Here is a 55971-nt window from a genome sequence, read left to right as displayed (position 1 = left end):
GGCCCGCAGAACTTGCCCGCGGGCCTGGCCCGCGGGCCAGGCCGTAGGTCAGTAGCCGCCGGCGGGCCGGGACGGCTGCGGCGACTTGGTCCGGTGGTCGTTGAGGTGCAGGTCGCCGTTGAGCGGCCCCTTGAGCGCCCGCAGCACCTCAAGCTTGGACAGCACGGTCCACCGGTAGCCCACCAGGTGGGGGTTGTACTCGGGCGCCCGGTCCATCCAGACGTCCTTGTCCTTCTCCGACACGAAGGTGTTGACGAAGAACTCGCCGTGCTCGGTCTTGCAGTACCCCGTCCGGATGTCCTCGGCGTCGACCTGGATGCGGGGCTTGCATCCCACCTTGGCGGAGAGCTCCTCGACGCTGAACACCCGCAGCTCGGTGGGGTCCGGGATGGGCTGGTCCGCGCCGCCCGCGACGGGCGCGCCGCCGGTCCCGGCGCCGCCGCCGCCCGGCGAACAGGCGGCGACGAGTCCGACCAAGAGCGCAGAAGCGGCCAGACGTGCAAATGTCGTCATGTGCCGAGATACGCAGCCCTTTCGGGGCCGGTTCACCCCGATTCACATCTGGACGGCACAGCCTCGATTCACATCAGGACGGCACAACCTCGGTCCCGCAGCCGCCGCAGCGGCTCGTGATCGCCGTCGAGCTTGTTCCAGCGCAGGTCGAGCTTGGCCAGCGCGGGCAGGTCGGCCAGTTCGGCGGGCAGCTCGCGCAGCCAGTTGTTGCGCAGGTCCAGGTGGGCGAGCCGGGTGAGCCGGGCCATCCCGGCGGGCAGCGCGCCGAGGAGGTTGTCACGCAGGTCGAGGTGACGCAGCTCGCCGAGCCGCGTCAGCTCCGGCGGCAGAGCGGTCAGCCGGTTGCCGCGCAGGTGCAGCTCGCGCAGCCGGCCCAGGTCGCCGAGAGAGCGGGGCAGCTCCGCCAGCCGGTTGCCGGCGAGCCGCAGCTCCGTCAACGCCGCCATCGCGCCCAGCGAGGCGGGCAGGCGGGTGAGCCGGTTGGCGTCCAGCCCCAGGTAGGCCAGCCGGTCCAGCCTGCCGAGCGTCTCCGGGACGTCGGTGAAGGCGTTGTCGCCCAGGTAGAGGTAGTCGGTGAGGGGGAGATCGCCCAGCTCCGGCGGGATGACGGTGAGCCGGTTGTGGGCGAGGTCCAGCATCCGCAGCGCCGTCAGCCGGCAGACGGCCGGCGGGACCTCGGTGAGCAGGTTCTCCGCCAGGTTGAGCGACTCCAGGCCGGTCAGCTCCCCGAGCGAGTCCGGGACCCCGGTCAGCCGGTTGCCACCGAGCGACAGGTGCCGCAGCCCGTGGGCGAGCCGGTCGGGCGGCAGCTCGGCCACGGCGTTGCCGTACAGGAAGAGCGTGTGGAGCCCCGGCGGGCAGGCGGGCACCTCGGTCAGCCGGTTGCCGTCGAGATGGAGGGCGCGCAGCGCGGTCAGGCCCGTCAGGTCGGGCAGGGCGGCCAGCCGGTTGCCGTCGAGCCGCAGCTCGATCAGTGACGGCAGGTCGCCGAACCACGGCGGCAGCTCGGCCAGGTCGTTCCACGCCAGGTCGATCAGCCGCACCCCGGCGAGGCCGCCCGCCGTGCCGGGGACCCGCGTCAGCCCCCGGCCGGGCGCGCGCAGCTCACCTTCGCCACCCGTCGTCACGACGCCGATCATGCCAGCCCGCCGGCACGGTCACGTGGCCGGGTGACGCCTCCTCAGGTCGAACAGCTCCGACGGCGAGATCGGCATGCGGTCGATCGGGATGCCCTCCGCGTCCTCGACGGCCGACGCCACCACGGCCGACACCGGGATGACCCCGGCCTCGCCGGCGCCCTTGATCCCGAGGGGGTTGAGCGGCGACGGCGTCTCCAGGTGGGCGGTCTCCACGCGCGGGATCTCGGTGGCGTACGGCATGAGGAAGTCCATGAAGGAGGCGTTGACGAGCTGCCCGTCCTCGTCGTAGACCAGCCGCTCGTACAGGGCGCCGGCGACGCCCTGCGCGACGCCGCCGTGGATCTGCCCTTCGACGATCATCGGGTTGATCAGCCTGCCGCAGTCGTGCACGACCGCGTAACGGACGATGCGCACCTCGGCGGTGAGCGGGTCGGTCTCCACGATCGCCGCGTGCATGCCGGCGGCGAACGTGGACCTGATCGGCGAGTAGTAGTCACGCCCCTCCAGTCCCGGCTCGTCGCCCTCGGCCACGGGCGGCCGGTCGGGCGCGGCGGGCGCGGCGAACTGGGTGGCCTTGACCGCCTCGTCGTCGAAGGCGTAGCGCAGCGGGTTGGCCAGCACCGCGACCGTGGACAGCGGGATCCCGGCCGACGGCGTGCCCGCCACGCGCACCAGCCCGCCGTCGAGCTCCAGGTCCGCCGGGTCCGCCTCCAGCGCGTCGGCGGCGATGCGCAGCGCCTTCTCCCGCACCTTGCGGCAGGCCAGCGCGATCGCGTTGCCGCTCATCACGGCCGCGCGCGAGGCGAACGTGCCGACCGCGTAGCCGAAGCGGCGCGTGTCCCCGGTGACCACCGAGACCCGGTCGATGGGCACACCCAGCTCGGTCGCGGCGATCTGCGCGAACACGGTCTCGTGGCCCTGCCCCTGCGAGGTCAGGCCGGTCGAGACGTGCACCCGCCCGTCGGAGGTGACCATGACGTGGCCGCCCTCGTAAGGACCGACGCCGGTGCCCTCGACGTAGCAGCCGATGCCGATCCCCCGGCCGGGCCGCCGCTCGAAGTCGTCCCAGCCGATCAGCTCCTTGACCATGCGAAGCATCTCCGGGTAGTCGCCGCTGTCGTAGATCAGCGGCCGGCCGTCCTGGAACGTCATCCCCTGGTCGTACGGGAACTCGTGCGGCTCGATGAGGTTGACCCGGCGCACCTCGGTGCGGTCGCGGCCGAGATGGCGGGCGATCTTGTCCATGGTCCGCTCCATGCAGAACACGCCCTGCGGCCGCCCGGCCCCCCGGTACGGCGTGACCTGCACGGTGTTGGTGTAGATCGAGCTGAACTCCACCCGGTAGGCGCCGATCCGGTACGGGCCGAGGAGCTGGGTCGAGGTGACGATCGGCACGATGATCCCGTACGGCGTGTACGCCCCGTGGTCGTGCAGGATCGTCACGTCGAGCCCGAGCACCCGCCCCTCGTCGTCGAAGCCCACCTCGACGTGCTGCACCTGGCCGCGTTCGTGGGCGGAGGAGACGAAATGCTCACGCCGGTCCTCGGTCCACTTGATCTCCCGGCCGAGCAGCATCGCCGCCCACGGCACCAGGATCTCCTCCGGCCACGGATGGACGATCTTGACGCCGAACCCGCCGCCCACGTCGGGGGCGATCACCTCCACGTGCGGCAGCGGCAGGCCGAGCGCGGCGGCCACGGCCATGCGGACGCTGGTCGAGGTCTGGGTGCTGGAGTAGACGCGCAGGTCGGTGCCGTCCCACCGGGCGTACACGCCGCGCCCCTCCAGCGGCATGCCGGCGCTGCGCTCGATGTCGAGCCGGAACGCCAGCCGGTGCGGCGCGGCGGCGACGGCCTCGCGGGCGCTCGCGCCGCTCGCGGCCGGCACCTCCTGCACGAGGTGGGCGCCCACGTTGCCCGGCACGTCCTCGTGCACCAGGCGCTCGCCGTGGGCCGCCTCCTCCAGCCCGGCGACCGGCTCGCGCAGCTCGTAGTCCACCTCGATCAGCGCGCAGGCGTCCTCGGCGAGGTAGCGGTCGGCGGCCACCACCATGACGACCGGCTCGCCGACGTGCCGCACCACCTCGCGGGCCAGCGGGTGGGCGGTGCGGCCGTGGGTGAGCGCCGGGTGCGGGATGAGCAGCGGCAGCGGGCGGCCCACCCGTTCGGGCAGGTCCTCCCAGGTGTAGACGGCTACCAGGCCGTCCACGTCGAGCGCGGCGGAGACGTCGATGTCGAGGATGCGGGCGTGCGCGTGCGGCGAGCGCACGAACGCCACCGCCAGCGCCCCGGCCCCCAGGTCGTCGAGGTAGCGGCCGCGCCCGGTGAGGAGCCTGCCGTCCTCCCGGCGGCGCACCGGCTCGCCGAACAGCCGCGTGCTCACGTTCCCTCCTCCGCCAGCAGTTCGGCGGCCCGGCGCACGGCCTTGGCGATGTTCTGGTAGCCGGTGCAGCGGCACAGGTTGCCGGAGATGCCCTCCAGCACCTCCTGGTCGGTCGGCGCGGGGTTCTCGCGCAGCAACGCGGTCACCGTGCACAGGAAACCGGGCGTGCAGAAGCCGCACTGCAGCGCGTGGCACTCGGCGAACGCCCGCTGCACCGGCGACATCCCGTCCGGCCCGGCCAGTCCCTCCACCGTGGTGATCTCCCGCCCGTCCACGGTCACCGCGAACGTCAGGCAGGAGCGGACCGGCTCGCCGTCCAGCAGGACCGTGCAGCAGCCGCACACGCCGTGCTCGCAGCCGACGTGCGTGCCGGTCAGGCCCAGGTCGTGGCGCAGGCAGTCGGACAGCAGCCGCCGCGCGGGCAGCCGCGCCCGCCGCGCGACGCCGTTCACCACGAGCGTGATCTCGTGCTCCACGTCCCTCCTCATCCCGTTCGCCCCTCGGCGGCCGCCCTGACAGCCGCCCGGGCGGCCTCGTCGAGCGCCTGCCCGGTCAGGACCCCGACGAGGTGCAGCCGGTAGGCGGCGCTCGCGTGCACGTCGCCCTCCGGCTCGGTCGCCTCCCGCACGGCCCCCACGGCCGCCGCCCACCCCGCCGGGTCCGCCGCCCGGCCCGCTCGGTCCGCCGGGTGACCGGCCGGGTCCGCCGCCCGGCCCGCGCAGGCCCCGGTGACGTCGACCATGACCGGCACCGGCCCGACCCCGACGCACGCCACCCGCGCGGCGGCGACGCGCCGGTCCTCGTCCAGCGTCACCACGGCGCACACCCCGGCCAGCGCGTAGTCACCGTGCCGCCGGGCCACCTCGCGGAACGCCGTGCCGGACCGCGGCGGCAGCGCCGGGAAGAACGCCGACACGGCCAGCTCACCGGGCCGCACGGCGGACTCCATGGGGCCGAGGAAGAACTCCCGCGCCGGGACGTCCCGCTCGCCCGCCCCGTGGCGCGCCAGCCGTACGGACCCGTCCAGGACGGCGAGCACGGCGGGCAGCTCGGCGGCCGGGTCGGCGTGCACGAGGCTGCCCACCACGGTGCCGCGGTTGCGGATGACCGGGTGGGCGACCAGCCGCAGCGCCTGGCCGAGCAGCGGGTGGACGCCGGCGCGGGCCACCTCCGCGTGCCGGGCCAGCGCCCCCACCGTGACCCCGTCGGGGCGCGGCTCGACGACGGCGAGCGACGCCAGCCGGTTGATGTCCACCAGGTGCGCGGGCGCGGCGAGCCGCATGTTCAGCATGGGGATGAGGCTCTGGCCGCCGGCGAGCACCTTTCCGTCCACCCCGGCGAGAGTCTCCAAGGCCTCGCCGAGGTCCCGGGGCGCGTGGTAGGCGAACGGCGGCGGCTTCACCCGGTCGCTTCCCCCCCGGTCGCCTCCCTGCCCGCCGGCACGGGCCCCGGCCGGCCGGCGATGGCGCGCAGCAGGTGGTACCCGCCCACCACCACGATGGTGCCGAGCGCGATGCCCTCCAGCCGGAAGTCGCCGCTGATCAGGTGTTTCACCGGTCCGATCGCCAGGATGACGCCCGCCCCGATCGGGACCATGTTGACGGGGTCGGCGAAGTCGACCCTGTTCTCGATCCAGATCTTGGCGCCCAGGAGGCCGATCATGCCGTACAGGATGACCGTGACGCCGCCCAGCACGCCCGACGGCGTGGCGGAGACGAGCGCGCCGAACTTCGGGCTCAGCCCGAACAGGATCGCGATGACGCCCGCGATGTAGTAGGCGGCGGTGGAGTAGACCTTGGTGGCGGCCATGACGCCGATGTTCTCGGCGTAGGTGGTGGTGGGCGAGCCGCCGACCGCGCTGGTGACCACGGTGGCGACGCCGTCGGCGGCGATGGCGCGGCCCACGTAGGGGTCCACGTCGGTGCGGGTCATCTCGCCGACGGCCTTGACGTGACCGATGTTCTCGGCGATCAGCGCGATGAGCGCGGGCAGCACGAGCAGCACGGCCGACGCCCGGAAGTCGGGCAGGTGGAAGTCCGGCAGCCCCACCCAGGGGGCGTCGGCGACCTTGCCGAGGTCCACCCGGAAGTGCGCCGGGATGTTCAGGGCGCCGTCGCTGTAGGCGGGCACCTGCCCGAGGACGCGGTCGGCCGCCCACGACAGGACGTAGCCGACGACCAGCCCGACGAGGATGCCGACCCGGCCGACGAACCCCTTGAACGCCACCACGACGACGAACGTGACGAGCATCGTGACCAGCGCCATCCACTGGTCCTGCGGCCAGTAGACGTCGGCCACCACGTACGCCAGCCCGAACCCGATCAGCATGACCACGGCCCCGGTCACCACGGGCGGGAAGATCCGGTGGATGATCTGCACCCCGAGCAGGTGCACGGCCAGCCCCGCGAGCGCCAGCACCAGCCCGGCGACCAGGATGGCCCCGGTGACGATGGCGTCGACCCCGGCCGTGTCACCGCCGAACAGGGCCCGGATGGCCAGCACCCCGCCCACGAACGAGGCGCTCGTGCCCAGGTAGCTCGGCACCTTGCCCTTGACCATCAGCAGGAACAGGATCGTGGCGACCCCCGACATCATGATCGCCACATTCGGGTCCAGTCCCATGACCAGCGGGAAGACGAACGTGGCGCCGAACATCGCCACCACGTGCTGCGCCCCGAACCCCACCATGCGCGGCCAGGTCAGCCGCTCGTCAGGTCTGACCACCTCACCGGGAGCCAGATGCTTGCCGTCACCGTGCTTGGTCCAGCCGAAACCCATGAGACCCCTCTTCAACCGGGCCGTCGGTCAGGTGGCCGCCCCGCAGGCTCCTCCGCGGCGGTTCTTCCCGTTGCGGGCACATTAGGCCCGCCGGCGCTGTGCTACACGGGCATGATCTGCCAAATTCCCCTCTTTCACCAGCATTCCCCTCACTCACGCCACCGCACCTGCGATCGCGCGGCCGGTCCGGCGGTCAGTTCCAGTACGGCGGCCGGTGGTACACCGCCCCGTCCCGCCCGCGCACGACCCCGGGAAGCTGGGCCCCCCGGATGACGGCCGGCCCTAGCGGAAACCACGCGTCGCTGCAGCGTCGCAGGCCGTCAGCACTCTTTCCGGGCGGGAAGACGGACACCACCCGGGTCTTGGCGCCGCGTCCGGCGTCGATCTCCCGGACCACCTCGACGGCAGCGCACAGATCGGAGTCGGCGGAGATCAGCAGCACGACGTCGACCCGTCCGAGGGCGACATCGGCCACCATGGCGCTCGCGATCGCCACGTCGGTCTTCTTCTCCTCGTACGACCGCCATGTGGCCCCACACCGCCGGCACTGCTTGACCTGCTCCTGAAACCTGCCGAGGACCACTTCAGTGCCGCTGCCGGGCCACCGCCTCAGGCTGCGCCCGCACCAGCGCGGTGAAGTAGGCGACGTGCTCGAGTCTCTGCCCCGGTCGCAGCAGCCTCCTGGCCACCGCCCCGAGGTCGAGCCAGAGGTCGCGCCGACGGCTCAGCGATCTCAGACCGTGGTAGAGGTTGAAGCCGTCGACGTAGACGCCGACCCTCGCCGTTTCTCCGATGGACTTGTCACCCATGGCAATCCGCCCCTAACATGGAGTCATCAACGCCCGGGGCTACGTTCCCGGGCTCTACGACCCTCGGGCAACCGGGGGTCGTTTCTTTTGCTCGCATGGGGACGATAGTCAACAGCGAGTAATGATGTGATGACTTTTCGTGAAAGGTGTTCGGGTCAGACGACGCGGATGGCGAAGCCCTCACCGGTGACGAGCTGCCCCGACCGGATCTTGCAGGTCTTGCGCAGCTCCACCTCGCCGTCGACGAGGACCATCCCCTCGGCGATGAGCAGCTTGGCCATCCCCCCGGTCTCGGTGACGCCGCAGTACTTCAGCAGGTCGCACAGCGGGATGTAGTCGGAGCGCAGTTCGAAGTCCACCGCACCAAGGCTAGAGGACCCGCGACGCCGGGCGGCTCGGCCCCGTCAGATGCCGCGCATGCGGAGCACGTGCAGGGCGAGGGTCAGGTTGAGACGCAGGTGGGGGTCGTCGGTGAACCGGCCGAGCAGGCGTTCCAGCTTGCCGATGCGGTAGCGCAGCGTGTTGTAGTGGAAGTGCAGCCGCCGGGCCGTCTCGGCCACGTTGAGGTTGGTCTCCAGCAGCACTTGGAGGGTCCGCCGCAGGTCGGCGTGCTCGGCGTCGTCGTCGGAGGCCAGCGGGCCGAGGGTCTCGCGGACGAAGGCGTGCAGTTCCTCGGTGTCGTTCACCAGCGACAGCAGCCGGTAGACGCCGAGCTGGTCGAAGTGGGCGACCGCGCCCGGCCCGTGGAGCTGGCGGCCGACACGCGCCGCCTTGAGCGCCTGCGCGTACGCGTCGGGCAGCGCGTCGGGCAGCGCGTCGGCGCCCGGGCAGGGCCGCGAGGTCCCGGTGGAGAACGTGACGGGCGTCGCCTCGGTGAAGGCGGAGGCGGCGTCCCTGGCCAGCCGGGCCGTGTCGGCCGCCGCCCCGACGACGGCCACCACCTCGTGGGAGTAGCCGGCTACCGCGCCGTGCGGGTCGTGCCTGCGGACGGCCGCGGTCCAGCCTGTGACGAGGCGGTCCTGGGCGCTGCGTTCGTCGCCGTCGGGGTCGAGCTCGGCGACGAGGACGGTGACGGGCCGTTCGAGGTCCCAGCCGAACGCCCTGGCCCGGGTGGCGACCCGTTCGGCGCCGCCGGCGCGGCCGGTGAGCACGTCGCGCAGGAAGTCGGCCCGGTACTTGCTCTCGACGGCGTTGACCGCCTCCTGGCGGGTGACGACCAGCGCGGCGACGGTGGCAGCGCGCTCCAGGATGCCGATGTCGCTGTCGCGGATCGAGCCCGACGGGCTGTAGGCGACGATCCGGCCGTGGTGGTGCCCGGCCGCGACGACCGGCACCGCCACGAAGGTCCGCCCCCGGCCCGCCGGGGGCTCACGGCGGGCCGGCGTCGTGCCCGCCCGCCCGCCGCAGTGCGCGGTCGCGGCCGGGCCCTCGCGGCGGATCGACTCCCGCAGGACCGTCACGTGGTCGGGCGGCCCCGCCGCGGCCCGGACCCGCCCGCCGCCGTCCACCGCCGCCACCGCCACGTCGAGCAGCCCGGCCACCCCTTCGGTGACCTCGTCCAGCCCACCGCCGGCCAGCACCACCTGCACCAGCGCCCGGTGCGCCTCCTCGGCCCGGGCCAGCACGGCGGCCTGCCGGTTGAGGATGTCGGTGAGCACCTGGTTGAGTATGTCGTCGAAGCCGACGTCGTTCGGCAGCAGGATGAGCGGGAACCCGAGCCGGTCGGCCTGCTCCACCATCTCACCGGGCAACTCGTCGACGTAGCGGCCGAGCTTGATGGCCAGCGCGGCGAGGCCTCGCTCGTCCAGGTCGGCCACCAGCCGGCCGAGTGACTGCGGGGTGTTGCGCAGCGGGTAGCCGGTGGTCAGCAGCAGCTCGTGCGGCTTGACCCAGGCCAGGATGTCGGGCACCTCCATGACGTTGAGCCGCTGCACGACGCGGCCCAGCCCGCTCTCCCCCGCGATCAGCCGGGCCTGGGCGAGGGTGGACACGCCGAGCACCTCCCCCACGGACACGCCGTGGATGATCGTGCCCGTACTGGCCAGGCGGACGGGGGGTTCCATGGGGTCGATTGTGACCCCGGAAGCGGTCTGTCAGGAAGAGCCAACCTTCTGGCGCACTGTTGGCAAATTTCTCCGTACGGAGGGTTGACGGGGCGTTCTACGGTCAGGTCCAGGCGCGACGAGGAGGTCCGGTGACCGTCGGTACCCATGCGCGGCGGCCGCGCACCCACGTGACCGGCGCCGCGAGCGCGGCCGTGCGGCCGGTGCTGGAGGCGCCGCGGCGGCCCGCGCGGGTGCTGGCGGCGTTCCCGGCCGGCGTGTATCTGGAGGTGCGGACGGACCTGGAGCCTTCGGTGATCGCCGTGATCACGGGCGAGGCGACCCGGCTGCCGAACTCGGTCTTGCTCGCCGGTGACCTGCCGCACGTCGCGGTCGGCGACGACGCGGTCGTGGGCGACGGCGTGATCCGCCTGGGACGGCTGAGCCTGCACGCCCGCCGCTGGTGGGACCCCGCCCCGCCGCTCGGCCGGGTCGATCCGGCGCGGCTGCGCGAGGCGCTGCCCCGCCTCGGCACCGGCACGCCGGGACTGGCCGGTGACGAGGCGGTGGAGCTGCTGGCGGCGAGCTGCGCGAGCGGCCACCTGCTGGGCGTGCTGACGGCCGCCGAACGGCTGATGGGTCTCGGCCCGGGGCTTACTCCGAGCGGGGACGACGTGCTGGCGGGACTGCTGGTGACGTTGCGCGGGCTCGGCGCGGCAGCGGGCGCGGGGCGGGCGGTGCGGCTGGCCGGCTGGCTGGCGGCGACCGTCGCGTTCGACGCCCGTACCCGGACGACGCCCATCTCGGCGGCGCTCCTGCACTGCGCGGCGCGCGGCGAGGCGTGCCCCGAGGTGGTCGAGGTGCTGCGCGGCCTGGCGGGGCTGCGGCCGCTGGAGCCGGCGGCGCGCCGGCTGCGCCGACTCGGCCACACCTCCGGCTCGGACCTGGCCCAGGGCATCGCCATCGGCGTGGCCGCGGTCCTGTCCCTGGGCCTCGCAGGATGAGCCCCGTACCGCCGGACGGACCCGTACCGCCGGACAGCTCCGTGCCGCCGGACGAGCCCGTGCCGCCGGGCCGGGCCGTACGGGAGGGCGTTGCGATGACACCCGCGGACATGGTCCTGGTGCGGCCAGGCGTCTATCACGACTCGGTGGCGCTCATGCGGGTGAGCCGGTCGATGCGGGACTTGCCGGGCGTGGCGGTGGCCGTCGTCGCGATGGCGACGGAGCTCAACCTGGCGCTGGCCCGCGATCTCGGCTTCGAGCTGCCCGCGGCCGGCCCCGGCGACCTGCTGGTCGCTCTGCGCGGTGGTGATCTGGAGGGCGCCGCCGAGGAGCTGGACCGCCGTCTGACGCTCCTGTCGGGCGCGCGCGCCCGGGAGGCCGGTGAGCAGCCGCCGCTCACCACCCGCTCGGCGGCGCGGCGGCCGGCGGACCTGGCGCTGGTGTCGGTGCCCGGCGAGCACGCCTTCGCCGAGGCGCTGGACGCGGTGCTGGCGGGGCTCGACGTGATGGTGTTCAGCGACGGCGTGCCCGTCGGCCGGGAGGTGCTGCTGAAGCGGCTGGCCGAGGAGCGGGGCGTGCTCGTCATGGGCCCCGACTGCGGCACCGCCGTGATCGCCGGAGTGGGTCTCGGCTTCGCCAACGTGCTGCGGCCCGGCCCCGTCGGCGTGGTCGCCGCGTCCGGCACCGGGGCGCAGCAGGTGACCTCGCTGCTCGACCTGGCCGGCACCGGGACCGGCCACGTCCTGGGGGTCGGCGGGCGCGACCTGTCGGCCGAGGTGGGCGGGCTGTCGACGCTGCGCGCCCTGCGCATGCTGGACGACGACCCTGCCACCGAGCTGATCGTGCTCGTCTCCAAGCCGCCCGACCCGTCCGTGGCCGGGGCCGTGCGCGAGGTGGTGGCCGGCCTGGGCACACCGGTGGTGACCGCGTTCGCCGGGGAGCGCGACCTGACGGCGGCGGCGGAGGAGGCGCTGCGCGCGCTCGGCTGTCCCGTCCCGGCCTGGCCGCGCTGGCCGGCCCGGCCGCGACCGGAGCACCGGAACGAACCGCCGGAGCGCCCCGACGGACCACCGGGGCGCCCGGACGGACCGCCGCGCGCGGGCCGGGAGGGATCGCGGCCGGAGGGGCGTCGCGGCGGGAGGCTGCTCGGCGTCTACTCGGGCGGCACGCTGTGCACGGAGGCCCGGCTGATCGCGGGGCGGGGCGAGTTCACCGACTACGGCGACGACGCCTACACCCGGGGCCGCGCCCACCCGATGATCGACCCCACCCTGCGGCTGGAGGCCCTCGCCCGCGCCGAACCCGGGGACGTGGTGCTGCTCGACGTGGTCCTCGGCCACGTGGCCGACCCCGACCCGGCCGCCGCCCTCGCGCCCGCCCTCGCCCGCTGTCCCGCGACGGCCGTCGTCGCACTGGTCGGCACCGAGGGCGACCCGCAGGGGCTGCACCGGCAGGCGGAGGCGCTGGCGCGGGCTGGGGCCACGGTGTTCGCCTCCAACGCCCAGGCCGCCCGGTACGCGAAGGACCTGCCATGACGCTGCTCTCCGGCCCGCCCCACGTGATCACGACCGGCGCGGGGCTGCTGCGTGAGTCGCTCGCCGCCCAGGCCGTCACGACGACGCCGGTGGACTGGCGGCCGCCGCTGCCCGGCACGGCGCAGGCGCTGGCGCGGGTGCTGGCCGATCCACGGCTGCCAGCCGCCAACGCGCGGGCCGTCGCCCGGCTGACCTCCGCCCGGCCCGTGCTGTCGGCCGTGCGGCGGGCGTCGGAGGTGCTCGATCTGGGTGGGATGACGTTCCTGCACGCCGGGCCGCCGATCACCTGGGAGCGGGCGTCGGGGCCGCTGCGCGGCGCGCTGATCGGCGCGATGCTGCTGGAGGGGTACGCGCACGACGAGGGGGAGGCCGAGCGGATGCTGGCCGGCGGCCGGGTGCGGCTGGAGCCGTGCCACCACCGCGGGGCGGTCGGGCCGATGGCGGGCGTGGTCGCCCCGTCCATGTGGATGTTCGAGGTGCGCGACGCCGAGCACGGCGGGGTGGCGTACTGCTCGCTCAACGAGGGATTGGGCAAGGTGCTGCGGTACGGCGCGTACGGGCCGGAGGTGCTGGAGCGGCTGGGCTGGATGGACCGCGTCCTCGGCCCGGTCCTGTCGGCCGCGGTCGAGCTGGCCGGTCCGATCGACCTGCGCAGCCTGATCGCGCAGGCCCTGCAGATGGGTGACGAGCTGCACAACCGCAACCGCGCCGCCACCTCGCTGCTGCTGCGCGAGCTGGCCCCGGCCGTGGTCGACGCCGCGCCGCGGGACGCCGCGGAGGTGCTGCGGTTCGTCGGCGGCAACGACCACTTCTTCCTCAACGCGGCCATGGCCGCCGGCAAGGTGGCGACGGACGCGGCTCGCGGCGTCCCCGGCTCGTCGATGGTGGTGGCCATGGCGCGCAACGGCACGGACTTCGGGGTGCAGGTGTCGGGGCTGGGCGAGCGGTGGTTCACCGGGCCCGCGGGGGTGCCGGACGGGCTCTATCTCGGCGCGTACGGGCCGGCGGACGCCAATCCGGACATCGGTGACTCCACGATCACGGAGACGTCGGGGCTGGGCGGGTTCGCGATGGCGGCGGCTCCGGCGATCGTGCGTTTCGTGGGCGGTGAGGTGGCGGACGCGGTGGCGGCGACGCGGTCCATGTACGAGATCACGCTGGGCGAGCATCCGGCGTACCAGATACCGGGGCTCGGATTCCGTGGCGCACCCGTCGGGATCGACGTCACGCTGGTCGCCCGGACGGGCGTGTTGCCCGTGGTCAACACCGGGATCGCGGGGCGCGTGGCGGGCACCGGGCAGGTGGGCGCCGGCCTGGTCGAACCGCCGGTGGAAGCGTTTACAGCGGCATTGCTGGCGCTCTCCGAAACAGCGAATGATCCCATTTATTAACGATATTTCCGCAGGTCAAGGCAGTTGTCAGGAGTGGTCGGCTTCCGTACCCGAATAGCATGCCTATATCGTGTCGAACCTCATAATCGGGAAGTATGGCGCGAAGACGCATGTGACCGACGAGGCTGGAGATGGGGGCGGACATGGCAGCCGACCGCGTGCTCAGCGGGCCCGGCGCGGGAGGGAACGCGGCGCAGAGCCCGGCGGCCGGCACCGGGCGCCTGATCGGCCGGCGCTACCGGCTGATGTCGCCGGTCGGCCGGGGCGGCATGGGCATGGTGTGGCACGCGCACGACGTGCTGCTCGACCGGGCCGTCGCGGTCAAGGAGCTGATCCTGCCGTTCGGGCTCGACCACGCGGGCAAGCAGGTCGCCCACCGGCGCATGCTGCGCGAGGCCAGGTCGGCCGCGCGGCTGACGCACCCCGGCATCGTCACCGTGCACGACGTGGTCGAGGAGGACGGCCGCCCGTGGATCGTCATGGAGCTGGTCCGCGCCTGGTCCCTTGAGCAGGCCGTACGGCAGAGCGGCCCGCTGCCCGTCCTGCAGGCGGCCGAGATCGGCATCCGGGTGCTGGACGCGCTCCGGCACGCGCACGCCGCCGGCATCCTGCACCGCGACGTCAAACCGGGCAACGTGCTGCTCACCTCCGACCGGGTGGTGCTGACCGACTTCGGCATCGCCGCGATCGAGGGCGACGTCACCATCACCCAGACCGGGCTGCTCATGGGGTCGCCCGCGTACGTGCCGCCGGAACGGCTGTCCGGTCAGCCGATCACCCAGGCGGCCGACCTGTGGTCGTTCGGCGCGACGCTGTACGCCGCCGTGGAGGGGCGGCCGCCGTACGAGGGGCCCGACGCGATCGCGGTGCTCGGCGCGGTGCTGACGCAGGAGCCGATCCGGCCCGAACGCGCGGGCGGGCTGCTGCCGGTGATCGAGGGGCTGCTGCGCAAGAACCCGGCCGAACGGCTGACCGCCGAGCAGGTCGGCGACGCCCTCGAACGGGTGCTGCTCGCCCACGGCTCCGCGCGGCCGCGCGCGGCCGACGCCCCGCCGCCGGCGACGCGGCCGGATGCGTCGGCGTCCATGCCGCTGCCGCCGCTGGAGCCGCCGTCCGGGCCGCTGCCGTCGCGGATCGTGGAGACGCCGTCCGGGCCGGTGCGGGTGCCGTACGACCCGCTGGAGAGCCAGACGGACGGGTACCCGGGCCTCACCGGGGCCGCCGCCGACCAGCCCGCGGCGCCGTTCGACGCGTTCGCGAGCACGTCGGGGCCGCTGCGCCTGCCCGGACAGTCCGACGACCCGCTCGGACGGCAGGAGCCCGGTCCCGCACCGTCGCCGGACCACGCCTCCGGCGCGTACCCCTCGCACGGGGCCACGGCGGGATACCTGGCACACGACCTCGGCTCCGGCGCGCACCGGTCACCCGAGCAGCCCTCCGGCGGGTACCCGTCCCGCGAGCACGGCTCCGGCGGCTACCCGTCGCAGGACCTCCCCTCCGGCGGGCACCCGTCACGCCAGCCCGGCTCCGGCGCGTACCCGTCGCAGGACCTCCCCTCCGGCCCGCAGGCGCTGCTGGAGCAGCCCGCCGGGGTCGGCGGCGGCGCGCCGGCGCCTATCCTGCCGCTGACCACCGGCAGCCGCTCCGCGCTGTGGCCGCTTCCCTCGGACGAGGACCTGCGCAACCACTCGCGCGACCTGTCCCGCGAGGTCTCCGGCGGCCGCCTGACCGCCCTGCCCCCGGCCGGCGACCGTCCGGCCAAGGGCAGGCGCAGGCCCGGGGAGCGGGGCAACGGCTGGGTGCGCGCCGGCCGGCCCACCACGCGGCCCACCGTGCGGCTGGCCCTGACCGCCGTCGCCGCCGCGGGCGCCGTCACCGCGGCCGCGCTCTGGTTCGCCTCGTCCGGCGGCGGCGACCCCGCCCCGCCCGCCGCCGCCCCCTCGGCCGACGCCGGCACCGCGGCCCGGCCGCTGCAGGCGGCGGCCGTCCCGGACGGGTACGAGGAGCACGCCGCGGCCGGCTTCACGGCGGCGGTCCCGAAGGGCTGGAAGGCCGCGATCTCCGGGGACGAGGCCACCTTCACCGGGCCGAAGGACTCCGGGGTGCGCTTCCGCGTCCAGCAGGCCACGCCGCAGGCCGACGGCGGCCTGGCCGAGCTGACCAGCGCCGAGGCGGCCGGCGGCGTCGAGAGCTACATCCAGGTACGGCTGCAGGCGACGCAGTTCCGCACGTGGAAGGCGGCCGACTGGGAGTACACCTACACCCGCTCCAACGGCGTCCCGATGCACGCCCTGACCCGCTACGTCACCGTGGACGACGGCACCGCCTTCACGATCACGTTCGACATGCCGGAGCTGGTCTGGGACGACCAGGCGGGGGCGCGCAAGGTCTTCCTCGACACCTTCCGCCAGACCACGTGACGGGGGCCGCAGTCCCCGGCCGGGACCGGTGGGGTACGGTCGGCCCCATGAGGCTGGCCAGTATCCACCGTTATCCGGTCAAGTCCACCAGCGGTCACGCGCTCGCGCGGGCCGAGGTGGAGCCCTGGGGCCTGGCCGGCGACCGGCGCTACCTCGTGGTGGACCAGGACGGCGCCATGCTGACCGCGCGCACGTTTCCCCGGCTGCTGGCCTGCGTGCCGGAGCTGGACGGCGACGCCCTCGTCCTCACCGGCCCGCACATGCCGCCGCTGCGGGTGGTCCCCGCCGCCGCCCGCACGACGGTGCGGGTGTGGCGGAACGACGTCGAGCTCACCGACTGCGGCGACGACGCCGCCGCGTGGCTGTCCGCCCTGCTCGACCGGCCCACCCGGCTGATGTGGCTGGACGACCCCACCCGCCGGCCGGTGAACCCGGACTACGGGCGCGACGACGACCGCGTCAACCTCGCCGACGCCTGTCCGCTCCTGCTGACCACGACCGCCTCGCTGCGCCGGCTCGACGACTGGATGGCCGAGACCGCCGCCGAACGCGGCGAGGAGCGGCCCGCGCCGCTCGACATGCGGCGCTTCCGGCCGAACGTGGTGGTGGACGACGTGCCGACGCCGTTCGACGAGGACTCCTGGAAGCGGATCCGGATCGGCGCGGTGGACTTCCGGGTGGTCAAGGGCTGCGACCGGTGCGTCCTGCCGACGGTGGACCCCGTGACGCGCGTGTCCGGCAAGGAGCCGACCCGCACCCTGGCCCGGCATCGCAGGTGGGACGGCAAGGTGTGGTTCGGCGTCAACCTGATCCCCGACGGGCGCGGCACGATCGCCCAGGGGGATCGGGTCACCGTCCTCTGACCGCGTCCGGCGGGCGCATCGGGAAAGCCGCCCGTCCTCTTTGGGGGGATCTCGCGGCTTATGCGAGACTTCACGGGTGACCAGCGCCCCCACCCAACCCGCTGTCTCCTCCCACGACAACCGCATCCGAAGCGTCCAGCGCCGCACCCTGGCCGTGCTGTCGGCCACGCAGATCGTCGGCGGTGTCGGGGTCGCGGTGGGACTGGCGCTCAGCTCGGTCGTGGTGGACGAGCTGTCGGGATCCACGGTCATCAGCGGGTTCGCGGGCACCGCCACCGTGCTCGGCGCGGCGCTGCTGGCACTGCCCACGGCCAAGGCGGCCGGGCGGGGCGGCCGCCGGATGGGCCTGGCGCTGGCGTACGCGGCGGCGCTGCTGGGCTGCGCCCTGTCCGTCGCCGCCATCACCATCCGCAACTGGCCGCTGCTGCTGGCCGGGCTGGTGCTGGTGGGCGGCGGCAGCGCCGGCAACCTGGCGGCCCGCTACTCGGCCACCGACCTGTCACCGCGGGGGCACGCCGGCCGGCACCTGTCGCTGGTCGTGTGGGCGGCCACCGTCGGCTCCGTCGCCGGGCCCAACCTGGCACGACCCGCCGACCAGATCGGCATGGACGCGGGCCTGGTGGAGAAGGCGGGGCCGTTCGCGTTCGCCGCGCTGGCGTTCGCGCTCGCGCTGCTGATCATCATGGTCGGGCTCCGGCCCGACCCGCTCAAGCTGGCGCGCGAGCGCGACGGCGCGGCGCCCGTGCCGGCGACCGGTCGCAGGACCGTTCGGCGGGCCTGGCGGACGCTGCGGGACACGCCGATGGCCCGCAGGGCGCTCGTCATGATCGCTGTCAGCCACACCGCGATGGTGTCGGTCATGTCGATGACGCCGGTCAAGCTCCACCACGACGGCTCCAACCTGGACGTCATCGGCCTCGTGATCAGCCTGCACATCGCCGGCATGTACGTCATGTCGCCGGTGGTGGGCTGGCTGGCCGACAAGGCGGGGACGGTGCCGGTGCTGCTGGGCGGCATGGCCCTGCTGCTCGGCGCGGCGGTCCTGGCGGGCACGGCCGGTCACAGCGTCTGGCAGGTCACCACGGCGCTGGTGCTGCTGGGACTCGGCTGGTCCTGCGGGCTGGTGGCCGGGTCGGCGCTCGTCAGTGAGTCGGTGGCGGTCGAGGGGCGGACGGCCGTGCAGGGGCTGTCGGACCTGCTGATGAACATCTGCGGGGCCACCGGCACGGTCGCCGCGGGCGCGATCGTGGACCGCCTCTCGTACGGCACGCTCGGCCTGGTGGTCGGCGTGATGGTGGCCGTGGCCGGGCTCTGGCTCGCCGCCACGCACCGCCGCACCGCCTGATCCCGGGCCCGCGGTCCGGCGGGGAAAACGGGATGCGGACCGACGAACCGGATTCGTAGGCTGTGCCGCGCACCGATCGACCGCTCGGAAGGACTCTCGTGGAAAACAGCCGTGTTCGCCTCGTCCGGACTCCTGAGCTGGCCCGGAGCGTCGAGTACGCGTACGCGGCCGTGGCCGACGTGCCGATGCGAGCTGTGTGGGCGGCGGGCGCGTGCCCGCTGGACGCCGACGGCGCGACCGTCGCCGTGGGTGACGTGGCCGGCCAGACGCACCAGGTGATGCGCAACCTCGTCACGGCGCTGCGCAGCGCCGGCGCCGAGCTGACGGACGTGGTCAAGACGACCGTGTACGTGGCCTCCGCCCAACAGAGCGAACTGGTCGAGGCCTGGCGGGTCTACCGGACGTACATGGACGGCCATGACGTGCCCAGCACCCTGCTCGGCGTCGCGGCGCTCGGCTACGACGACCAGCTCGTCGAGGTGGAGGCGGTCGCGCTCCTCCCGGTGCAGGCGGGCTGACCCGTCACTTGGCGTCGGCGTAGCAGCTGACCGCCACGGCTTCCATCGGGAAGCGCACCGGCGTCGCGCCGAACATCAGCCGCGTCGCCTCCGCAGCCGCCGCCGAGACCGCGTCGATCACCTCCCGCGCCTGGCCGAGCGGGCAGTGCACCATGACCTCGTCGTGCTGGAAGAACACCAGCCGGGCCGGCTCGGGCAGCAGCCCGCGCAGCACCGCCAGCAGCGCGAGCGCCCATTCGGCGGCGGTCGCCTGGACGACGAAGTTGCGGGTGAAGCGGCCGCGGTCGCGCGCCGCCCGGCCGCCCTCGGGTCCGGCGACGAGCGACCTCCACCGCTCGGACGGGGGCGGGCTGGTGCGCCCCAGCCAGGAGCGCACCAGCCTGCCGTCCTCGCCGGCCTTGGCGGCGTCCTCGACGAACCGGTGGGCCTGGGGGAAGCGCCTGCGCATCATCGCCAGCAGTTTGGGGGCGTCGCCGCTGGTGCCGCCGTACATGGCGGACAGCATCGCGATCTTGGCGTGGTCGCGTTCGCCGCCGAACGCCTGGGCCAGCGCGGAGTAGAGGTCGATCTCACCGGCCGCCCTGGCCAGCCCGACGTCGCCGGCCATCGCGGCGAGCACCCGCGGCTCCAACTGGGCGGCGTCGGCGACGATGAGCGTCCAGCCGTCGTCGGCCACGACGACGCGCCGCATCACCTTGGGGATCTGCAGCGCCCCGCCGCCCGAGGTGGCCCAGCGGCCGGACACCACGCCGCCCACCACGTACTCGGGCCGGAACCGCCCGCCGCGCACCCACTGGTCGGCCCAGGCCCAGCCGTGGAAGCTGTGCAGGCGGGCCAGCTCCTTGTAGGCCAGCAGCGGCCCGACGGCGGGGTGGTCGATCCGCTTGAGCTCCTCGGACCGGGTGGACCTCAGCGCCACGCCGGCTCCCTTGAACGCCTTGACGAGCTGCTGCACCGAGTCGGGGTTGACCGGGTGGCCGAACGCGGCCGCCACCTCGTCGGCCAGCGCCTGCAGCCGAGCCGGCCGCATGCCGTGCACCGGGCGGGGCCCGAGCAGCTCGGTGAGCAGCGCGTCGTGCACGTCACGCCGCCACGGCATGCCGTCGTGGCCCATCTCGGCGGCGACCAGCGCGCCCGCCGACTCGGCGGCGACCAGCAGCCGGAACCGGCCGGGATCGGGCAGCGCCTCGACGCGCCGGAGCTGGTCGGCCAGCACCTCGGCGACGGCGTGCGCGGCGAGCGGCTCGGGGGCGAACAGCGTGCCGGGCATGCTGGGCTGCTCGTCGGGGACCGGCAGCCCGTGCAGCCTGGCGTGGGCCGCCCGGGCCGAGCGGGGCTCGTCGTGGCGGCCCTCGCAGGCGAGCAGCAGCCCCTCGGTGAGCGCGAGGTCGTGGCAGCGTGAGACGCGCACGCCCGCGGCGAGCAGCGGCGGGTAGGCCTCGCGCGTGTCGGCCCACACCCACCGGGGCCGCCCCGGAGCCGCACCGCCGGTCTCCAGCTCGCGGACGGCTCGCGCCAGGTCGGCGGGCCGCCGGGCGGCGACCTCACCGGAAGGGACCGGGAGGACGGTCTCCCCCGCCAGCACCACGTACACGGCACCAGGGTGCCAGGCGCCTACGACAGACTGATGACGACCTCGTCCTCCACCGGCGGCTCCAGCTCCTGCGCCAGGCAGCCGGTGGCGGCGAAGCAGCGGATGGTCAGCGTCTCCGGCGTGACGGACAGGCGCAGGAACTGCTTGAAGAACGGCGGGGTGTCCCAGTCGGACAGCTCCGACAGGTAGCGCTGGAACACCTTGTCCACCGGCAGCCGGAACGGCCACGGCCAGGCCCCGAGGAGCCGCGCCGCCCACCGCATGCGGCGGGTGATCCGCACCGGGCCGTCGACGGGGCGCACCGGGGTGTTGCCGACGTGCTGGGCGGTGACGCACGCGGCCTCGTCCGGGGTGAGGGAGAGCCACTTCATCCGCAGCCGCCGCGCGTAGATGTGGCTGTAGAACGACAAGGAGTCGCCGCGCAGCGGGTAGCACCGGAAGTCGTCCTCGTGGACGCCCGCCACGTCCACCCGCCGGATGGTGTGGGTGGCGTGCATGAACGCCCCGCCGCCGCCGGAGACGACGTACTGGATCACCCGGTCGCCCACCCGCACCGGATAGCGCTGGTAGTTGTGCACGTCGCCGCCGATCACCGCCACGTAGCGGTGGGCGGGATCGCGCACGATGTCGTCGATCGTGCCGCCGTCCTCCAGCGGCGAGGGCTTGTGGACGTTGGCGGTGTAGACGGGCTTGCCGGTGACGAGGATCTTCGGCCGCGGGTCGCGCGACACCTCGCGCAGCCACGCGGCCTGCCGCCGGTCGACGGCGTTGCGGATGCCGGTGTCGACGCCGACGACGAGCAGGCTGTCGCTCTCGATCACCCAGTACGGTCCCGGTTGCGCGGCGGCCCCGGTGGCCCGCTGGGAGGGCCGCCCCCGGAGCTTGCGCGCCTCGGCCAGCCGGGCCTCGTCCACGGCCTCGGGCTTGCGCCACAGCAGGCCGCGCAGCAGGCCGGAATCGGGCCGGGGCCGCAGTGCGGGGGCGTCGCAGAAGACCCGCATGAAGCCGCCGAGCCCGTCGTACCAGTCGTGGTTGCCGGGGATGGCGTAGATGGGCGCCGGATAGTCCTGGTACGGCCGGAAGAACTTCTCGCCGTACTCGTTGCCGGATCCGGCCGGGTAGACGACGTCGCTGGCCACGATGGCGAACGCCGTCCCCTCCCCGGCCCTGAGCATGCCGGGCACCACCGCGTACTGGGAGGCGTCGCCCTCACCCGTGTCGCCCAGTAACAGGAAGTCGAAGCTCGTCCCCAGGCCGGGGCGGACGCGCAGCCCGGGGTCGGCGCCGCGGCCGCGCTGCGCGGCGACCCACCGCTCGCGCACCTGGCCCGACGGGTCGCCCAACAGCTTCGCGACGACCTCGTTGCGCGAGCGCCACAGCGTGCGCGGGCTGAGCCAGGTGAAGCCCCGCCGGTGGGGTCTCAGCCGCTCGAACGTGCCGATGCGCTGACAGCTCCACCCGGCGCCTTCCTCCGACACCCGGGAGGAGAGCTGCTTTCCACGTTCGGCCGTGATGTCCACCATGTCAACATCCTTACGGCGATCTTCCCCCGGCGCATCCGAACGCTGAGTGCCGTGACAGACACATAAGGTGCGCGATGGTGTAGCCTCACGGCCCAAGCAAGCGGTTGTCGGCCGCGAGGGGGGCTGCCATGGCCCGGAACGGTTCGGACGATGCGATCCGGCGAGACCTCCAGGAGGTGGACGCCATCGAGGGCCTGCTGGCGTACGCCCGGGGGCGGTCCCGCTGGAGCCGCGCGGGCGTGCGGTGCGTGCGGGAGGCGATCCGGCGCAGCCGGGCGCTGGCGGGCGCCGACCCGGCCAGGCACGCGCCGCTGCTCGCCCGCTCGCTGCGGGCGGCGGCCTGGCTGATGCTCAGGCGGGGGCGGCCCGGCGAGGCGCTGGGGCCGGCGGAGGAGGCGGTCGCGCTCACCCGCCCGGCGGGTGGGGCGCCGCTGGTGGTCTGCCTGGTCTGCCTCGCCGACGTCTACCGGGCGCTGCGCCGCTACGACGAGGCGCGGGCGGCCCGCGAGGAGGCCGAGACCACGGCCCTGGCCGACCCGGGCTGACGGCGCCGGGCAGGACCGCACGGGGCAGGACCGCACGGACTGCACGGGACAGGACCGCACGGGGCAGGGAGCGGGTTCAGGGGATCAGCACGCCGGGGTTGAGGACGCCCGCCGGGTCCAGCCGGTTCTTGACCGCCCGCAGGATCTCCACGCCCACCGGCCCCAGCTCGGCCGCGTACGCCTCCCGGTGGTCGCGTCCCACGCCGTGGTGGTGCGACACCGTGCCGCCCGCCTCGACGACGGCGGCCGTGGCGGCCTCCTTGGCGCGGGCCCACTGCTCGACCGGGTCGCCGTGCTGCGCGGTCACCACGGTGAAGTACAGCGAGGCGCCCGTCTCGTACACGTGGGACACGTGGCACATGACCAGCGGCGAGCCGAGGGCGCCGTGCAGCGCCAGCCGCACCGCGTCGTACAGGCGCGGCAGGCCGGCCCAGAACCCGGCGGTCTCCAGGGTCTCCACCGTCGCCCCGGCGTCCAGGAGCGAGTCACGCAGGTAGGGGGCCGAGAAGCGGCCGTGCTCCCAGGACCGCCCCGGCTCCTCGCCGAGCGGTTCGCCGCCGTGCCGGGTGAGCACCGCCGCCGTCCCGGCCCGCGCCGCCATGGCGGACGCGCCCTCGTATCCCGCGATCACCAGGCACCCGCCGGCCGCGCCGCCGCCCCCGCCGATGGCGTCCGGCCGGGCCAGGCCGACCATGGTCTCGGTCTCGTCCGACAGCCGCAGCACGGTGGGCAGCGGCCCTTCCTGGGCCAGCGCGCGCAGCGCCGCCGTCCCGTCGCGGAAGGAGGCGAACCGCCAGCCCTCGTACGCCTTGGCGGCCGGCGCGCGGCGTACCCGCAGCCGCAGCGCGGTGATGACACCGAAGGCTCCTTCGGAGCCGAGGACGAGCTGCCGCAGGTCGGGCCCGGCCGCCGACTTGGGCGCCCGCCCCAGTTCCAGGGTGCCGGCGGGGGTGGCCACGGTCAGGCCGGCGACCATGTCGTCGAACCGGCCGTAGCCGGCCGAGGCCTGCCCGCTGGAGCGGGCCGCCGCGAAGCCGCCGAGGGTGGCGTACTCGTAGGACTGGGGGAAGTGGCCGAGGGTCAGCCCGTGGGCGGCGAGCAGCCGCTCGGCCTCCGGCGCCCGCACCCCCGGCTGGAAGACGGCGAGCATCGACTCGGCGTCCACCGACAGCAGCCGGTCCATCCGGGTGAGGTCGAGTGCGACCACCCCGGCGTGCCCGGCCCGCGCGGCGACGAGCCCGCCCACCACGGAGGTGCCGCCGCCGAAGGGCACCACCGCGATCCGTTCGCGGGCGCACAGCGCGAGCAGCTCGGCGACCTGCTCGTGCGAGCCGGGCAGCACGACGGCGTCCGGCGCGTCGAGCCCGTCTCCGGCGCGCATACGCAGCAGGTCGGGGGTCGACTTGCCGCGCGTGTGCCGGACCCGCGCCTCGGGCGAGGTCAGCACGTGCGGGGGGCCGACGACGCCGCCGAGCGCCTCCAGCAGGGCGGCGGGCAGCGCCACGGGCGGCAGCCGGACCGCTTCCAGGGGGACGGGCGGCGTCTCGGGCGCGCGCACGCCCAGCAGGTCGCGCAGCAGTGCCCGGACCGGCTCGGGCAGCTCGCGGGCGCGGGCGGGGTCCCCCCAGCCGGACCACAGCATGGGTTCACGTGTCACGCTCTACACTGTGACATATGACGTCGATTCGTCACAATGATGGCGTTCTGGACGCGGCACTGGAGTGCGTGCTGGCGTACGGGGTGCGACGGACCACGCTCACCGACGTGGCCCGCCGGGCGGGGGTGTCGCGGATGACGCTCTACCGCCGCTGGCCCGACGTGCGCTCGCTGGTCGCCGACCTGATGACCCGCGAGTGGGTGCGCGCGGTGACGGACCTCGACCTGTCCGAGCCGGTGGCGGCCGTGGTCGAGGGGGTACGGCGGCTGCGCGGGCACCCGCTCTGGCGCAAGATCGTCGAGGCGGACCCCGAGCTGCTCCTGCCATACCTGCTGCACCGCCGGGGCGCCACCCACGAGGCGGTCCTGGCCGTGCTCGAACCCGCCGTCGGCGACCCCGCCCGGGCCCGGGCGGTGCTGCTGGTGGCGCAGGCGTTCCTGATGTCGGCCCCGACGCTGACCACCGGACCGGCGCCCGAGGGACCGGCGCCACACGAGCCCACGACACACGGGCCGACGACACATGGGCCGACGACGCACGAGCCGCTGACGCACGGGCCGACGACACACGGGCCGGTGCGGGACAGGCCGGTGACGCTCGACGACCTCGACACCGAGCTGACGGCACTGCTGGAGGGATACCTTGGACAGCCCGATCGACCCCGCTAGCTCGCTCAACGCCGCGCGCCGGACCCGCGAGCTGCGCCGCGCCGCGGAGGAGCGCCTCGACGTGCTCGTGGTGGGCCTGGGCGTGACGGGCGCCGGCGCCGCGCTCGACGCCGCCTCCCGCGGCCTGCGCGTCGCCGCGATCGACGCGCACGACCTGGCGTTCGGCACGTCGAGGTGGAGCTCCAAGCTGGTGCACGGCGGCCTGCGCTACCTCGCCAGGGGGCAGGTCGGCGTCGCCCACGAGAGCGCGGTCGAGCGCGGCATCCTGCTCCGCCGCACCGCACCGCACCTGGTGAAGGCCCATCCCTACCTGCTGCCGCTCACGCCGGGCGTCTCCCGCGGCCAGGAGACCCTGGTGCTGGCCGGCTACCGGATCGGCGACGGACTGCGCGCCGCCGCCCGCACACCGCGCCACCTGCTGCCCGGGCCGTCCCGGCTCGACGCGGCGCGGGCGCGCCGCCTGGCCCCGTTCCTGGAGCCGGACGGGCTGCGCGGCGGCCTGCTGTCGTGGGACGGCCGGCTGCTGGACGACGCCCGCCTGGTCGTGGCCGTCGCCCGGACGGCCGCCGCGCACGGCGCGCGGATCCTGACCCGCTGCCGCGCCCTGGAGCTGACCGGCCGCGGCGCCCGGGTGCGCGACGAGCTGACCGGCGAGGAGTTCGACATCCGCGCCAGGGTCGTGGTCAACGCGACCGGCGTGTGGGCCGGCGGCCTCGACCCCCGGGTGCGACTGCGCCCGTCCCGTGGCACCCACCTGGTGCTCCGTCCGGGCGCCCTGCCGGGTCTCACCGCCGGCCTGCACCTGCCCGTCCCCGGTGAGCGGAACCGGTTCGCGCTCCTGCTGCCCCAGCCCGACGGGCGCGCCTACGTCGGCCTCACCGACGAGCCGCTCGACGGCCCCGTCCCCGACGTCCCCCAGGCGCCCGAGGAGGACGTCAGGACGCTCCTGGACGTCCTCAACGCCGTCCTGGGCACACCGGTGGTCCGGGAGGCGGTGGCGGGCGCCTATGCGGGCCTGAGGCCGCTGCTGGCCGCCTCCGGTGGCATCACCGGCACCACCGGCACCACCGGCCGCACCGGCGCTCGCACGGCCGATCTGTCCCGCCGGCACGCCGTCCTGTTCGGCGACGGGCTCGTCACGGTCGTGGGCGGCAAGCTGACGACCTACCGCCGGATGGCCCAGGACGCCGTGGACCAGGCGGTGGCGGAGGCGCGGCTCGCGGCGGGCCCCTGCCGTACCGCCCGCATCCCCCTCGTCGGCGCGCCCGGCGCCGAGCAGGCAGGGCAGGCGGGACGGCCGGGACGGCGAACGGGCCCGCGGGCCGGACGGCGGTCGGCGGGCGGCGACGTCCCGGCGCGGCTCGTGGAGCGCTACGGCTGCGAGGCCGCCGCCGTCCACGACCTCGTCCGGGCGCACCCGGAGGAGGTGGGCCTCGGCATCACCAAGGGCGAGCTGCTGTGGTCCGTCCTGCACGAGGGCGCGCTGGACGAGGGCGACCTGCTCGACCGGCGCACGAGGATCGGCCTGGTGGCGGAGGACCGGGAGGCGGCCCTGCGCGCCGCCCGCGACACGCTGGGCTGAACCGCCACATCTCCATCTCCACACCGTTAGGTTAGTCTTACCTAATCTCGCGAAGGGGGAGCGTTGTCCAGGCTCTGCGGACATCCGGACGGGTGCCACACCGGCACTGTGCCCACGCTGGCCAGCGCCACCGTGGGGGCCCGGCTGTGGCTGCTGGTGGAGTTCTCCGGCCCGTGGCCGTCCCATCTGGAAAGTTTCGACCTCCCCGACGACATCGCCGCACTCGTCCGGCGGGCCCTCGACCGGGGCGTCCGGCCGCAGCTCATCCGCCGCCCCGGACGGCGGGCCCGCCCGCGACAGCGGGGGATGCGTGTGCTAGTCGGCTACGGCGAGGGCCCCCGGCCGTGGCTCGCCTCGGGCTTCGTCGCAGGTCCGGACGATCTTGACCTGGACGCGCTGGTGGCGGGAGTGGTCCCGGAGTCCTGCATACTGGAAGACGAGCCGGTATTTCTGGTCTGCACGCACGCCAAGCGCAATGCGTGTTGTGCCCGCATTGGACTACCCCTCGCCCGCACCCTGGCGGAAAACCTGCCGGGGCGGGTATGGGAAACGTCACACGTTGGTGGCGATCGGTACGCCGCCAACCTCGTGTGCTTGCCACACGGAATTTTCTACGGCAGCATGTCTCAGGCTGCTGCGATCGCAGCGGCGAACGCGTACCGGTCGGGCGAGGTCATCCTCGACCGTTACCGGGGACGCGCAGGCATCCCTGAGCCATTGCAAGCCGTCGAGCACTTCGCCCGAGCCCATACGGGAGAGTGCTCCGTCGGCGCAGTGGCCGTGGAATCCTCCAGGTCGGACGGGGACGTCACCGAAGCCATCGTGCGCGTCGGCGACACCCGGCTCCAGGTTGTGGTTGAGCCATCGGCGTTCCGAGCGCCGTGTGGCACGGCTTGCGCCGAGACGATCACCACCTACCGGCTGGTATCGCTGGACAGGCTCACGCCTGTGCGGTACGCCACGCCGGCCCTCACCTGACCAAGGGAACATCACGGCCCCGCCTTGCGTTGGAACAGTGACGCCTAAAGCGTCCAATGCGGCTCAATTACCGAAATACCTCTCACGAAGGTGGTTTTCTCATGTCTCAGGTACGTCGGCAGCTCGCCCGCCCGCGCCCCAGCTGGGGTTGGCAGGATGATGCCGCGTGCCGGGGTGAGGACCTCGTGCTCTTCTTCGGCCCCGACGGGGAGCGGCAGCCCGAGCGTGACGTACGCGAGCGCAAGGCCAAGGCCATCTGCGCCCAGTGTCCGGTCCGCAACGAGTGCCTTGACTACGCGCTGTCCCGTCCGGAGAAGTACGGCACGTGGGGTGGCCTGAACGAGGACGAGCGCGCCTCCGAGCGTCGCCGTCGCATGCGCCGCGCGGCCAGCGCCGGCATCTCCGCCGCCTGACACCCGGCAACACCGAGCGGCCGCGTGATCCCGCAGTTGTCCCGATGAACCGAGTCCTGGCCAGCCACGTCCAGTCCTCGGCGAACCCGGTCGGGACAACTGCCTGATCAGGCGGCGCTCGACCCCCGAGCACGCGAAGAGCCCGGCGTCACCCTAGACGCCGGGCTCTTGTCGTCCCTCCCCTTTGTCCGATCTCTCGGCTCAGACGATCAGGTCGTCGAACTCCCCGTCCTTCGCGCCCAGGACGAACGCGGTGATCTCGGCCCTGGTGTAGACGAGGGCCGGATCGTCCGGGAAGCGCGAGTTGCGCATCGCGATCTCTCCCGTGGGCAGTGCCGCCACCTCGACGCAGTTGCCGTTGGGGTTGCTCCGCCTGCTCTTGCGCCAGACGACGGGGAGACGGCCTGCGGGCGTTCCGTTGCGGAACTCATGCATGGAAGAAGCTCCTCGGCTTACAGATGCACGTGCATCCGTGCTTTGCGACGTGAGGATACGCCTCTTGGAGCTGGCCACATGCCACATGGCGAAAAATGCGGGTATGGGGTGGATCACAGTGCGTGGAGCAACCGGTCCAGAAATCGCCTGGTGTCGGCCGGCGAGTCGGCCTGGATGCTCAGCCGGTCCATCACCTGCATGTAGTGCTCGGACTCCGCCGGCTTGTCCAGGTAGAGGGCGCTGGTGAGCTGCTCCATGTAGACCACGTCGGGCAGCTCACGCTCGGGGAAGCGCAGGATGCTGAACGCCCCGCCCGCCGCCGCGTGCCCGCCCCGGTCGAACGGCATGACCTGCACGGTGACGTTGCGCTGCGCCGTCATCTCCATCAGGTGCTCGATCTGCGCCCGCATCACCTCGGGGCCGCCGGGGCTGCGCCGCACGACGGCCTCGTCGATCACCGCCCACAGGGTGAGCGCGTGCTCGCCGGCCAGCCGGCGCTGGCGCGCGGTGCGCAGCGCCACCCGGCGGTCGACCTCCTCCTCCGGCGTGTGCTCGTGGGCCAGCCTGATCACCGCCCTGGCGTAGCCGGGCTCCTGGAGCAGGCCGGGCACGAACTGGTTCTCGTAGGTGCGGATGACCGAGGCCGCGCCCTCAAGCCCGATGTACACCTCGAACCAGCCGGGCAGCAGGTCACCGTACTTGTGCCACCAGCCGGGGGCGTTGGCCTGGCGGGCCAGCTCGATCAGCGGGGCCCGCTCGGCCTCGTCGGTGACGCCGTAGAGGGTCAGCAGGTCGGCCACGTCGCGCTCCTTGAAGCTGACCTGGCCGAGCTCCAGCCGGCTGATCTTGGCATGGGACGCGCGAATCGCGTACCCGGCGTCGTCCCGCGAGATACCCTTCTCCGTGCGGAGCCTGCGCAGCTGGGTGCCCAGCAGGATGCGCAGGACCGTGGGACTCCCCTGCGAATAGCCGAGGATGTTCCCCTCCGCACTCTGTGCGCTCACCACTGTCTCCCAGATCATCTGCACGTGCAGATGCGATTTGCATCTGTAAACGACGAAAAGTCTTGCATTGGTAAGCGCATCCCGTAAAGATGTGTCTGGATCACCAAGACCGCGCTTCGGGGGCCACCGCATGACGACTTTCGACGCCCGGCCGCAAGCCCCCTCCGGCGCCCGGCCGCCGGAATGGCTGTCCGCCATTCTGCTGGACGGGCGGCGCGCCCCGTGCGACGCGGTGTTCCCGCCGGCCGAGTTAGGCCAGATGGAGCCCGCGTGCGTGGCGTCGGCCAGGCGCTTCGTCGACCGCACCCTGAGCGGGTGGGGGGCCGACGGGGTCGCGTTCGAGGCCCAGCTCGTGGTCTCCGAGCTGGTGACCAACGCGATGCGGCACGGCGGCGGCGTCCTCCAGCTCCGCCTGCTCGGGCACGGGCCCGAGCTGGCCTGCGTGGTGACCGACCACAGCCAGGCGCCCCCGGTGACCGCCTCCCCCGACATCTTCGCCGAGTTCGGCCGAGGCCTCCGGCTGGTCGAGGCGCTCTGCACGACCTGGGGCTGGATCATCGCGGGCAGCCGCGACAAACTCGTCTGGGCCGTGCTGGCGGCCTAGGCACCCCGACGCCGGCGTGCCGGGCCGCTCGCCGGCCGCGGCCCGTCGCCCAGCCGCCGGGCACGGACCCCGGGTCCCGGCCCGCTCATCCCGGTGGGGCGCCGGCCTCGGCCAGCAGGCCCAGCACGTCGGCGTCGCTCAACTGCTCGAAGCGCTCGTACCACTGCCCCACCGCGCGGAAGTCGGCGGGCACCGCCAGCACCACCACGTCGTCGGCCTCCCGGCGCATCGCCTCCACCGTCTCGCGCGCCCCCACGGGCACGGCCAGCGTCAGCCGGCCCGGCCCGCGCGTCCGCACGGCCCGCAGCGCGGCCCGCGCCGTGCCGCCGGTGGCCAGCCCGTCGTCCACCACGATCACCTCTCGCCCGGCCAGGCCGGGCAGCGGCCGGTCACCCCGGTAGACCGCGACACGGCGGGCCAGCTCCGCGCGTTCCTCCGCCACCACGTCGGCCACCGACTCGGGCGTCATCCCCAGCCTGCGCAGCAGGCCGACGTCCAGCACCGGCTCGCCGCCCTCGGCTATCGCGCCGACGCCCAGCTCCGGCGACGGCGGATAGCCGATCTTGCGGGTGACGAGCACGTCGAGGACGCCGCCCAGCCGCCGCGTGATCGGCAGCGCCACCGCGACCCCACCGCGGGGCAGGGCCAGCACCACGGGGTCGCGCAGGTGCGTCAGCCGCTCGGCGAGCAGGGCCCCGGCTTCGGCGCGGTCGGCGAACACGTCCATGCCCTGCTCCTACCCCCCATCCGCCCCTCCTCGCAGCGGGCGGGGGCGGTCACGGGCGGTTGCGGCCCGAGCGGCGCATCTCCTTGTGAATGACCTTCCACTTGTTGCGCTGCTCGGCGCGCAGCCGCGCGTCGGTGCGCCCGGCCATCCAGACGGCCTCGCGCTGCAGCTTGCGCCAGCTCTGCAGCCGCCGCTCGGGCAGCTCCCCGCTGTCGAGGGCCGCCACCACCGCGCAGCCGGGCTCGCTCTCGTGCCCGCAGTCGTGGAAGCGGCACTGCTCGGCCAGCGCCTCGATGTCGGAGAAGACCAGCTCGACACCCTGGCTCATCTCGTACAGGCCCACCCGGCGGATGCCCGGCGTGTCGATGACCAGCCCGCCGCCCGGCAGCGGGATGAGCTCCCGGTGCACGGTGGTGTGGCGGCCCCGGCCGTCGGCGGCGCGCACCTGCTGGGTCTCCATCATCCCGCTGCCGGCCAGCGCGTTGACGAGGGTGGACTTGCCGGCGCCGGACGTGCCGAGCACGACGGCGGTGCGGGAGCCGTCGAGGTAGCCGCGTACCAGCTCGACGCCGTCGCCCAGCAGCGAGGAGACGGCGTGCACGTCGACGCCGGGCGCGGCGGCGCGCACGTCGGCCAGCAGGTCGTCCAGGCCGTCCTCGAAGAGGTCGGCCTTCGTGACGAGCACGACGGGCGTGCCGCCCGACTCCCACGCCAGCGCGACGAGCCGTTCGACGCGGCCGAGGTCGGCGAAGTCCGTGGCGTGCATCGAGGGCTCGGCGACGAAGACGATGTCGATGTTGGCCGCGAGCACCTGACCCTGGCCGTCGCCGGACAGGCCGCCACGCGAGTCGCGGCTGACGCCGCCCCGGACGAAGGCGGTGCTGCGGGGCAGCACGGCGTCGAGCTCGTAGCGGCCCTCGGGCAGTGCGGCCAGGGCGACCCAGTCGCCGACGCACGGCAGCGCCACCGGGTCGGCGGCGGCCGCCCGGCGGACGTGGGCGGCGTAGCGGGCGTGGTGCTGGCCGTCGGCCGCGAGCACCTCGGCGGAGCCGCGGTCGACGCGGGCCACGCGTCCGGGGACGGTGCCGGGCGGCAGCTCGGCGGCGCGGGCCTCGGTCCAGCCGAGCAGGGAGAGATCGAAAGACGAAAGAGACGAAACGTCGGAAGACAACGCGGTGATCCTCTGGTCGAGAAGGAAGACCGGGTGGCTCAGGCAGGCACCCGGAGGTGGACGGACGGCATGCTGAAGCAGACCCGCATAGTCCCCACCTCCTCGCTTCTCGACGGACGCGCCGCGCGGCTCGTCGCGGCGACTCTACGCACTCTTGCCCCCCGGCCGCAATCCCGTTTTTCCACAGCTTGGTTGAACCCCACCCGGAGCCCCGGCCGTACCCACTGCCGACGCACTCGAGAAAGGGGAATGATGCGCACCAGCACGTATCCCCCGCCCTCGCCCGAGGGAGCCGCTCCGATGGGAAAGCCACGACTGAGCCATTGGATCAGGCGCGTACGACCGGATGACGACCTCGTCGTCTCGGCGCTCTACCGGGAGTACCACCGGCCGCTGCTGGCCTTCGTCGTCCGGCTGACCGGCGGCGACCGCCAGTGGGCGGAGGACGTCGTCCAGGAGACCATGATCCGCGCCTGGCGCAGCGCGGACCGGCTGGACCCGGCCTCGGTCTCGCTGATGCCCTGGCTCGCCACCGTCGCCAGACGTATCGTGATCGATGACCGGCGGCGCAGGGACGCCCGCCCCCGGGAGTCGAGTGACGGGCCGCTGGAGAGCGTGCCCATGCCCGACGAGGTGGACGGAATGCTGCACCAGGTGGTCGTGGCCGACGCGCTGAGGGCGCTGTCGCCGGCGCACCGCGAGATCCTGAACGAGACGATCCTGCGCGACCGGTCGGTCAACGACGCCGCGCGGGCGCTCGGGATCCCGGTGGGCACGGTCAAGTCGCGTGTCTACTACGCGGTGCGCGCCCTGCGCGTCGCGCTGGAGGAGAGAGGGGTGACGGCGTGACGTCGCGCGTGGAGCACACCGATGTGGGCGCCTACGCCCTCGGGCTCCTGGAGGAGGACGACAAGCGGGCCTTCGAGGCGCACCTGTACGTGTGCCCGCCGTGCCGGGCCGAGCTGCAGGACCTGGCCGGGGTGGCCGTGGCGCTCGACGGGCTGGGCCCGTTGACCGACGAGCCGCCGGTCCGCCCGGAGACGCGCGGGGGGCCGCGCCGGGAGGCGGGCGGCTTGGCGGGCGGCGGGGGACTCGGCGAGGCCGGGGTGGTCGACCTGATGCGGCGCAGGCGGGCCGCCGACCGGCGCACCCGCCGGGGCACGGTCGTGATCGGCCTGGCCGCCGCGGTCACGCTGGTGGCCGGCGGGCTGACGGTCGGCATGCAGGTGACCGGCGGCATGGCCGCGACGCAGGTGGCCACCGGGAAGGACCCGCACATGGGGCCGGCCGAGCAGTTCTACGCCGACGGCCGCCCGGTGGCCGGTATCGGGGTCGGCGGGGTGAACGGGGGGCTGGTCGTGGAGTCGAAGGCGTGGGGCACCCACGCCGCGCTCAAGCTGGCCGGGGTGAAGGGGCCGCTGGAGTGTGAGCTGGTGTCGGTGTCGAAGTCGGGGGTGCGGCGGGTGATGACGGGGTGGTCGGTGCCGCCCGCCGGTTACGGGGTCCCGGGGCAGCCGCAGCCCCTGTACATGCACGGGGGCAGCGCGTCGCCGCTCGCCGAGATCGACCGGTTCGAGGTGGTGACGACGACGGGGCGGAAGTTGCTGACCGTGGAGGTCTAGCGTGCTCGGTGGATGCCCTCTCGCCTCGGGTGAGGGGGCATTTTCGGGTTCCGAGGTCCTGGCGTTGAACCCGGCGGGGGGCGGGCGCCGTACTGCCTGCCGTACGAGCCGGAACACCCGCCCCCGAGAGGTTCCCGATGCCGCTTCCCCGACCCGCACCGACCGGCGTCGCGCTCGCCGCCGGACTGCTGGCCTGCGCCCTGACCCCGGTCGCCGTCCCGGCCGCCTCGGCGGCCTCGGCGGCCCCGGCAGGCTCGTCCGGTTCGTCCGCCGGCTCCCCCGCCGGCGGGACGCCCCGGTCCGTCTACCTCGCCGCGGGTCTGCGCGGCCGCAACGAGGTGGGCGCCAAGGGGGACGCCGACGGCCGGTCGACGGTCGTGTTGCGGATCAGCGGCAACCGGGTGACGTTCGCGGTCCGGTGGAACGGGATCGACCTGCCGTCGGCGGGGCACGTCCACCTGGGCGCCCGCGGCGTGAACGGCGCGGTGCAGCTCCCCTTCTTCACCGAGGCGCCGCCGAGGACGACGCTGGGCGTGCTCGGCACGGTGGAGGCCGACCCGGCGCTGCTGCGGGCGCTGGTGCGCGACCCGAGCGGTTTCTACGCCAACCTGCACAACGCCCGGCATCCGCAGGGGGCGGTCCGCGGCCAGTTCCACCGGCTGGCCCGGCCGGTGGACCTGCGCGGCGTGCTGCACGGCAGCAACCGGGCGACGCTCGCCGCGCACGCTGACGGCGCGCAGGAGGTGCGCGGGAACGACGGCATGCGGCGCGGCGACCCCGACGGCCGGGGCGTCTGGTGGCTGCGTCCGCACGGGTCGGCCATCGCCTACACCGCCCTGTGGGAGGGGATCGGCCGGGTGACCGGCGGGCACGTCCACCAGGGCGGGCCGGGCCGGAACGGCCCCGTGGTGGCCGACCTGCTCGGCGCGCCGGCCAAGGGGCTGCCCGCCCACCTGATCGGCCTGGCCGGCGAGGCCCGCGTGCCCGCGGCCGTGGTCAGACGGATCGCCGCCCACCCGGGCCGGTACTACACCAACCTGCACACCACCGAGTTCGGCGGCGGCGCGGTGCGCGGCCGGCTCGCCGGCGGCCGGCTCGGCCACCCGCGGGCGCTCACGGCGGACGTGCTGCGCGGCCGGCAGGTGTACGCGTGCGCCAGGCAGCGGGGCGGCGGCCACGCCTTCACCCGCCCGCACGGCGCGGCGGCCGAGCTGCGGCGCGGCGTCTCCCTGTCGCTCGCCCCCGGCGGCACGCCGAGGTGGACCGCACCCGACGGCAGCGTCGTGCGCGGCCGGCCCGTCGCGCAACCGGCGGACGGCCGCGGCAGACTCCCGGTGCTGCTGCTGGCCGCAACCGCGGCGGGCCGGGACGGCCTGCTGTCGCACACCACCCAGATCCTGCGGGTCAACGCCGAGGGCGGCCTGCCGCCCGCCGGCGCCTGCCGGCCGGGCACCAGGGCGCTCGTGCCGTTCCGCGCCGACTATCTCTTCCTGGGCTGAGCCCCGGCGTTCCCTTCCTGAGCTGAGCCCCGGCGTTCGCTTCCTGGGCCGACCGGCGTACCGGCTCGCTCGTCCCGGGCCGACCTCCCGCCGGGCTTCGCGCCATCTCCCCGCCCGCTCCCGGCCACCGGCCCACGCCGGGAGCGGCGACGCCCCGCCGCACATCTCGCAGCCTGTGCGGCGGGGCGTCCTCGTGTCACCGTGCGGGCCGCGAGAGGTGCGGCGCGGTGTCTAGGACAGGCCGGGCGCCGGGAACCGGGCGGTCAGCTCGCTGACCTCGCCGTGCACCCGGGCGATGACGTCTTCGGCGTCGCCCTTGGCCAGGGCGGTGACGACCTCGTCCATCCAGGCGCCGATCTGCCGCATCTCGGGCTCGCGCATGCCGCGCGAGGTGACCGAGGGCGTGCCGATGCGGATGCCGGACGGGTCGAACGGCTTGCGGGTGTCGAACGGCACCGCGTTGTAGTTGGTCTCCAGACCGGCCCGGTCGAGCGCCTGGGCGGCGGGCTTGCCGCCGATGCCCTTGGGCGTGAGGTCCACGAGGATCAGGTGGTTGTCGGTGCCGCCGGACACCAGGTCGAAGCCGCGGCTCGCCAGCTCCTCGGCCAGCGCCTTGGCGTTGGCGACCACCTGGTGGGCGTAGGCCTTGAAGTCGTCCGTCGAGGCCTCGTGCAGGGCCACCGCGATGGCGGCGGTGGTGTGGTTGTGCGGGCCGCCCTGCAGGCCGGGGAAGACGGCCTTGTTGAGCGCGGTGGCGTGCTCGTCGGTCGTCGCCATGAGCATGGCGCCGCGCGGGCCGCGCAGCGTCTTGTGCGTGGTGGTGGAGATGACGTCGGCGTGGCCCACCGGCGACGGGTGCGCGCCGCCCGCGACCAGGCCCGCGATGTGGGCGATGTCGGCCGCGAGCACGGCGTCCACCTCGCGGGCGATCGAGGCGAAACCCTCGAAGTCGATCGTGCGCGGGATCGCCGTGCCACCGCAGAAGATCACCTTGGGCCGGTGCTCCAGGGCCAGCTCGCGGACCTCGTCGAGGTCGACCCGGCCGGTGTCCTTGCGCACGCCGTAGCGGACCGGGTTGAACCACTTGCCGGTGGCCGAGACCGACCAGCCGTGCGTGAGGTGACCGCCGAACGGCAGACCCATGCCCATCACGGTGTCGCCGGGCTGCAGGAAGGCGAGGTAGATGGCGAGGTTGGCCGGCGAGCCGGAGTAGGGCTGGACGTTGGCGTGGTTGACGCCGAACAGCGCCTTGGCCCGCTCGATCGCCAGGGTCTCGATCTGGTCGATGACCTGCTGGCCCTCGTAGTAGCGCTTGCCCGCGTAGCCTTCGGAGTACTTGTTCGTCAGGACCGTGCCGGTGGCCTCCAGGACCGCCTTGGAGACGTAGTTCTCCGACGCGATCAGCTTGACGGTGTCGGCCTGGCGACGCTCTTCGGCCTGGATGAGCTCGGCGATCCGCGGGTCGACGCTAGCGAGAGAACTCATGACTCTCCTGTCATCATTGACATGGCGAAGACCCAGGCGCACGGCCTCCGCTCCCTTCGCTCCCTGGTGGTGGTCCACCTTCACGCGCCAGTCGCGTCGCTTCAGACGATAGCGGAAGTGTCGGACCGGCTCAGGCCGGGAGCCTGCCGACGCCCGGCCACAGCCGGTCGACCTCGGCGTTCAGGATGGCTCCGATCAGCACGGCGAGGGCGGTGATGTACAGCCACAGCAGCAGGGCGATCGGGGCGGCCAGCGAGCCGTACACCGACACGGGCGAGAACCACGCGGCGAGGACGGCGCGCAGCACGCCGGCGCACGCGATCCACAGGATCAGCGCCAGGATCGCCCCGGGCAGCTCCCGGTACCACCGGGTGCGCAGCGGCACGCTCACGTGGTAGAGCACGGTGAGGAACAGCACCGAGCCGATGATCACGACCGGCCAGTAGAGCAGGTCGATCATGATGCCGTACTCGCCGGGCAGGGCGTCCTTGATCAGCGTGGGCCCGATGACGAGGATCGGCATGACGATGATGCCGATGACGAGCCCCACGACGTACAGGCCGAACGACATCAGCCGGGTGCGGACGATGCCGCGCTCCTCCCCCAGCCCGTAGGCGACGGAGATCAGGTCGACGTACACGTAGAGGGCGCGCGAGCCCGACCACAGCGACAGCAGGAAACCGAGCGAGATGATCGACACCTTGCTGGCGTCGTCGCGCAGCACGTCGTTGATGAGCGGGTCGACCACGGTGGTGATCGTGTCCGGGGTGAACAGCACGCCCGCCTGGTCGACCACCCACCGGCGGACCTCCTCGACGCGGTCCTTGCCGAGCCAGGTGCCCAGCTTGGCCAGCACGCCGATGAGGCCGAGCACGAAGGGCGGCAGCGACAGCAGGGCGAAGAAGGCCGCCTCACCCGCCAGGCCCGTCACCCGGTAGGTGACGCCGGCGTTGGTGGCCGCGCGCAGGATCGCGAAGTGCTTGGTGTCGCACACCCAGCTGAGTCCGGCCCGCACGTTTGCGGCGAGCCGCCTCTTCGGCCGCACGGGAGCGTCGGTGGACGTCATGGCACCCAGGTGGTCTCGCAGGAACGTTCAGCACAGCTTACGTCCGTGGTGCACTACCCTGCCCCGTCTCCGCCATGCGGCGGCTTCCGCTCCGCCCGCCGGACGGTGACAATCTCCTCAGCGAAGGGAGGGCCGGTGCGCAGACGTCTGCTCGTGATCGTGATCGGCCTGGCCGCCGGGCTGGTGGCGGCGCTCGGGCTGCCGCTGGCCGTGGCGGGCGCCGACCAGGCGTCGCAGGAGCTGTTCATCAGCCGGGCCGACGACACCGCGCGGTTCGCGGACGTGGCCGAGGCGGCGCTGTCCACCGGCCGGACCCGCCGGCTGACGGCCGACCTGCTGCGCTACGACGAGCTGTACGACACGCCGGTCATGGTGGTGAACTCCGACGGGCAGGTGGTCGCCTCGTCCCGCGAGGGGATGTCGCCGGAGCAGGACGCGGTGCGCGTCCCGCTGCTGCGGGGGCTCGCCGGGCGGCCGCCGCAGCGGCCGCACGTGCTGTGGCCGTGGGACGAGCGGCCGTACGTGGTGGTCGAGCCGGTGGTGCGCGACGGGCGGGTGCTCGGCGCCGCCGTGACGATCTCGCCGACGGATCGGGCGCGGGAGGAGGTCGCCGGGCGGCTGGCCTTGCTCGCCCTCGGCGGCGTGGTGGCGCTGCTGGTGGTGGCGTTCGCCGTGGCGGTGCCGGTGGTGCGGTGGGTGCTGCGCCCGGTCCACGAGCTGGACGAGGCCGCGCACGCCGTGGGGTCGGGCCGGCACGCCGCCCACGTGTCCGACCGGACCGGGCCGCCGGAGCTGCGGCGGCTGGCGGCGAGCTTCAACGCGATGGCCGACGGCGTCGCCGCCGCCGTGCAGAAGCAGCGGGCGTTCGTCGCGCAGGCCTCGCACCAGCTCCGCAACCCGCTGACAGCGCTGCGGCTGCGGGTGGAGAACGCCGAGTCCACCGTCTGCGACCCGCACGGGCGCGAGGAACTGCGGCTCGCCCTGGAGGAGGCCGACCGGCTCGGCGAGAGCGTGGACGCGCTGCTGCAGCTCGCCCGGGCGGAGTCCACGCACGAGGCGCCCGGCCCGCTGGACGTGGCGGCCGCCGTGCGCCGGCGGGCGCTGGCCTGGCGGGCGGCCTACGACAGCTCGGCGACGCCGCTGGCGGTGGACGTGCCGGAGGGCCTGACCGTCACCGGGGCGCCCGACCTGCTCGATCACGCCCTGGACGCGCTGCTCGACAACGCGCTGAAATTCGGGCAGGGCAGCCCGGTGGAGGTGACGGCCCGCCTGCGGGGCGAGGAGGTGGAGATCCGGGTCCGCGACGGCGGGCCGGGCCTGACCGCCGGCGAGCTGGCCCGCGCCGGCGACAGGTTCTGGCGCAGCCCGCGGCACCAGAACGTGCCCGGCACGGGCCTCGGCCTGGCCATCACGCGGACCCTGGCCGAGCGGAGCGGCGGGTCGATGACGCTGTCGCCGGCCGGGCCGCACGGGCTGGAGGTGCTGCTGACGCTGCCGGTCAGCGGTGCGCCGAGCGGTACCAGCGCACCGCCCCCTCGTGCAGCTCCAGCGGGTACGTCATGATCGCCGAGCCGGGGTCGAGCCGGCGCGCCTCCGGATGGACCTCGGCGAGCCGGGGCTGGTCCTCGAAGAGCAGCCGGGTCAGCCAGTAGGCCGTGGCCGGCGGCAGGTCGCGCCGGACGACGAGGAAGTTGGGCACGCTCACGGTCGTCACCGCGTTGGACAGGCCGTACACGGAGGCGGGCACGGTGGTGCGGGTGTAGAGGTCGCCGTACTCGCGGATGAGCGGCTCGATCGTGGAGCCGAGGTCGATGAGCCTCATGTCCGTGCCGCGGCGCAGGTCGGTGATGGCGGCGCTCGGCAGCCCGCCGCTCCAGAAGAAGGCGTCGATCCGGCGTGCAGCGAGCGCCCGCGCCGAGGCGCCGACGTCGAGCCGGCTCAGCTCGACGGCGTCGCGGAGCCCGGCGACGCCCAGGATGCGTTCGGCGGCCACGGCGGTGCCCGACCCCTCGCCGCCGACCGAGACCCGCCGGTCCTTGAGGTCCTTGACGGTCCGGATCGGCCCGTCGTCGCGGACGACGAGCTGCACGTAGTTGTCGTACAGCCGGGCCAGGGCGGCGACGGGCCGCGGCGTGCCGAACCGCTCGCGCCCGGCGAGGGCGTCGGCCGCCACGTCGGCGAGCGTGAACCCCGTCTCCGCGCGGCCCGCCATGACCATCTCGATGTTGTCCACGCTGCCGCCGGAGGGCAGCACCCCGGTGGGGCCGGGGAGCCGCTCGTCGAGCACGCGGGCGTAGGCCGAGCCGTACACCCCGTAGACGCCTCCCTCGGCGCCGGTGGCGATCCTGACGGCGCGTTCCGGGACGGCGGGCACGTCGGCGGCGCCGCACCCGACCGGCAGCAGCACGGCCGGCAGCAGGACCGCCAGCAGGAGCCTGAGTGGCCATGGCCGCGTCATGTCACGCGGCCGTGGCCAGCCGGTAGCCGACGCCCCGGACGGTCTCGATCACGACGGGCTCGCCGAGCTTGGCGCGCAGGGTCGCCATGTGCACGTCGAGAGTGCGGCCCGCCGCGGGCCAGGTGGTGCCCCAGACCTCGATGAGCAGCCGCTCGCGCGGCACGACGACGCCGGGCTCGCGGGTCAGGCAGGAGAGCAGGTCGAACTCCTTGCGGGTCAGCGCGACCGCCTCCCCCTTGCGGGTGACCGTGTGGGCGGCCAGGTCGACGCGCAGGTCGCCGACCTGGGCGACCGGGGGCGGGCTCGGCCGGACCCGGCGCATCACGGCCTCCATGCGGGCCACCAGCTCGGCCGTCGAGAACGGCTTGACCAGGTAGTCGTCGGCTCCGGAGCGCAGCCCGGCGATCCGGTCGCGCTCCTCGCCGCGGGCGGTGACGGCGATGATGGCGACCTCGACGCCGTCGCGGCGCAGCCTCCTGCACAGGTCGACGCCGTCGCCGTCGGGCAGGTTGAGGTCGAGCAGGATCATGTCGACGCTGGGCGCGGCCAGCGCCTCGGCCGCGCTCGCCGCGCGGTGCACCTGGAACCCGTGGCGGGACAGCGCCGCGTCGAGAGCGGCGGCCACTCGGGTGTCGTCCTCGACGACAAGCACACGCATGTCGGTCACCCCCGGGTCCGGCTGCTGGGGTGGGTCTCATCGTGCCATGGACCGCCGTCGCCGTCTGCGGTCGGGAGCGGGCGGGGGTCCGTCACCGGGCCGGGGTCCGTCACCCGGCCGGGGTCCGTCAGCGGGCCGGGTGCGGGGTCGCCGGCCGTGCCCAGGAGGGCGGCGACCCGCAGGCCGAGCTTGCCGGCCTCGTAGGCGACGTGCCCGTAGTCGGCGTCGCCGAGGGTCAGGACGCCGAGCAGGACGGGGCCTGCGGCGAAGGTGACCAGGGCGCCCTCGTCCATGTCCACGGCGGTCTGCCTGACCTGGCCGGTCGCCAGGGAACGGGCGGTCCCGGCGCTCAGCCCGGCGATGCCGGCCACGGCCGCGGCCAGGTGGACGGAGCGTTCGCGGGGCAGCGCGCCGGAGGAGGCGAGGGCGACCCCGTCGGCGGAGACGGCCACGGCGTGGGCGACGCCGGGCACCTGGTTGGTGAACCGGGTCAGCAGCCAGCCGAGGCGGTCGTTCAGCATCCCGGCCTCGGGGTCCGGGACCGTCCCGGCCGCCCGGCCGCCGAGGCCACCACCGTCCCGGACGCCGGGCGTCCCACCGTCCCAGACGCCGGGGGCGCCGCCGTCCCAGACACCGGGCGTCCCGCCGCCGCCCGGGCCGTGCGAGCCGCCCGGGCCTGGCGAGCCGTGCGGGCCGCCTGGGCCGCTCGAAGTCCCTGTCATCGCCCCCACCCCGGCGTGCCGGGCCGTGGCGACGAGGAGGGCGGGCGGGATCAGCACGGTGGCGATGACGCCGCGGCCCCGGCTGGACAGCCGGACCGTGACCCCGTGCCGGTCGGCCAGCCGGGCGACCACGAGCAGCCCCATGGTGCCGCCCAGCCCGCCCGCCGGGTCGCCGGGCCTGGCCAGGCGGGTGTTGGCCCGCTCAAGCGCCACCGGGTCCATGCCGGCGCCCTGGTCCTGGATGGTCACGGTGCAACCCTCGCCCGAGGTGTAGGCGCGGACCACGACGGGGGTGTCGGGCGGCGAGTGGTGCGTGGCGTTCTCCAGCAGCTCGGCGATCAGGTGCACCAGGTCGCCGACGGCCTCGGCGGTGACCGGCGTCCCGGCCAGCGCGATGGGCTGGATCCGCCGGTACTCCTCGATCTCGGCCAGGGCGCCGCGGACGACGTCGTACAGCGGCACGGCCGTCCCGAACCGGCGGACCGGCTCGCCGCCCGCCAGCACGAGCAGGCTCTCGTCGTTGCGGCGCATGCGCGCCGCCAGGTGGTCGAGCTGGTAGAGCCAGCCGAGCGTGTCCGGGTCGGTCTCGCCGGCCTCCAGCCGGTCGATGAGGTCGAGCTGGCGGGCCACCAGCGTCTGGCCGCGCCGGGCCATCGCCTCGAACACGGCCGCCGACTCCCGGCGCAGCAGGGCCTGCCCGGTGGCCAGGTCGAGGGCGCGGGCATGCACGACGGACAGCGCGCTGCCCACGTCGCCGATCTCATCGGGCCCGTCCTGCTCGCCGAGGGCGTGCCGGGCGAGCTGGTCGGTACGGGCCGCGACGGGGTCTGGGGCGGCGCCGATGGCCTCGATGGCCTCCGGCAGCCGGACGTCGGCCAGGGCCAGCGCCGCGGCGCGCAGCCGCCGCAGCCGGCGCGCGAGGTCGGCGGCGACCAGGGCGGTCACGCCCAGGGTGACCGCGAGCGCGCCCGCCGTCAGCCCGATGGTGGCCACCAGGCCGCGGCGGGCGTCGGCCAGCACCTCGGCGGCGGCGGTGTCGAGCCGTCCGGTCAGGTCCAGCTCCACGTCGTGCAGCCGCTTGATCGTGTGCGAGGCGGCCACGTACCAGGCGTCGGCGTCGACGATCGGCGCCCGGCCGGTGGCGGGGTCCGGCCGGGCCGCGGCGTCCTGCGTGCGGCCCAGGGTGCGTTCCATCGCGGCGCGGGTGGCTCGGGTGGCCTCGACGTCGGGGCCGACGAGCCGGGAGGCGAGCCGGCCGCGCGCCCAGGGGTCGGCCGCGGCCTCGAACGCCCGCAGGTGCGCCGCCTCGGTGGCCGCCAGCCGTACCAGCTCACGCGACTCGGCCGGCCGCAGCAGCCGCCGGGTGAGCGCGCCGCGCAGCAGCTCGCGCTGCTCGGCGAGCGCGTGCTTGGCCCCGGCCAGCTCGGCGACGGCGTGGGCCTGGTTGGCCAGCCGCTGGTCGTCGATCTGGCGGGGCAGCGCGGTGGCGACGGCGAGCAGGGCGGTGACCGCGGCCCCGTAGCGGTCCGTCCCCTCGCCGGCCCCCACCCCGTCCCGCGCTGTCCCGTCCTGTCCTGTCCCGTCCTGTGCGCCCGCCTCCCGCGAGCGGGTGAGCGCCTGCTCGGCGGCGCGCAGCACCGGCGCCAGGCCGGGCGCGGCCTCCTGGGCCGTGCGGCCGGCCGCGGAGAAGGCCCGCCGCGCGGAGTCCGTGCGCTGCCGCGCGGCCGTCACCAGCACCCTGCCGCTGGTCCCGCCGCGCGCCGCCAGCGCCTGCGCCTCCGCCTGCTCCCGTTCGAGCTGGTGGACCAGGCCGGAGGTGGCGGTGGCCAGGGCGGCGAGGTCGCGCGTGCGCTGCCCGCCGTCGGCCACGCCCAGGACCGTGCCGGCCTGCGTCACGGCGAAGGCGAGCAGTCCGAGGACGGGCAGCGCGACGAGGAGCCCCAGCCGCGCCCGTACCGTCCACCACCTCCAGGGACGGGCGGAGATCGGGACCTTGAGCGCCATGCTGCGTACCTCGGTTCAGGGAGTGCATCGCCGCCCGTGCCACGCCTCGCGGACGAGCGGCTTGCGCGCACCTTAGTGGCCTGGGTCACACCGAGGCCATGGGCGGGCGCCAGGATTTGATCCGCGCTTAACACAGCCGGCGCGGCTTCCCTAAGAGTTCATCAAATAGCGGCGTCCGGACCTTCATGCGTGGGCCACGTCACATCTACGTTTCAGGCGACCGGCGGCCGACGTGCCGCGGACGTGAGGAGGTCAGAGGTGACATCCGCCGACCAGAGCGCGGCACCGGCCCGCAGCACGGAGGAGCTCATCGCCGAGTACGACGGCGAGCGGCCCGCCCGGCGGCTGCCCGACCGGCTGGCGATCGTCGTCGGGGCGATCGCCCTCGGCGTGTCCCTCTACGCGCTCTACGCGGTGTTCAACCCGATGCCGGTGCTGCCGTACCGGATGAGTTTCCTGGCGGCGGTGCTGCCGCTGACGTTCCTGGCCTACCGGCCGGGCAGCCTGCCGTCGTGGCTGACCCGGCGGCTCCCCCGGCGGCGCGGCGTCACGGGCGAGCCCGGCGGCGACGGCGGAGGCACGGGCGGAGGCACGGGCGGAGGCACGGGCGAGGGGACGGGCGAGGGGACGGGCGGGGGGACGGGCGGGGCCGGTGGGAGAGTCGCGCGGCCGGACGCGCCGGGTGTCGCCGACTGGGTGCTGGCCGCGCTGTCCCTCGCGGTGTGCGCGTACCCGCTGTTCGGGTTCGACGACTTCATCCGGCGCACCTTCGAGCCCTCGGCGATGGACCTGCTCATGGGGGCCGGCTGCCTGCTGCTGGTGCTGGAGGCCACGCGCCGCACCGTGGGGGCGATCCTGCCGGTGATCTGCCTGGCGTTCCTGGCCTACGCCTACTACGGCGGCTACCTGCCGGTGGACTCCGTCCTCGGGCATCGGGGCTACGGCGTCGAGCGGATCGTCGTCCAGCTCTACATGGGCACCGAGGGCCTGTTCGGGGTGCCCCTGGACGTGGCGGCGACGTACATCGTGCTCTTCACCATCTACGGGGCGGTGCTGGAGTACTCGGGGGCGGGCGCGTTCTTCGTCAACATCTCGTTCGCGGCGTTCCGCCGCTCGGCCGCCGCGCCGGGCCGTACGGTGACGCTGGCCGGGTTCCTGCTCGGCACGGTGTCCGGGTCGGGCACGGCCACGGCCGTGTCGCTGGGCAGCGTGGCCTGGCCGATCCTGCGGCGGGCCGGCTACCCGCGCGAGCACGGCGGCGGCATCCTCGCCGCGGCCGGGATCGGCGCGATCCTGTCGCCGCCCACCCTGGGGGCCGCGGCGTTCATCATCGCCGAGTACCTCAAGACGTCCTACCTGACGGTGCTGCTGTACGCGACCGTGCCGACGTTGCTGTACTACCTCGGGATCATCCTGGCGGTGGAGATCGACGCGCGCCGGTTCGGGACGCGCGGCGTCGAGATGGAGACCGGTTCGGTCTGGCGGCTGCTCGGCCGGTTCGGCTACCACTTCTCCTCGCTGGTCGCGATCGTGGTGCTGATGGCCTTCGGGGTGTCGCCGTTCCGGGCCGTCGTCTACGCGACCCTGCTGGCCTTCCTGCTGTCGTTCCTCGACCGCGAGCACCGGCTCACCCCGCGGCGGGCGGCGCAGGCGCTGTCGGCCGGGACGCTCGGCGTGCTGCCCGTCGCCGCCACCACCGCGGCGGCAGGGGTGATCGTGGCGATGGTGACGCTCACCGGGCTCGGCCTGAAGGCGTCGCGGATCATCGTGGACCTGGCCGGCGGGCACCTCGCGCTGACCGCCCTGGTGGCGGCGCTGGCGGTGCTGCTGCTCGGCCTGGCGGTGCCGGTGACGGCGTCGTTCATCATCGCGGCCGTCATCATCGGCCCGGCCCTGCAGACGCTCGGGGTGCCGCCGGACGCGACGTACATGTTCATCTTCTACTACGCGGTCCTGTCGGAGGTGACGCCGCCGACCGCGCTGGCGGCGGTCGCCGCGGCGGCCATCACGGGCGGCAACGCCTTCCGGACCATGATGATGACCTGGAAGTACACCCTGCCGGCTTTCCTGGTGCCGTTCGCGTTCGTGCTGGCGCCGGCCGGGCGGGCGCTGCTGCTGCAGGCCCCGCTGCTCCAGGTGCTGACGGCGCTGGCCGTCTCGGCGGTCGCCGTGGTGGCGCTGGCCGCCGCCACGGGCGGCTGGATGGTGCGCCGTGCCGGCTGGCCGGAGCGTGTCCTGGCGGCGGGCGCGGCCGTCGCCCTGCTCTTCCTCGAACCGGCGAGCGTCGTGGCCGGCCTGGCCCTGCTCGCCGTGGCGCTGCTCGTCCATCTGGCGCTGCGCCGTCCCGTTCCCGTACAAGGTACGCAGAAAGGAACCTGATGCGATCCGTCATCCGTCTCGGCGCCGCCGCGCTGGCCCTCGTGGCCGGCCTCACGGCGTGCGGCGGCGAGCGCCAGAGCACGTCGGGCGACGCCCTCCACAACAGCGGCCGGCTGTCCATCGCCACCGGCAACACCACCGGCGTCTACTACCAGCTCGGCGGCGGCTACGCCGACCTGCTCACCAAGAACCTGCCGGGCTACCAGGTGACGGCCGAGGCCACCGGCGCCTCGGTGGAGAACATCCAGCGGGTGGTCCGCGGCGACTCCGACATCGCGTTCACGCTGGCCGACGCCGCGAGCGACGCCGCGACCGGCAAGGGCGCCTTCACCAGCCCGCAGCCGATCAGGGCGCTGGCGAGGATCTACACGAACTACACCCACGTGATCGCGCGCTCCGACGCCGGCATCCGCACCGTCGCCGACATGAAGGGCAAGCGCGTCTCCACCGGCTCGCCGAACTCGGGCACCGAGAACATCGCGCTGCGCCTGCTCAAGGCCGCCGGGCTGAACGCCGACTCCGACATCAAGAAGCAGGCTCTGTCGCTGCCGGAGACGGTCCAGGGCGTCAAGGACGGCACGCTGGACGCGCTGTTCTGGTCGGGCGGCCTGCCGACGGGCGGCATCACCGACCTGACGACGAGCCTGAAGGACGACGTCGTGTTCGTGCCGCTCGACGACCTGCTGCCCAAGCTGAACGCCGAGTACGGGCCGGTCTACCAGGCCACCACGCTGAAGAAGGACGTCTACGCCACGGCGGCCGACGTGCCGACCATCGCCGTGCCCAACCTGCTCGTCGTGTCGGAGAAGATGCCGACCGACCTGGCCGGCGACCTCACCAGGGTTCTCTTCGAGAAGCAGGCGGAGCTGGAGAAGGTCCACCCGGAGGCGAAGAACATCAGCCGCGAGGAGGCGGCGAAGACCGAGCCGGTGCCGCTGCACGACGGCGCCAAGAAGTACCTGCAGCCCTGACGCGGCTCAGCGGGCCCGGTGCGGGAGGCGCTCCGGGCCCCGTCAGGCGTCCTCGATGCGGGCGCCGAGCGGCAGCAGCGAGACGGGGATCATCTTGAGGTTGGCGATGCCGAGCGGGATGCCGATGATCGAGACGAACAGCGGGATCGAGGTCAGCACGTGCCCGATCGCCAGCCACACGCCGGCGACGAGGCACCAGATGATGTTGCCGAACAGGGAGAACACGCCGGCGTCCGGGTCGCGGACGACGGTCCTGCCGAACGGCCACAGCGCGTACGCGGCGATGCGGAACGAGGCGATGCCGAACGGGATCGTGACGATCAGGATGCAGCAGATGACCCCGGCCACCGCGTAGCCGAGGGCGAGCCAGACGCCCGCGAAGACCAGCCAGATGACGTTCAGCAGCGTCCGCATGACTCCAGCATGTCACCGGCCGCGCGGGCCGCTCATCGGGTATCCCCCTGAGCTTTCCCCGATCTGGGTGCGCGCCCCTTCCCTGGTGGGCCGGCGAACGCCTGGGCGATCTCCATCCAGGCGCGGGCCGTCCGGCCGGTGATCCGCAGCGCGGTGTCGGCCAGGTGCACGCGCTGTGTGACGAGCAGGCAGAAGTCGAGCATGGGGCCGCGCACGACGTCGGCGGCGCCGGCCGGCCCGGCCGTCCACGGCTCGCCGCCGGGCGCGATCAGCTCCAGCCGCACCGGCTCGGCGGGCACGGGCAGCCCGCGCACGGCGAAGCTGTACGGCAGCGCGCGGTGGCCGATGGTGGCCACGTGGCGCAGCCTGGCCGTGGGCTCCCGGGCGACCCCGAGGGCGTCGGCCACGTCCTGGCCGTGCGCCCACGTCTCCATCAGGCGGGCGGTGACGAACGAGGCGGCCGACATGTCGGGTCCGTACCAGGGGATCCGGTCGCGCGGCCCGAGCCGGGCGAACGCCTCCAGGCTCGCGGCGCGGGCCGTGCGGAACCAGGCCAGCAGGGCGTCGGCGGCGAGGCCCCGCGCCTGGAACGCCAGCTCGTCCACGGAGGTCGGCTCGGCCAGTGCGGCGCGGAACGCGGGCGGGTCGGTGACGGCCGCGCGGGCCGCGTCATCGAACCAGGCCAGATGGCTCACCTGGTCGCGCACCGCCCATCCCTCGGCGGGCGTGGGCAGCTCCCACTGCTCCGGCCGCAGCGGCTCCAGCAGGAGCTCCAGGGACGCGCTCTCCGCGCGCAGGTCGTCGAGCAGCTCGCGCATGAGGTCCACCACGCCGCCACCCTAACCGAACCCCGTTCGACGAGGAATAATGCAGGTGTGATCTGCGACGACTGCAAGGACAGGCGGCACGAGGAGTGCCGTGGCGGCTCCTGGTGCGACTGCCAGCACCAGAGCGCGCCGGAGGTCAGGGAGTCGCCGCTCGACTGGCCGCGGCAAGGATGATCACGTCCAGACTCTGGACCCCTTGTTGGACATCCCGGGCGGCTCGCGTATCTTCATAGTCATGCTGCCAGCGGACCCCATGCTCGTCGGTCGACGCCACGTCGACCTCCAGCGTGTCCGCAGCGCCATCTGTCGCGACGCCCGCTGACCGATCCCGTTTGTCATCCCTGAGCGCGTCGCACACCTTCTGACACCCCCGCACTCGACGTCGAGGCGGGAGGAAGCCTGCGCGCGCCCATGATCCGAAGGACGCGCAATGAGCACTCCTGCCAGCCGGCACCACAAGCGCCCGCGCGGCGAGGGTCAGTGGGCTCTCGGTTACCGCGAGCCGCTCAACAAGAACGAAGAGAACAAGAAGAACGACGACGGGCTCAACGTCCGTCAGCGCATCATCGACATCTACGCCAAGGGCGGCTTCGACTCGATCGACCCCGCCGACCTGCGTGGCCGCATGCGCTGGTACGGCCTCTACACCCAGCGCAAGCCCGGCATCGACGGCGGCAAGACGGCGATCCTCGACCCCGAGGAGCTCGACGACCGCTACTTCATGCTGCGGGTGCGGATCGACGGCGGCCAGCTCGACCTGCGCCAGCTACGCACCATCGCCGACATCTCCAACGAGTACGCCAGGGGCACGGCCGACGTGACCGACCGGCAGAACGTGCAGCTCCACTGGGTGGAGATCGAGTCGGTGCCCGCCATCTGGGAGCGGCTGGAGGCCGTCGGCCTGTCCACCACCGAGGCGTGCGGCGACACCCCGCGCGTGATCCTCGGCTGCCCGCTGGCCGGCATCGACACCGAGGAGGTGCTCGACGCCACCGAGCAGATCCGCGAGGTCTACGACCGCTTCATCGGCGACCCGGCCTACTCCAACCTGCCGCGCAAGTTCAAGGCGGCGGTCAGCGGCTGCCCGGCACACTGCACCGTGCACGAGATCAACGACGTGGCCTTCGTGGGCGTGGAGTCGCCGACCGGCGAGAAGGGCTACGACCTGTGGGTCGGCGGCGGCCTGTCCACCAACCCGATGTTCGCCAAGCGGATCGGCGTGTTCGTCCGGCCCGACCAGGTGGGCGACGTCTTCGGCGGCGTGATCGGCATCTTCCGCGACTACGGCTACCGGCGGCTGCGGCACCGGGCGCGGCTGAAGTTCCTGGTCAACGACTGGGGCGTGGCGAAGTTCCGCGAGGTGCTGGAGACCGAGTACCTCAAGGAGGCGCTGCCCGACGGCCCGGCCCCGGCCGAGCCGCGCAGCTCACGGCGTGACCACGTGGGCGTCTTCCCGCAGCAGGACGGCAACTTCTACGTCGGGTTCGCGCCCCGCGTCGGCCGCCTCGACGGCGACCGGCTGCACCTGATCGCCGACATCGCCGAGCGGCACGGCTCCGACCGGGTCCGCACCACGGTCGAGCAGAAGATGGTCATCCTCGACGTGGCGCCCGACCGGGTCGACTCGCTGGTCGCCGAGCTGGAGGCCAACGACCTTCAGGTCAACCCGTCCACGTTCCGCCGTCAGACGATGGCCTGCACCGGGATCGAATACTGCAAGCTGGCCATCGTCGAGACCAAGAACACCGCCTCCGACCTGATCGACGAGCTGGAGCGGCGGCTGCCCGACTTCAGGGAGCCGCTGACGATCAACGTCAACGGCTGCCCCAACTCCTGCGCCCGCATCCAGGTCGCCGACATCGGCCTGAAGGGCCAGCTCGTGGTCGACGAGAACGGTGAGCAGGTCGAGGGCTTCCAGATCCACCTGGGCGGCTCGCTCGGCGTCAACTCGGGCTTCGGCCGCAAGGTTCGCGGCCTGAAGACGACGGCGGCCGCGCTGCCCGACTACGTGGAGCGGGTCGTGACCCACTACGAGGACCAGAAGAAGGAAGGCGAGTCCTTCGCCGACTGGGTGCAGCGCGCCGACGAGGCGGACCTGCGATGAGCACGCGAGCCGTCCCGTTCCACTGCCCCTACTGCGGCGACGAGGACCTGGAGCCCTACGAGGGCGAGCACGGCGCCACGGGTCACGCCGCGGGCGCCGGCTGGTACTGCCGGGCCTGCGCCCGGGCTTTCAAGCTGAAGTTCCTCGGAATCGGAGTGAAGATATGACGCTGGTCGACATCGAGGTCGGTCTGAGACAGCAGCGCGGCACTCTCGACCTGCAGGACATCGTCGAGTCCGCCGCCGAGTTCCTGGAGGAGGCCCCGGCCCGCGACATCATCCGGTGGGCGGCGGCGACGTTCGGCGACCGGCTGTGCCTGACGTCCTCCATGAGCGACGCGCTGCTGATCGACCTGGTGAGCCGGGTCAAGCCCGGGGTGGACGTGCTGTTCATCGACACGGGCTACCACTTCGCCGAGACGGTCGGCACCCGCGACGCGGTGCAGCAGGTCTACGACGTCAACGTGATCAACGTGGAGCCGTCGCGGACGGTGGCCGAGCAGGAGCGCGACCTCGGGCCGCGCCTGTTCGGCCGCAACCCCGACCTGTGCTGCTACCTGCGCAAGGTGGAGCCGCTCAACCGGGCGCTGGAGCCCTATCTCGCCTGGATCTCCGGCATCCGCCGCGACGAGTCGTCCACCCGGACCGGCACCAGGGTCGTCGAGTGGGACGCCAAGCGGCAGATGGTCAAGGTCAACCCGATCGCCCGGTGGACCCAGGAGGACGTCGACAACTACATGGCCGACAACGGGGTGCTGATCAACCCGTTGCACTACGACAACTACCCGTCGATCGGCTGCGCCCCCTGCACCCGCCAGGTGGCGCCCGGCGAGGACCCGCGCAGCGGCCGCTGGGCGGGGCTGGGGAAGGTCGAATGCGGCATTCACCTGTAGTCCCCGGCATCCGGCCCGCCTCGTTGGCAGACGGGGCGGGCCGCCCGCCCGCCGCCGCGGCACCGGACGACGGCGGCGTGCCGCTGGTGGCCGTGGCGCACGGGTCGCGCGACCCGCGGGCCGCCGCGACCGTGGAGGCGTTGCTGGACGAGGTGCGCCGGGCCCGGCCCGGCCTGCCGGTGCGCACGGCCTACCTCGACCACGCCGCCCCGTCCCTCGGCCAGGCCCTGCACGGGCTGGGCGAGGCCGTGGTCCTGCCGTTGCTGCTCACCGAGGCCTACCACTCCCGGGTGGACCTGCCCGCGGCGCTCAACGAGGCGCGGGCGCGCGACGCGCGGCTGCGTGTCCGCTACGGGTCCACACTGGGGCCGCACCCGCTGATGGTCGCGGCGCTGGAGCGGCGGCTCGCCGAGGCCGGCGTGCCGGCCGGCGACCCGGACACGGCGGTGGTGCTCGTCTCGGCGGGTTCGAGCGACGCCCGCGCCAACGCGGTCGTGGCGGCGCTGGCCGGCACGTGGGCGACCCGTTCGGGCTGGTGGGGCGTGACGGCGGCGTACGCGTCGGCCGCCGCCCCGGCTCCTGAGGAGGCGGTCGCGCTGCTGCGCGCGGCGGGCGCGCCGCGGGTCGCCGTCGCGCCCTACCTGCTGGCGCCCGGCCACTTCTCCGACAAGGTGCGCCGTACGAGCCTGGCGGCGGGCGCCGACGTGGTCGCCGACGTGCTCGGCCCGTCCGCCGAACTGGCCCGGATCCTCCTGGAGCGCTACACGGCCGCCCTGGGCGCCCCCGCCGAGGCCGCCGCCTCGTAGCACCGCGAGAACCACCCGGCGCCCCGCCCTGCGCGCGCCGCCTCGTAGCACCGCGAGAACCACCCGACGCTCCACCCTGCGCGCCCAACCCTGCGCGCCGCCGCCTCATAGCACCGTGAGAACCACCCGGCGACCCGCCCGGCCTCTGGGCCCGGCCCGGAAAGGACGCCGGCCGCGGTCGCCCCTGCGGGGCCGTCCGGGCGTGTCCGGCGAGACAGCGGTCAGGTGTCGCGGCCGGGGAGAGAGGTGGGGGGCGTGCCCGGGAGTGGCCGGTGCGGGGTGGACGGAATGCCGTGCAGGCGGTTCCAGTGCTCGCGCCAGGCCGCCAGCCCTCGGCGCAGCGGCTCGGCGCGGGAGTCGCCGAGCACCTTGACGTCGCCCATCACCGCGTACGCGCGCACCCGGACGACCGGCACCTTCTGCCCGCGCGGCGCCTCCTGCACGTCCACGCGCTTGCTGCCCATGACGGCGACGCCCTCAAGGTCCACGTGGACGCCGTCCGGCACGATGATCTTGACGTCGCCCATCACCGACACGGCCGTGATCTCGACCATGTCCGTGCGCACCTCGGCCTCGCGCAGGTCGAGCACCACATCGCCCATCACGGCCACCGCGCCGAGCTCCTCGTCGACGCGCCAGGTGCCGCGCCTCTTGGTGTCGCCCATGACGCCGACGAACCATCGCCGCTTGCGTCCCTCGGCCGGCCGGACCGGGGCGGGGGCGAGGCCGGAGTCGGCGGGCAGGTCATCGGTGATCACGGCGAGCTCGGCGCGCGTGGTCGCGGTGTAGGCGGCCTCGGTGCGGTCGGCCAGTTCGGCCAGCGTGAGCCTGCCGTCCACGGAGGCCACACGGAGTCGCTCGACGACGGCCTCACGTTCGGCGTCGGACGCGCGAACGTCCCCAGGGTCAGTCATAAACGCAACATATCGCGTTTGGTGCCGCATCGGCTCCTCCGAGGGGAGGAAACCTCCCGGACGCCGGTGTAGTCCGAAGGACCGGCGTGGCTCGGCTAGGGTCCGATGCATGCATGAGGACAAGCTCTACCGGGCCGCGTTGAACGGCGACCAGGACGACGTCAGCGAGCTGCTCGCGGCGGGCGCCGACCCCGACCAGGTCGCCGCGGGCGAGGAGGAGGGGCTGCCGCTGTGCGCGGCGGCCGCGTGGGACCGCCTGGAGGTGATCCGGACACTGCTCGCCGCCGGCGCCGACGTGAACGGCCGGGAGGCCGGCGGCTGGACCGCGCTGCTGTGGGCCGCGGCCAACGGCCACGCCGACGCCGCCCGGTTGCTCGTCGAGGCGGGGGCGGAGGTGGACACCGCCAACGACGACGGCGACACGCCGTTGACGCTGGCCGCCCGGCGTGGCGCGCTGGGCGTGGTGCGGGTCCTGCTGGACAGCGGGGCCGACGCCGGCAAGTACGACGGCGACGGCGACACCCCGCTCGACATCGCCGTCGACTGGGTGGGCGTGCACCTGGAGAGCGCCCTGCTCGACCAGATCGGCCAGGAAGGCTGGGAGTACGTCGTGGGCCGCCAGTTCGCCAAGGACGGCACCGAGCTGGTGACGGTGGCGGGCCGCTCCGCCGACGGCGCCGAGACCGAGCAGGTGCAGGCGCAGCGCGGCCACGCCGCCGTCGCGACGCTGCTGGAGGAGGCCACCGGCACCCGCCCGCCGGCGGAGCAGTTGGTGGCGCGGGCCCTCGCGCACCGCGACATCGACGAGGACGCCGAGACGTGGTGGATCGTGGCCGACGCGCTGGGCAAGCGGGCCGACGACGAGACCTACGAGGCGCTGGCCGGGTTGTGCGTGAGCGAGGACGCCCGGGAGCGGGAGTTCGGGGTGGACGCGATCGCCCAGTTCGGGATGAGGGAGGGCGACAAGCCCTACCTGGAGCGGACCCTGCCGCTGCTGCAGCGGATGGCCACCACCGAGGGCAACCCGCAGGTGCTCCGCTCGGTGCTGGCGGCGCTCGGCCACCAGGGTGACACGCGGGCGCTGCCGCAGGTGCTCGACATCATCGGCCGCCCCGGGCACCAGCGCACGATGACCGACGCGATCGCGCTGGCCGACGTGCTCCCCGCGGACCACGCCGAGGGGTTGGACCTGCTCGTCTCGATGACGGAGGACGCCGACGACGAGGTGCGCGACTGGGCCACGTCGGGCCTGGCCTCCCTGGACGCCGACACCCCGCGGATCCGCGAGGCGCTGGCCGCCCGCCTGGACGACACCGACCTGCGCACGGTCGCCGAGGCCACCCGCGGTCTGGCCGAGCGCGGCGACGACCGGGCCAGGCGGGGGGCCGAGCGGGTGCTCAAGGAGAGCGACGACGACTACGCCCGCGACCTGGTGACGGAGGCACTGACCAAGCTCTGAGCCGGTCGGCTCCGGCCCGGTCCGATCGTCGGGCCGGACCGGTGCCGGGCTGCAACGCGTCTGGACCGCCCGAGGTGGTCAGCGGGCGAGGATGTCGTCGAGGTCGTAGGAGACGGGCCGTTCGAGCTGCTCGTACGTGCACGACTGCGGGGTGCGGTCGGGCCGCCACCGGCGCCACTGCGCCGTGTGGCGGAACCGGTCGCCCTCCATCTGGTCGTAGGCCACCTCGATCACCAGCTCGGGCCGCAGCGGGATGAACGACAGGTTCTTCTTGGCGTTCCACCGCGACACCGCGCCGGGCACCCGCTGCCCGCCGCTCGCCGGGCCGGGCGCGGGCTGCCCGGCGGTGGCGGCGGCCTGCTCGGCCCAGTGGCCCCACGGGTGCTCGCCCAGCTCGGCGACGTAGGGCCGCAGCTCCTCGACCAGCTCGGCGCGGCGCGCCATCGGGAACGACGCGGCCACGCCCACGTGGTGCAGCCGGCCGTCGCGGCCGTAGAGGCCGAGCAGCAGGGAGCCCACGATGGGGCCGGTCTTGTGCTCGCGGTAGCCGGCGATCACCACGTCGGCGGTGCGCTCGTGCTTGACCTTGAACATGGCGCGCTTGTCGGGCACGTACGGCTGGTCGCCGGGCTTGACGATGATCCCGTCGAGCCCGGCGCCCTCGAACGTCTCGAACCACTCGGCGGCCTGCCCGTCGTCGCGGGTGACCGGGGTCAGCCGGATGGAGCGGCCGGCGGCGCCGAAGACACCCTCCAGCCGGCGGCGCCGCTCGGCGAACGGCGTCTCCATGAGGGACTCCTCGCCGAGCGCCAGCAGGTCGAAGGCGACGAACGACGCCGGGGTCCGCTCCGCGAGCATCCGCACCCGGGAGGCGGCCGGGTGGATGCGCTGCTGGAGCGCCTCGAAGTCGAGCTGCGACCCGCGCGGCAGGACGATCTCGCCGTCGATCACCACCCGGTCGGGCAGCTCGGCGCGGACCGCCTCGACCAGCTCGGGGAAGTAGCGGGTGAACGGCCGCTCGTTGCGGCTGCCCAGGTAGACCTCGTCGCCGTCGCGGAAGACGATGCAGCGGAAGCCGTCCCACTTCGGCTCGTAGATCAGGGTGCCGTCCTGCCGGGGCATCGCCTTGACCGGCTTGGCAAGCATGGGCGGCACGGGCGGGCGCACCGGCAGGTTGGGCACCGGCTCCGGCTCGCCCTCGCCGGGCGGCGGCGTGGGCGTGGGTGTGGTGGCGTCGGTCATGCGTCAGCAGCTCCCCTCACGTAGCGGCAGAAGAGGACGCCGTCCTCCTCCAGCACGTGGCCGAGGCTCAGCCCCTCCTGTGCCGGCTCGCCGTCGAGCACGCGCGCCGCTCCGCCGCCGACCAGCATCGGGCTGATCGTCAGGCACAGCTCGTCCAGCAGCCCGGCGGCGGCGAGCTGGGCGTTGGTCCGCGGCCCGCCCTCGCACAGCACCCGGGTCAGCCCGCGGGCGTGCAGCTCGCGGACGGCCGCCGTCAGGTCCACCTCGGTGTCGCCGGCCACGACCACGTCGGCCAGCCGGGCGGCGGCCTCGCGACGCTCGCGGGGGGCGGCCGCGCAGGTGAGGACGATCGTCCGGGACAGCGCCCCGTGGAACAGCGGGCCGTCGAGGTCGAGGTCGAGGCTGCGGGTGACCACCGCGATGGGCGGCACCGGGGGTCGGCCCACGCGCAGCGCTCGCCAGGACTCGCGCGGCTCGACCGCGCCGTAGCCCTCGGCCCGCACGGTGGCGGCCCCGGCGAGGATCACGTCGGCCATCCCGCGCAGGACCCCGAAGATCCGCCGGTCGCCCTTGCTGGACAGGCCCCCCGACCTGCCCTCGACCCAGGTGGCGCCGTCGGCGCTGGCGACCATGTTGACGCGCAGCCACGGTCGCCCCTCGGGGTAGGCATAGGCCCGCGGAATATCTGGATCATCCTCTATGTCCGGGTAGATGCGACGCACTCCTCTACCTTGGCATACGCCTCCGACAACCCCGCAGCATGCCCACCTTGGCGGGATTTGCCGTATCTGCTGGCATACGGGGAGTGA

The 55971-nt window shown here is 74.1% G+C and carries 53 protein-coding genes; 26 read left to right on the top strand and 27 right to left on the bottom strand.

Annotation, left to right across the window (positions count from 1 at the left end; genetic code table 11):
• Positions 1–48: 48 nt before the first annotated feature.
• From ACGF0J_RS03940 to ACGF0J_RS03895, 10 genes are all read right to left on the bottom strand, one after another.
• Complete coding sequence (locus ACGF0J_RS03940) at positions 49–477, bottom strand: hypothetical protein (protein WP_393141934.1); 429 nt, start codon at positions 475–477, stop codon at positions 49–51.
• A gap of 104 nt (positions 478–581) precedes the next feature.
• Positions 582–1640: a leucine-rich repeat domain-containing protein gene (locus ACGF0J_RS03935; RefSeq protein ID WP_393141933.1), complete on the bottom strand. Its 1059-nt coding sequence runs from the start codon at positions 1638–1640 to the stop codon at positions 582–584.
• A gap of 30 nt (positions 1641–1670) precedes the next feature.
• A complete protein-coding gene (gene cutA / locus ACGF0J_RS03930; protein ID WP_393141932.1) occupies positions 1671–4034 on the bottom strand; it encodes an aerobic carbon-monoxide dehydrogenase large subunit in 2364 nt (787 codons plus the stop codon).
• Positions 4031–4510, bottom strand: a complete 480-nt coding sequence (locus tag ACGF0J_RS03925; protein WP_393141931.1) for a (2Fe-2S)-binding protein — start codon at positions 4508–4510, stop codon at positions 4031–4033. The genes cutA and ACGF0J_RS03925 overlap by 4 nt, the downstream gene beginning before the upstream one ends.
• A gap of 8 nt (positions 4511–4518) precedes the next feature.
• Entirely contained in the window at positions 4519–5436 is a 918-nt protein-coding gene (locus ACGF0J_RS03920) for an FAD binding domain-containing protein (RefSeq protein ID WP_393141930.1), read from the bottom strand.
• The gene (locus tag ACGF0J_RS03915) at positions 5433–6812 is read right to left on the bottom strand and encodes a uracil-xanthine permease family protein (protein ID WP_393141929.1); all 1380 of its coding nucleotides are present in this window, start codon (positions 6810–6812) and stop codon (positions 5433–5435) included. Before ACGF0J_RS03915 ends, ACGF0J_RS03920 begins: the two co-directional genes overlap by 4 nt.
• Before the next feature lie 193 nt (positions 6813–7005).
• Positions 7006–7395 (bottom strand): NYN domain-containing protein, encoded by a 390-nt coding sequence (locus ACGF0J_RS03910; protein WP_393141928.1) that lies wholly within the window; start codon positions 7393–7395, stop codon positions 7006–7008.
• Position 7396: 1 nt separating this feature from the next.
• Positions 7397–7621, bottom strand: coding sequence for a hypothetical protein (locus ACGF0J_RS03905; protein ID WP_393141927.1), 225 nt, complete (start codon positions 7619–7621; stop codon positions 7397–7399).
• A 155-nt stretch (positions 7622–7776) separates the two neighbouring features.
• Positions 7777–7980, bottom strand: coding sequence for an RNA-binding S4 domain-containing protein (locus ACGF0J_RS03900; RefSeq protein ID WP_393141926.1), 204 nt, complete (start codon positions 7978–7980; stop codon positions 7777–7779).
• A gap of 45 nt (positions 7981–8025) precedes the next feature.
• On the bottom strand, positions 8026–9684 hold the full coding sequence (locus tag ACGF0J_RS03895) for a PucR family transcriptional regulator (protein ID WP_393141925.1): 1659 nt from the start codon (positions 9682–9684) through the stop codon (positions 8026–8028).
• A 131-nt stretch (positions 9685–9815) separates the two neighbouring features.
• Here ACGF0J_RS03895 and ACGF0J_RS03890 point away from each other — a divergent pair, with 131 nt between their 5' ends.
• From ACGF0J_RS03890 to ACGF0J_RS03860, 7 genes are all read left to right on the top strand, one after another.
• Positions 9816–10667, top strand: coding sequence for a DUF2877 domain-containing protein (locus ACGF0J_RS03890; protein ID WP_393141924.1), 852 nt, complete (start codon positions 9816–9818; stop codon positions 10665–10667).
• Positions 10668–10762: 95 nt separating this feature from the next.
• Complete coding sequence (locus ACGF0J_RS03885; RefSeq protein WP_393141923.1) at positions 10763–12202, top strand: FdrA family protein; 1440 nt, start codon at positions 10763–10765, stop codon at positions 12200–12202.
• A complete protein-coding gene (locus tag ACGF0J_RS03880; RefSeq protein WP_393141922.1) occupies positions 12199–13593 on the top strand; it encodes a DUF1116 domain-containing protein in 1395 nt (464 codons plus the stop codon). The genes ACGF0J_RS03885 and ACGF0J_RS03880 overlap by 4 nt, the downstream gene beginning before the upstream one ends.
• Before the next feature lie 143 nt (positions 13594–13736).
• Complete coding sequence (locus tag ACGF0J_RS03875) at positions 13737–16013, top strand: protein kinase (RefSeq protein WP_393141921.1); 2277 nt, start codon at positions 13737–13739, stop codon at positions 16011–16013.
• A gap of 47 nt (positions 16014–16060) precedes the next feature.
• Positions 16061–16876: an MOSC domain-containing protein gene (locus ACGF0J_RS03870; protein ID WP_393141920.1), complete on the top strand. Its 816-nt coding sequence runs from the start codon at positions 16061–16063 to the stop codon at positions 16874–16876.
• 76 nt (positions 16877–16952) lie between these two features.
• Positions 16953–18221: an MFS transporter gene (locus ACGF0J_RS03865; protein ID WP_393141919.1), complete on the top strand. Its 1269-nt coding sequence runs from the start codon at positions 16953–16955 to the stop codon at positions 18219–18221.
• Positions 18222–18319: 98 nt separating this feature from the next.
• Positions 18320–18739, top strand: coding sequence for a RidA family protein (locus tag ACGF0J_RS03860; RefSeq protein WP_393141918.1), 420 nt, complete (start codon positions 18320–18322; stop codon positions 18737–18739).
• 4 nt (positions 18740–18743) lie between these two features.
• On the opposite strand, the gene ACGF0J_RS03855 is transcribed toward ACGF0J_RS03860, so the two are convergent.
• Complete coding sequence (locus ACGF0J_RS03855; RefSeq protein WP_393141917.1) at positions 18744–20333, bottom strand: bifunctional 3'-5' exonuclease/DNA polymerase; 1590 nt, start codon at positions 20331–20333, stop codon at positions 18744–18746.
• A 20-nt stretch (positions 20334–20353) separates the two neighbouring features.
• Complete coding sequence (locus tag ACGF0J_RS03850; RefSeq protein WP_393141916.1) at positions 20354–21856, bottom strand: metallophosphoesterase family protein; 1503 nt, start codon at positions 21854–21856, stop codon at positions 20354–20356.
• Positions 21857–21984: 128 nt separating this feature from the next.
• Between ACGF0J_RS03850 and ACGF0J_RS03845 the strand changes: the two genes are divergently transcribed.
• Positions 21985–22401, top strand: coding sequence for a hypothetical protein (locus ACGF0J_RS03845; protein WP_393141915.1), 417 nt, complete (start codon positions 21985–21987; stop codon positions 22399–22401).
• 76 nt (positions 22402–22477) lie between these two features.
• Here the strand turns inward: ACGF0J_RS03845 and ACGF0J_RS03840 are convergent, their stop codons facing one another.
• Complete coding sequence (locus tag ACGF0J_RS03840; RefSeq protein WP_393142709.1) at positions 22478–24043, bottom strand: FAD-binding oxidoreductase; 1566 nt, start codon at positions 24041–24043, stop codon at positions 22478–22480.
• 32 nt (positions 24044–24075) lie between these two features.
• On the opposite strand from ACGF0J_RS03840, the gene ACGF0J_RS03835 reads away from it, so the two are divergent.
• The 4 genes from ACGF0J_RS03835 (at position 24076) to ACGF0J_RS03820 (ending at position 27699) form a co-directional block, all read left to right on the top strand.
• Positions 24076–24726 carry a TetR/AcrR family transcriptional regulator gene (locus ACGF0J_RS03835; RefSeq protein ID WP_393141914.1) on the top strand — a complete coding sequence of 217 codons (651 nt, stop codon included), beginning with the start codon at positions 24076–24078 and terminating at the stop codon, positions 24724–24726.
• Positions 24701–26308, top strand: coding sequence for a glycerol-3-phosphate dehydrogenase/oxidase (locus ACGF0J_RS03830; protein ID WP_393141913.1), 1608 nt, complete (start codon positions 24701–24703; stop codon positions 26306–26308). Before ACGF0J_RS03835 ends, ACGF0J_RS03830 begins: the two co-directional genes overlap by 26 nt.
• 108 nt (positions 26309–26416) lie before the next feature.
• Positions 26417–27286: a sucrase ferredoxin gene (locus ACGF0J_RS03825; RefSeq protein WP_393141912.1), complete on the top strand. Its 870-nt coding sequence runs from the start codon at positions 26417–26419 to the stop codon at positions 27284–27286.
• A 101-nt stretch (positions 27287–27387) separates the two neighbouring features.
• Complete coding sequence (locus tag ACGF0J_RS03820; protein ID WP_080036407.1) at positions 27388–27699, top strand: WhiB family transcriptional regulator; 312 nt, start codon at positions 27388–27390, stop codon at positions 27697–27699.
• A 201-nt stretch (positions 27700–27900) separates the two neighbouring features.
• Here the strand turns inward: ACGF0J_RS03820 and ACGF0J_RS03815 are convergent, their stop codons facing one another.
• A complete protein-coding gene (locus ACGF0J_RS03815; protein WP_101784354.1) occupies positions 27901–28134 on the bottom strand; it encodes a DUF397 domain-containing protein in 234 nt (77 codons plus the stop codon).
• Between the two features lie 113 nt (positions 28135–28247).
• Positions 28248–29156: a helix-turn-helix domain-containing protein gene (locus ACGF0J_RS03810; protein ID WP_393141911.1), complete on the bottom strand. Its 909-nt coding sequence runs from the start codon at positions 29154–29156 to the stop codon at positions 28248–28250.
• Between the two features lie 112 nt (positions 29157–29268).
• On the opposite strand from ACGF0J_RS03810, the gene ACGF0J_RS03805 reads away from it, so the two are divergent.
• A complete protein-coding gene (locus ACGF0J_RS03805) occupies positions 29269–29742 on the top strand; it encodes an ATP-binding protein (protein WP_393141910.1) in 474 nt (157 codons plus the stop codon).
• 85 nt (positions 29743–29827) lie between these two features.
• Here the strand turns inward: ACGF0J_RS03805 and ACGF0J_RS03800 are convergent, their stop codons facing one another.
• Both ACGF0J_RS03800 and rsgA read right to left on the bottom strand, forming a co-directional pair.
• Positions 29828–30469, bottom strand: coding sequence for a phosphoribosyltransferase (locus tag ACGF0J_RS03800; protein WP_393141909.1), 642 nt, complete (start codon positions 30467–30469; stop codon positions 29828–29830).
• A 49-nt stretch (positions 30470–30518) separates the two neighbouring features.
• Positions 30519–31640, bottom strand: a complete 1122-nt coding sequence (rsgA, locus tag ACGF0J_RS03795; RefSeq protein WP_393141908.1) for a ribosome small subunit-dependent GTPase A — start codon at positions 31638–31640, stop codon at positions 30519–30521.
• A 300-nt stretch (positions 31641–31940) separates the two neighbouring features.
• On the opposite strand from rsgA, the gene ACGF0J_RS03790 reads away from it, so the two are divergent.
• The 3 genes from ACGF0J_RS03790 (at position 31941) to ACGF0J_RS03780 (ending at position 34761) form a co-directional block, all read left to right on the top strand.
• The gene (locus ACGF0J_RS03790; RefSeq protein ID WP_393141907.1) at positions 31941–32489 is read left to right on the top strand and encodes a sigma-70 family RNA polymerase sigma factor; all 549 of its coding nucleotides are present in this window, start codon (positions 31941–31943) and stop codon (positions 32487–32489) included.
• Positions 32486–33262, top strand: coding sequence for an anti-sigma factor family protein (locus ACGF0J_RS03785; protein WP_393141906.1), 777 nt, complete (start codon positions 32486–32488; stop codon positions 33260–33262). The genes ACGF0J_RS03790 and ACGF0J_RS03785 overlap by 4 nt, the downstream gene beginning before the upstream one ends.
• A 137-nt stretch (positions 33263–33399) precedes the next feature.
• Entirely contained in the window at positions 33400–34761 is a 1362-nt protein-coding gene (locus ACGF0J_RS03780; protein WP_393141905.1) for a CHRD domain-containing protein, read from the top strand.
• A 231-nt stretch (positions 34762–34992) separates the two neighbouring features.
• On the opposite strand, the gene glyA is transcribed toward ACGF0J_RS03780, so the two are convergent.
• Positions 34993–36246 carry a serine hydroxymethyltransferase gene (glyA, locus tag ACGF0J_RS03775; RefSeq protein ID WP_393141904.1) on the bottom strand — a complete coding sequence of 418 codons (1254 nt, stop codon included), beginning with the start codon at positions 36244–36246 and terminating at the stop codon, positions 34993–34995.
• A 130-nt stretch (positions 36247–36376) separates the two neighbouring features.
• On the bottom strand, positions 36377–37312 hold the full coding sequence (locus tag ACGF0J_RS03770) for a YihY/virulence factor BrkB family protein (protein ID WP_393141903.1): 936 nt from the start codon (positions 37310–37312) through the stop codon (positions 36377–36379).
• Positions 37313–37447: 135 nt separating this feature from the next.
• Between ACGF0J_RS03770 and ACGF0J_RS03765 the strand changes: the two genes are divergently transcribed.
• Complete coding sequence (locus ACGF0J_RS03765) at positions 37448–38875, top strand: sensor histidine kinase (RefSeq protein WP_393141902.1); 1428 nt, start codon at positions 37448–37450, stop codon at positions 38873–38875.
• Here ACGF0J_RS03765 and ACGF0J_RS03760 read toward each other — a convergent pair.
• From ACGF0J_RS03760 to ACGF0J_RS03750, 3 genes are read right to left on the bottom strand one after another with little or no spacing between them, the layout of a single operon-like run.
• Positions 38811–39770, bottom strand: a complete 960-nt coding sequence (locus ACGF0J_RS03760) for a TAXI family TRAP transporter solute-binding subunit (protein WP_393141901.1) — start codon at positions 39768–39770, stop codon at positions 38811–38813. The two genes, ACGF0J_RS03765 and ACGF0J_RS03760, sit on opposite strands and share 65 nt — an antisense overlap.
• Position 39771: 1 nt before the next feature.
• Positions 39772–40428 (bottom strand): response regulator transcription factor, encoded by a 657-nt coding sequence (locus ACGF0J_RS03755; protein WP_393141900.1) that lies wholly within the window; start codon positions 40426–40428, stop codon positions 39772–39774.
• A 5-nt stretch (positions 40429–40433) separates the two neighbouring features.
• Entirely contained in the window at positions 40434–43154 is a 2721-nt protein-coding gene (locus tag ACGF0J_RS03750; protein WP_393141899.1) for a nitrate- and nitrite sensing domain-containing protein, read from the bottom strand.
• A gap of 258 nt (positions 43155–43412) precedes the next feature.
• Here ACGF0J_RS03750 and ACGF0J_RS03745 point away from each other — a divergent pair, with 258 nt between their 5' ends.
• Positions 43413–45533, top strand: a complete 2121-nt coding sequence (locus ACGF0J_RS03745; protein ID WP_393141898.1) for a TRAP transporter permease — start codon at positions 43413–43415, stop codon at positions 45531–45533.
• Positions 45533–46504 (top strand): TAXI family TRAP transporter solute-binding subunit, encoded by a 972-nt coding sequence (locus tag ACGF0J_RS03740; protein ID WP_393141897.1) that lies wholly within the window; start codon positions 45533–45535, stop codon positions 46502–46504. The genes ACGF0J_RS03745 and ACGF0J_RS03740 overlap by 1 nt, the downstream gene beginning before the upstream one ends.
• A gap of 42 nt (positions 46505–46546) precedes the next feature.
• Here ACGF0J_RS03740 and ACGF0J_RS03735 read toward each other — a convergent pair whose 3' ends face one another.
• Together ACGF0J_RS03735 and ACGF0J_RS03730 are read right to left on the bottom strand one after the other, a co-directional pair.
• Positions 46547–46918, bottom strand: a complete 372-nt coding sequence (locus ACGF0J_RS03735) for a YccF domain-containing protein (RefSeq protein ID WP_393141896.1) — start codon at positions 46916–46918, stop codon at positions 46547–46549.
• A gap of 32 nt (positions 46919–46950) precedes the next feature.
• A complete protein-coding gene (locus tag ACGF0J_RS03730) occupies positions 46951–47748 on the bottom strand; it encodes a TIGR03084 family metal-binding protein (RefSeq protein WP_393141895.1) in 798 nt (265 codons plus the stop codon).
• Between the two features lie 45 nt (positions 47749–47793).
• On the opposite strand from ACGF0J_RS03730, the gene ACGF0J_RS03725 reads away from it, so the two are divergent.
• The 6 genes from ACGF0J_RS03725 (at position 47794) to ACGF0J_RS03700 (ending at position 51547) form a co-directional block, all read left to right on the top strand.
• Positions 47794–47919: a hypothetical protein gene (locus ACGF0J_RS03725; protein WP_393141894.1), complete on the top strand. Its 126-nt coding sequence runs from the start codon at positions 47794–47796 to the stop codon at positions 47917–47919.
• A 61-nt stretch (positions 47920–47980) separates the two neighbouring features.
• Entirely contained in the window at positions 47981–48067 is an 87-nt protein-coding gene (locus ACGF0J_RS03720; RefSeq protein WP_357903709.1) for a putative leader peptide, read from the top strand.
• 108 nt (positions 48068–48175) lie between these two features.
• Entirely contained in the window at positions 48176–49849 is a 1674-nt protein-coding gene (locus ACGF0J_RS03715; RefSeq protein WP_393141893.1) for a nitrite/sulfite reductase, read from the top strand.
• Positions 49846–50016, top strand: a complete 171-nt coding sequence (locus ACGF0J_RS03710) for an Insertion element protein (protein ID WP_393141892.1) — start codon at positions 49846–49848, stop codon at positions 50014–50016. Before ACGF0J_RS03715 ends, ACGF0J_RS03710 begins: the two co-directional genes overlap by 4 nt.
• Entirely contained in the window at positions 50013–50741 is a 729-nt protein-coding gene (locus ACGF0J_RS03705; RefSeq protein WP_393141891.1) for a phosphoadenylyl-sulfate reductase, read from the top strand. Before ACGF0J_RS03710 ends, ACGF0J_RS03705 begins: the two co-directional genes overlap by 4 nt.
• Positions 50723–51547, top strand: a complete 825-nt coding sequence (locus ACGF0J_RS03700; RefSeq protein ID WP_393141890.1) for a sirohydrochlorin chelatase — start codon at positions 50723–50725, stop codon at positions 51545–51547. Before ACGF0J_RS03705 ends, ACGF0J_RS03700 begins: the two co-directional genes overlap by 19 nt.
• A 221-nt stretch (positions 51548–51768) precedes the next feature.
• Here ACGF0J_RS03700 and ACGF0J_RS03695 read toward each other — a convergent pair whose 3' ends face one another.
• Positions 51769–52461 (bottom strand): DUF1707 domain-containing protein, encoded by a 693-nt coding sequence (locus tag ACGF0J_RS03695; RefSeq protein ID WP_393141889.1) that lies wholly within the window; start codon positions 52459–52461, stop codon positions 51769–51771.
• A 109-nt stretch (positions 52462–52570) separates the two neighbouring features.
• Here ACGF0J_RS03695 and ACGF0J_RS03690 point away from each other — a divergent pair, with 109 nt between their 5' ends.
• The gene (locus ACGF0J_RS03690; RefSeq protein WP_393141888.1) at positions 52571–53920 is read left to right on the top strand and encodes an ankyrin repeat domain-containing protein; all 1350 of its coding nucleotides are present in this window, start codon (positions 52571–52573) and stop codon (positions 53918–53920) included.
• 78 nt (positions 53921–53998) lie between these two features.
• Here the strand turns inward: ACGF0J_RS03690 and ACGF0J_RS03685 are convergent, their stop codons facing one another.
• Positions 53999–55162 (bottom strand): ATP-dependent DNA ligase, encoded by a 1164-nt coding sequence (locus ACGF0J_RS03685; protein WP_393141887.1) that lies wholly within the window; start codon positions 55160–55162, stop codon positions 53999–54001.
• Positions 55159–55884 (bottom strand): pyrimidine reductase family protein, encoded by a 726-nt coding sequence (locus ACGF0J_RS03680; RefSeq protein ID WP_393141886.1) that lies wholly within the window; start codon positions 55882–55884, stop codon positions 55159–55161. Before ACGF0J_RS03680 ends, ACGF0J_RS03685 begins: the two co-directional genes overlap by 4 nt.
• Positions 55885–55971 lie beyond the last annotated feature (87 nt).

Source organism: Nonomuraea sp. NPDC047897 (assembly GCF_043204415.1).
In the GTDB taxonomy this organism is placed as follows: Bacteria; Actinomycetota; Actinomycetes; order Streptosporangiales; family Streptosporangiaceae; genus Nonomuraea.
This window is presented reverse-complemented; position numbering and strand designations above follow the sequence as displayed.

Coding starts and splice junctions, on each gene's coding strand:
- ACGF0J_RS03800 (WP_393141909.1), bottom strand. CDS start 30,469: ATGGACGTGTTCGCCGACCGCGCCGAAGCCGGGGCCCTGCTCGCCGAG.
- ACGF0J_RS03695 (WP_393141889.1), bottom strand. CDS start 52,461: ATGACTGACCCTGGGGACGTTCGCGCGTCCGACGCCGAACGTGAGGCC.
- ACGF0J_RS03710 (WP_393141892.1), top strand. CDS start 49,846: ATGAGCACGCGAGCCGTCCCGTTCCACTGCCCCTACTGCGGCGACGAG.
- ACGF0J_RS03835 (WP_393141914.1), top strand. CDS start 24,076: ATGACGTCGATTCGTCACAATGATGGCGTTCTGGACGCGGCACTGGAG.
- ACGF0J_RS03810 (WP_393141911.1), bottom strand. CDS start 29,156: ATGATCTGGGAGACAGTGGTGAGCGCACAGAGTGCGGAGGGGAACATC.
- ACGF0J_RS03740 (WP_393141897.1), top strand. CDS start 45,533: ATGCGATCCGTCATCCGTCTCGGCGCCGCCGCGCTGGCCCTCGTGGCC.
- ACGF0J_RS03755 (WP_393141900.1), bottom strand. CDS start 40,428: ATGCGTGTGCTTGTCGTCGAGGACGACACCCGAGTGGCCGCCGCTCTC.
- ACGF0J_RS03850 (WP_393141916.1), bottom strand. CDS start 21,856: ATGGTGGACATCACGGCCGAACGTGGAAAGCAGCTCTCCTCCCGGGTG.
- ACGF0J_RS03715 (WP_393141893.1), top strand. CDS start 48,176: ATGAGCACTCCTGCCAGCCGGCACCACAAGCGCCCGCGCGGCGAGGGT.
- ACGF0J_RS03720 (WP_357903709.1), top strand. CDS start 47,981: ATGCTGCCAGCGGACCCCATGCTCGTCGGTCGACGCCACGTCGACCTC.
- glyA (WP_393141904.1), bottom strand. CDS start 36,246: ATGAGTTCTCTCGCTAGCGTCGACCCGCGGATCGCCGAGCTCATCCAG.
- ACGF0J_RS03895 (WP_393141925.1), bottom strand. CDS start 9,684: ATGGAACCCCCCGTCCGCCTGGCCAGTACGGGCACGATCATCCACGGC.
- ACGF0J_RS03880 (WP_393141922.1), top strand. CDS start 12,199: ATGACGCTGCTCTCCGGCCCGCCCCACGTGATCACGACCGGCGCGGGG.
- ACGF0J_RS03805 (WP_393141910.1), top strand. CDS start 29,269: ATGACGACTTTCGACGCCCGGCCGCAAGCCCCCTCCGGCGCCCGGCCG.
- ACGF0J_RS03905 (WP_393141927.1), bottom strand. CDS start 7,621: ATGGGTGACAAGTCCATCGGAGAAACGGCGAGGGTCGGCGTCTACGTC.
- ACGF0J_RS03845 (WP_393141915.1), top strand. CDS start 21,985: ATGGCCCGGAACGGTTCGGACGATGCGATCCGGCGAGACCTCCAGGAG.
- ACGF0J_RS03700 (WP_393141890.1), top strand. CDS start 50,723: ATGCGGCATTCACCTGTAGTCCCCGGCATCCGGCCCGCCTCGTTGGCA.
- ACGF0J_RS03820 (WP_080036407.1), top strand. CDS start 27,388: ATGTCTCAGGTACGTCGGCAGCTCGCCCGCCCGCGCCCCAGCTGGGGT.
- ACGF0J_RS03750 (WP_393141899.1), bottom strand. CDS start 43,154: ATGGCGCTCAAGGTCCCGATCTCCGCCCGTCCCTGGAGGTGGTGGACG.
- ACGF0J_RS03870 (WP_393141920.1), top strand. CDS start 16,061: ATGAGGCTGGCCAGTATCCACCGTTATCCGGTCAAGTCCACCAGCGGT.
- ACGF0J_RS03770 (WP_393141903.1), bottom strand. CDS start 37,312: ATGACGTCCACCGACGCTCCCGTGCGGCCGAAGAGGCGGCTCGCCGCA.
- ACGF0J_RS03705 (WP_393141891.1), top strand. CDS start 50,013: ATGACGCTGGTCGACATCGAGGTCGGTCTGAGACAGCAGCGCGGCACT.
- ACGF0J_RS03815 (WP_101784354.1), bottom strand. CDS start 28,134: ATGCATGAGTTCCGCAACGGAACGCCCGCAGGCCGTCTCCCCGTCGTC.
- ACGF0J_RS03760 (WP_393141901.1), bottom strand. CDS start 39,770: ATGACGCGGCCATGGCCACTCAGGCTCCTGCTGGCGGTCCTGCTGCCG.
- ACGF0J_RS03915 (WP_393141929.1), bottom strand. CDS start 6,812: ATGGGTTTCGGCTGGACCAAGCACGGTGACGGCAAGCATCTGGCTCCC.
- ACGF0J_RS03690 (WP_393141888.1), top strand. CDS start 52,571: ATGCATGAGGACAAGCTCTACCGGGCCGCGTTGAACGGCGACCAGGAC.
- ACGF0J_RS03790 (WP_393141907.1), top strand. CDS start 31,941: ATGGGAAAGCCACGACTGAGCCATTGGATCAGGCGCGTACGACCGGAT.
- ACGF0J_RS03840 (WP_393142709.1), bottom strand. CDS start 24,043: ATGCTGTGGTCCGGCTGGGGGGACCCCGCCCGCGCCCGCGAGCTGCCC.
- ACGF0J_RS03875 (WP_393141921.1), top strand. CDS start 13,737: ATGGCAGCCGACCGCGTGCTCAGCGGGCCCGGCGCGGGAGGGAACGCG.
- ACGF0J_RS03735 (WP_393141896.1), bottom strand. CDS start 46,918: ATGCGGACGCTGCTGAACGTCATCTGGCTGGTCTTCGCGGGCGTCTGG.
- ACGF0J_RS03885 (WP_393141923.1), top strand. CDS start 10,763: ATGACACCCGCGGACATGGTCCTGGTGCGGCCAGGCGTCTATCACGAC.
- ACGF0J_RS03685 (WP_393141887.1), bottom strand. CDS start 55,162: ATGACCGACGCCACCACACCCACGCCCACGCCGCCGCCCGGCGAGGGC.
- ACGF0J_RS03780 (WP_393141905.1), top strand. CDS start 33,400: ATGCCGCTTCCCCGACCCGCACCGACCGGCGTCGCGCTCGCCGCCGGA.